Origin of the sequence: Acinetobacter sp. Ag2, from assembly GCF_001005515.1 — a bacterium.
In the GTDB taxonomy this organism is placed as follows: Bacteria; Pseudomonadota; Gammaproteobacteria; order Pseudomonadales; family Moraxellaceae; genus Acinetobacter; species Acinetobacter bereziniae.
The window spans coordinates 173,015-228,474 of record NZ_LBNA01000057.1 but is presented as its reverse complement, the minus strand read 5'-3'; the positions used below and the strand labels follow the sequence as shown (position 1 = coordinate 228,474).

At 37.6% G+C, this 55,460-nt stretch carries 50 protein-coding genes (1 of these 50 cut by a window edge); 19 read left to right on the top strand and 31 right to left on the bottom strand.

What is annotated here, in order from left to right:
• Window positions 1–78: 78 nt before the first annotated feature.
• On the bottom strand, window positions 79–1,212 hold the full coding sequence (gene proB / locus AAV97_RS17990) for a glutamate 5-kinase (RefSeq protein ID WP_004831515.1): 1,134 nt from the start codon (window positions 1,210–1,212) through the stop codon (window positions 79–81).
• A 58-nt stretch (window positions 1,213–1,270) separates the two neighbouring features.
• Entirely contained in the window at window positions 1,271–2,485 is a 1,215-nt protein-coding gene (cgtA, locus tag AAV97_RS17985; RefSeq protein WP_046761298.1) for an Obg family GTPase CgtA, read from the bottom strand.
• 298 nt (window positions 2,486–2,783) lie between these two features.
• On the opposite strand from cgtA, the gene prfH reads away from it, so the two are divergent.
• Window positions 2,784–3,374: a peptide chain release factor H gene (gene prfH / locus AAV97_RS17980; RefSeq protein ID WP_046761297.1), complete on the top strand. Its 591-nt coding sequence runs from the start codon at window positions 2,784–2,786 to the stop codon at window positions 3,372–3,374.
• 158 nt (window positions 3,375–3,532) lie between these two features.
• Here the strand turns inward: prfH and AAV97_RS17975 are convergent, their stop codons facing one another.
• Window positions 3,533–4,879 carry a dicarboxylate/amino acid:cation symporter gene (locus AAV97_RS17975; protein ID WP_005030057.1) on the bottom strand — a complete coding sequence of 449 codons (1,347 nt, stop codon included), beginning with the start codon at window positions 4,877–4,879 and terminating at the stop codon, window positions 3,533–3,535.
• Window positions 4,880–5,300: 421 nt separating this feature from the next.
• Between AAV97_RS17975 and AAV97_RS17970 the strand changes: the two genes are divergently transcribed.
• Entirely contained in the window at window positions 5,301–6,296 is a 996-nt protein-coding gene (locus AAV97_RS17970; RefSeq protein ID WP_046761296.1) for a glycosyl transferase family protein, read from the top strand.
• Window positions 6,297–6,323: 27 nt separating this feature from the next.
• On the opposite strand, the gene AAV97_RS17965 is transcribed toward AAV97_RS17970, so the two are convergent.
• The 3 genes from AAV97_RS17965 to AAV97_RS17955 all read right to left on the bottom strand — a co-directional run bounded on the left by AAV97_RS17965 (window position 6,324) and on the right by AAV97_RS17955 (window position 8,169).
• Window positions 6,324–6,770, bottom strand: a complete 447-nt coding sequence (locus tag AAV97_RS17965) for a hypothetical protein (RefSeq protein ID WP_004831520.1) — start codon at window positions 6,768–6,770, stop codon at window positions 6,324–6,326.
• A 191-nt stretch (window positions 6,771–6,961) separates the two neighbouring features.
• A complete protein-coding gene (locus tag AAV97_RS17960; protein ID WP_004831521.1) occupies window positions 6,962–7,228 on the bottom strand; it encodes a YeaC family protein in 267 nt (88 codons plus the stop codon).
• Between the two features lie 2 nt (window positions 7,229–7,230).
• Window positions 7,231–8,169: an NAD(+) kinase gene (locus AAV97_RS17955; RefSeq protein WP_004831522.1), complete on the bottom strand. Its 939-nt coding sequence runs from the start codon at window positions 8,167–8,169 to the stop codon at window positions 7,231–7,233.
• Window positions 8,170–8,327: 158 nt separating this feature from the next.
• Between AAV97_RS17955 and mrcB the strand changes: the two genes are divergently transcribed.
• Window positions 8,328–10,721, top strand: coding sequence for a penicillin-binding protein 1B (mrcB, locus tag AAV97_RS17950; protein ID WP_004831524.1), 2,394 nt, complete (start codon window positions 8,328–8,330; stop codon window positions 10,719–10,721).
• 53 nt (window positions 10,722–10,774) lie between these two features.
• Window positions 10,775–11,359, top strand: coding sequence for a tetratricopeptide repeat protein (locus tag AAV97_RS17945; protein WP_009586202.1), 585 nt, complete (start codon window positions 10,775–10,777; stop codon window positions 11,357–11,359).
• A 441-nt stretch (window positions 11,360–11,800) separates the two neighbouring features.
• On the opposite strand, the gene AAV97_RS17940 is transcribed toward AAV97_RS17945, so the two are convergent.
• A complete protein-coding gene (locus AAV97_RS17940; protein ID WP_046761295.1) occupies window positions 11,801–12,754 on the bottom strand; it encodes an NUDIX domain-containing protein in 954 nt (317 codons plus the stop codon).
• Between the two features lie 140 nt (window positions 12,755–12,894).
• Between AAV97_RS17940 and hemP the strand changes: the two genes are divergently transcribed.
• Window positions 12,895–13,065 (top strand): hemin uptake protein HemP, encoded by a 171-nt coding sequence (gene hemP / locus AAV97_RS17935; RefSeq protein ID WP_004721884.1) that lies wholly within the window; start codon window positions 12,895–12,897, stop codon window positions 13,063–13,065.
• Between the two features lie 210 nt (window positions 13,066–13,275).
• Here the strand turns inward: hemP and AAV97_RS17930 are convergent, their stop codons facing one another.
• The 4 genes from AAV97_RS17930 to AAV97_RS17915 form a co-directional block, all read right to left on the bottom strand.
• Window positions 13,276–14,610, bottom strand: coding sequence for a sensor histidine kinase (locus tag AAV97_RS17930; RefSeq protein WP_046761294.1), 1,335 nt, complete (start codon window positions 14,608–14,610; stop codon window positions 13,276–13,278).
• Between the two features lie 42 nt (window positions 14,611–14,652).
• Complete coding sequence (locus tag AAV97_RS17925; RefSeq protein WP_005030067.1) at window positions 14,653–15,318, bottom strand: response regulator transcription factor; 666 nt, start codon at window positions 15,316–15,318, stop codon at window positions 14,653–14,655.
• A 145-nt stretch (window positions 15,319–15,463) separates the two neighbouring features.
• Window positions 15,464–15,823, bottom strand: coding sequence for a NirD/YgiW/YdeI family stress tolerance protein (locus AAV97_RS17920; RefSeq protein WP_009586228.1), 360 nt, complete (start codon window positions 15,821–15,823; stop codon window positions 15,464–15,466).
• A gap of 108 nt (window positions 15,824–15,931) precedes the next feature.
• Window positions 15,932–17,689, bottom strand: coding sequence for a GspE/PulE family protein (locus AAV97_RS17915; RefSeq protein ID WP_009586235.1), 1,758 nt, complete (start codon window positions 17,687–17,689; stop codon window positions 15,932–15,934).
• A gap of 170 nt (window positions 17,690–17,859) precedes the next feature.
• Between AAV97_RS17915 and AAV97_RS17910 the strand changes: the two genes are divergently transcribed.
• On the top strand, window positions 17,860–19,143 hold the full coding sequence (locus AAV97_RS17910; protein WP_046761293.1) for an MgtC/SapB family protein: 1,284 nt from the start codon (window positions 17,860–17,862) through the stop codon (window positions 19,141–19,143).
• Window positions 19,144–19,417: 274 nt separating this feature from the next.
• Window positions 19,418–20,389 carry a hypothetical protein gene (locus AAV97_RS17905; protein WP_046761292.1) on the top strand — a complete coding sequence of 324 codons (972 nt, stop codon included), beginning with the start codon at window positions 19,418–19,420 and terminating at the stop codon, window positions 20,387–20,389.
• A 95-nt stretch (window positions 20,390–20,484) separates the two neighbouring features.
• Here AAV97_RS17905 and AAV97_RS17900 read toward each other — a convergent pair whose 3' ends face one another.
• Window positions 20,485–21,117, bottom strand: a complete 633-nt coding sequence (locus tag AAV97_RS17900) for a hypothetical protein (RefSeq protein WP_042085169.1) — start codon at window positions 21,115–21,117, stop codon at window positions 20,485–20,487.
• A gap of 89 nt (window positions 21,118–21,206) precedes the next feature.
• Here AAV97_RS17900 and AAV97_RS17895 point away from each other — a divergent pair, with 89 nt between their 5' ends.
• From AAV97_RS17895 to AAV97_RS17885, 3 genes are all read left to right on the top strand, one after another.
• On the top strand, window positions 21,207–21,578 hold the full coding sequence (locus AAV97_RS17895; protein WP_046761291.1) for a DUF3144 domain-containing protein: 372 nt from the start codon (window positions 21,207–21,209) through the stop codon (window positions 21,576–21,578).
• Between the two features lie 53 nt (window positions 21,579–21,631).
• Entirely contained in the window at window positions 21,632–22,036 is a 405-nt protein-coding gene (locus AAV97_RS17890) for a DUF3144 domain-containing protein (RefSeq protein WP_004831536.1), read from the top strand.
• 203 nt (window positions 22,037–22,239) lie between these two features.
• On the top strand, window positions 22,240–23,304 hold the full coding sequence (locus AAV97_RS17885) for an amidohydrolase family protein (protein WP_046761290.1): 1,065 nt from the start codon (window positions 22,240–22,242) through the stop codon (window positions 23,302–23,304).
• Between the two features lie 67 nt (window positions 23,305–23,371).
• On the opposite strand, the gene AAV97_RS17880 is transcribed toward AAV97_RS17885, so the two are convergent.
• The 8 genes from AAV97_RS17880 to AAV97_RS17845 all read right to left on the bottom strand — a co-directional run bounded on the left by AAV97_RS17880 (window position 23,372) and on the right by AAV97_RS17845 (window position 31,056).
• Entirely contained in the window at window positions 23,372–23,788 is a 417-nt protein-coding gene (locus AAV97_RS17880; RefSeq protein ID WP_046761289.1) for a GlcG/HbpS family heme-binding protein, read from the bottom strand.
• 143 nt (window positions 23,789–23,931) lie between these two features.
• Entirely contained in the window at window positions 23,932–25,227 is a 1,296-nt protein-coding gene (hemL, locus tag AAV97_RS17875) for a glutamate-1-semialdehyde 2,1-aminomutase (RefSeq protein ID WP_046761288.1), read from the bottom strand.
• 39 nt (window positions 25,228–25,266) lie between these two features.
• Window positions 25,267–25,890 (bottom strand): thiamine phosphate synthase, encoded by a 624-nt coding sequence (thiE, locus tag AAV97_RS17870; protein ID WP_042085157.1) that lies wholly within the window; start codon window positions 25,888–25,890, stop codon window positions 25,267–25,269.
• A 97-nt stretch (window positions 25,891–25,987) separates the two neighbouring features.
• A complete protein-coding gene (locus AAV97_RS17865) occupies window positions 25,988–27,028 on the bottom strand; it encodes a hypothetical protein (protein ID WP_042085154.1) in 1,041 nt (346 codons plus the stop codon).
• A 23-nt stretch (window positions 27,029–27,051) separates the two neighbouring features.
• Complete coding sequence (locus AAV97_RS17860; protein ID WP_046761287.1) at window positions 27,052–27,738, bottom strand: hypothetical protein; 687 nt, start codon at window positions 27,736–27,738, stop codon at window positions 27,052–27,054.
• A gap of 123 nt (window positions 27,739–27,861) precedes the next feature.
• Window positions 27,862–29,148 (bottom strand): carboxypeptidase-like regulatory domain-containing protein, encoded by a 1,287-nt coding sequence (locus AAV97_RS17855; protein WP_046761286.1) that lies wholly within the window; start codon window positions 29,146–29,148, stop codon window positions 27,862–27,864.
• 81 nt (window positions 29,149–29,229) lie between these two features.
• The gene (locus AAV97_RS17850) at window positions 29,230–30,399 is read right to left on the bottom strand and encodes a helix-turn-helix transcriptional regulator (protein WP_046761285.1); all 1,170 of its coding nucleotides are present in this window, start codon (window positions 30,397–30,399) and stop codon (window positions 29,230–29,232) included.
• 273 nt (window positions 30,400–30,672) lie between these two features.
• Window positions 30,673–31,056, bottom strand: coding sequence for a DUF962 domain-containing protein (locus tag AAV97_RS17845; RefSeq protein ID WP_042085141.1), 384 nt, complete (start codon window positions 31,054–31,056; stop codon window positions 30,673–30,675).
• A 208-nt stretch (window positions 31,057–31,264) separates the two neighbouring features.
• Here AAV97_RS17845 and AAV97_RS17840 point away from each other — a divergent pair, with 208 nt between their 5' ends.
• Both AAV97_RS17840 and AAV97_RS17835 read left to right on the top strand, forming a co-directional pair.
• Window positions 31,265–32,725 carry a CYTH domain-containing protein gene (locus AAV97_RS17840; protein ID WP_046761284.1) on the top strand — a complete coding sequence of 487 codons (1,461 nt, stop codon included), beginning with the start codon at window positions 31,265–31,267 and terminating at the stop codon, window positions 32,723–32,725.
• Between the two features lie 179 nt (window positions 32,726–32,904).
• The gene (locus AAV97_RS17835; RefSeq protein ID WP_046761283.1) at window positions 32,905–34,362 is read left to right on the top strand and encodes a CYTH and CHAD domain-containing protein; all 1,458 of its coding nucleotides are present in this window, start codon (window positions 32,905–32,907) and stop codon (window positions 34,360–34,362) included.
• A 112-nt stretch (window positions 34,363–34,474) separates the two neighbouring features.
• On the opposite strand, the gene tsaA is transcribed toward AAV97_RS17835, so the two are convergent.
• Window positions 34,475–35,206, bottom strand: coding sequence for a tRNA (N6-threonylcarbamoyladenosine(37)-N6)-methyltransferase TrmO (tsaA, locus tag AAV97_RS17830; protein ID WP_046761282.1), 732 nt, complete (start codon window positions 35,204–35,206; stop codon window positions 34,475–34,477).
• A 99-nt stretch (window positions 35,207–35,305) separates the two neighbouring features.
• Between tsaA and AAV97_RS17825 the strand changes: the two genes are divergently transcribed.
• Entirely contained in the window at window positions 35,306–36,085 is a 780-nt protein-coding gene (locus AAV97_RS17825) for a ferredoxin--NADP reductase (protein ID WP_004831549.1), read from the top strand.
• Between the two features lie 59 nt (window positions 36,086–36,144).
• Here the strand turns inward: AAV97_RS17825 and AAV97_RS17820 are convergent, their stop codons facing one another.
• The 3 genes from AAV97_RS17820 to AAV97_RS17810 form a co-directional block, all read right to left on the bottom strand.
• Window positions 36,145–36,636 carry a YfbM family protein gene (locus AAV97_RS17820; RefSeq protein ID WP_046761281.1) on the bottom strand — a complete coding sequence of 164 codons (492 nt, stop codon included), beginning with the start codon at window positions 36,634–36,636 and terminating at the stop codon, window positions 36,145–36,147.
• 124 nt (window positions 36,637–36,760) lie between these two features.
• Complete coding sequence (locus AAV97_RS17815) at window positions 36,761–39,535, bottom strand: M16 family metallopeptidase (protein WP_046761280.1); 2,775 nt, start codon at window positions 39,533–39,535, stop codon at window positions 36,761–36,763.
• A 480-nt stretch (window positions 39,536–40,015) separates the two neighbouring features.
• Window positions 40,016–40,846, bottom strand: coding sequence for a PhzF family phenazine biosynthesis protein (locus AAV97_RS17810; RefSeq protein WP_046761279.1), 831 nt, complete (start codon window positions 40,844–40,846; stop codon window positions 40,016–40,018).
• A gap of 220 nt (window positions 40,847–41,066) precedes the next feature.
• Here AAV97_RS17810 and AAV97_RS17805 point away from each other — a divergent pair, with 220 nt between their 5' ends.
• Together AAV97_RS17805 and AAV97_RS17800 are read left to right on the top strand one after the other, a co-directional pair.
• Entirely contained in the window at window positions 41,067–41,381 is a 315-nt protein-coding gene (locus AAV97_RS17805; protein ID WP_416202236.1) for a hypothetical protein, read from the top strand.
• 188 nt (window positions 41,382–41,569) lie between these two features.
• Complete coding sequence (locus AAV97_RS17800) at window positions 41,570–42,370, top strand: hypothetical protein (RefSeq protein ID WP_046761277.1); 801 nt, start codon at window positions 41,570–41,572, stop codon at window positions 42,368–42,370.
• A gap of 62 nt (window positions 42,371–42,432) precedes the next feature.
• On the opposite strand, the gene AAV97_RS17795 is transcribed toward AAV97_RS17800, so the two are convergent.
• Window positions 42,433–43,824 carry an L-cystine transporter gene (locus AAV97_RS17795; RefSeq protein WP_042085124.1) on the bottom strand — a complete coding sequence of 464 codons (1,392 nt, stop codon included), beginning with the start codon at window positions 43,822–43,824 and terminating at the stop codon, window positions 42,433–42,435.
• Between the two features lie 195 nt (window positions 43,825–44,019).
• On the opposite strand from AAV97_RS17795, the gene AAV97_RS17790 reads away from it, so the two are divergent.
• From AAV97_RS17790 to AAV97_RS17780, 3 genes are all read left to right on the top strand, one after another.
• The gene (locus AAV97_RS17790) at window positions 44,020–44,604 is read left to right on the top strand and encodes a flavin reductase family protein (RefSeq protein WP_042085122.1); all 585 of its coding nucleotides are present in this window, start codon (window positions 44,020–44,022) and stop codon (window positions 44,602–44,604) included.
• Between the two features lie 163 nt (window positions 44,605–44,767).
• Window positions 44,768–45,946, top strand: a complete 1,179-nt coding sequence (locus AAV97_RS17785; protein WP_046761276.1) for a YbfB/YjiJ family MFS transporter — start codon at window positions 44,768–44,770, stop codon at window positions 45,944–45,946.
• 161 nt (window positions 45,947–46,107) lie between these two features.
• The gene (locus AAV97_RS17780) at window positions 46,108–47,466 is read left to right on the top strand and encodes a nucleobase:cation symporter-2 family protein (protein WP_046761312.1); all 1,359 of its coding nucleotides are present in this window, start codon (window positions 46,108–46,110) and stop codon (window positions 47,464–47,466) included.
• Window positions 47,467–47,534: 68 nt separating this feature from the next.
• On the opposite strand, the gene AAV97_RS17775 is transcribed toward AAV97_RS17780, so the two are convergent.
• From AAV97_RS17775 to AAV97_RS17765, 3 genes are all read right to left on the bottom strand, one after another.
• Window positions 47,535–48,761 (bottom strand): alpha/beta hydrolase family protein, encoded by a 1,227-nt coding sequence (locus tag AAV97_RS17775; protein WP_042085112.1) that lies wholly within the window; start codon window positions 48,759–48,761, stop codon window positions 47,535–47,537.
• A 183-nt stretch (window positions 48,762–48,944) separates the two neighbouring features.
• Window positions 48,945–49,823, bottom strand: coding sequence for a 4-hydroxybenzoate octaprenyltransferase (ubiA, locus tag AAV97_RS17770; protein WP_042086651.1), 879 nt, complete (start codon window positions 49,821–49,823; stop codon window positions 48,945–48,947).
• A gap of 17 nt (window positions 49,824–49,840) precedes the next feature.
• Window positions 49,841–50,338 carry a chorismate--pyruvate lyase family protein gene (locus AAV97_RS17765; RefSeq protein WP_042086648.1) on the bottom strand — a complete coding sequence of 166 codons (498 nt, stop codon included), beginning with the start codon at window positions 50,336–50,338 and terminating at the stop codon, window positions 49,841–49,843.
• A gap of 277 nt (window positions 50,339–50,615) precedes the next feature.
• On the opposite strand from AAV97_RS17765, the gene AAV97_RS17760 reads away from it, so the two are divergent.
• Window positions 50,616–52,148 (top strand): DUF4139 domain-containing protein, encoded by a 1,533-nt coding sequence (locus AAV97_RS17760; protein WP_009586203.1) that lies wholly within the window; start codon window positions 50,616–50,618, stop codon window positions 52,146–52,148.
• A gap of 77 nt (window positions 52,149–52,225) precedes the next feature.
• On the opposite strand, the gene rnk is transcribed toward AAV97_RS17760, so the two are convergent.
• From rnk to AAV97_RS17745, 3 genes are all read right to left on the bottom strand, one after another.
• Window positions 52,226–52,630, bottom strand: coding sequence for a nucleoside diphosphate kinase regulator (gene rnk / locus AAV97_RS17755; protein WP_004831562.1), 405 nt, complete (start codon window positions 52,628–52,630; stop codon window positions 52,226–52,228).
• Window positions 52,631–52,859: 229 nt separating this feature from the next.
• Window positions 52,860–54,113: a serine hydroxymethyltransferase gene (gene glyA, locus AAV97_RS17750; protein ID WP_004831563.1), complete on the bottom strand. Its 1,254-nt coding sequence runs from the start codon at window positions 54,111–54,113 to the stop codon at window positions 52,860–52,862.
• A 160-nt stretch (window positions 54,114–54,273) separates the two neighbouring features.
• Window positions 54,274–55,460 carry the 3' portion of an alpha/beta hydrolase family protein gene (locus AAV97_RS17745; protein ID WP_042086644.1) on the bottom strand. Its footprint extends 34 nt past the window's final position, so 1,187 of the gene's 1,221 nt are visible here — the last part of the coding sequence; its start codon lies off the right edge, out of view; the stop codon is at window positions 54,274–54,276.

The window sequence follows — 55,460 nt, the reverse complement described above, 5'->3', positions numbered from 1 at the left end:
ATCAGATCTGAACTAATACAATTAATACCCAAATAAAAACCTCGCCTTAGCGAGGTCTTATCTGTAAAACTTTAGAAATCAATAAATCGACATATGGTTACGGTGTATCATTTCTAAAGAACGTGCTTCACCTAATACTTGGTATACCTTGTCAGAAGCCAGACCTTTAACAATTTCAGCAGAACGGGAACTGAAATTTACTCGCCCAACCGCAACTCGATGACCATGTTGGTCGACACACTCAACCACATCACCACGCTCAAAATGCCCTTCAACCGCTTTTACACCAACAGGCAACAAACTACGGTGATTTTCTTTAATGGCTTTAACAGCACCATCATCCAGCACCAAACGCCCTGCTGTTTGTAAATGCGCAGCAAGCCACTGTTGATGAGCTGTTAGACGATCATCATCGGTGATAAACAGTGTACCCAGTAATTCACCCGCCATTAAACGCGCCAATACATGGTCACTCTCACCACTTGCGATGAGCGTTGGACAGCCTGACTTCGCTGCCAAACGAGCAGCACGAACTTTGGTCAACATACCACCACGACCAAACTTACCGCCACCGCCAGCCATATCAAATAAAGTTTCATCCATTGCGCGAACGGTATGGAACAATTTTGCATTGGGATTGGAGCGTGGGTCTGAATCAAACATGCCTTGCTGATCAGTCAAAATAATCAGTAAATCTGCATGCACTTGACCCGCAACCATAGCAGCAAGCGTGTCATTGTCACCAAAACGAATTTCGTCGGTGGATACCGTGTCATTTTCATTAATGACAGGAATTACCTTCCAATCAATTAGATTCTGCAAGGCATCACATGAGTTTAAGTAACGGCGACGATCTGCAAGGTCATCATGTGTTAACAAGACTTGTGCTGTTTGGATCGAATGTTTCTCTAATACACTTGACCAAGTATGGATTAAGCCCATTTGCCCAATGGCAGCACAAGCTTGTAGACTGGGTAGATCGGTGGGTCGATTCTCTAGCTTCATGCGAACCATCCCTTCAGCCACAGCACCAGAAGACACCAGAATAATCTCATGTCCGGCATTGTGTAGATCTGCAATTTGTTTCGCCCAATGCGAAATTGCATCCAAATCTAAACCTTGCCCATTTGCTGTGAGTAAAGATGATCCGATTTTAACAACGATACGTTTTAAAGCCTTGAGCTGACGTTGCCCATCTACCACTTCTATCATCTTATCCTCGGTCTTTCTTTTCTAAGCGGATACCCGAATATTTGGATATCTTTAGAAATTAGCGCACGTAGTACACTTCCATTTCGCCATCGTCACCATCGTCGTCTTCATCGTCATCACCCAAAATACCAGCAAGACGTTGTTGACGGCGCATTTCACGATAAGCTTCTTTTGCAGCAATCGTTTGTTCACGTGTTTCAGCTTCAAGCTGATCACGGAATGCTTTCATTTTCGCTGCATACTCTGGATCTTCTTCTTCCAACTCATGTTGTTGTTCGATTTGATCCATGAGGTAATACACAACTGGTTTTGTTCCCTCTTCAAGCAAGCCTGAAGTTTTGAATACAGGACCATCCCATTGTAATTCTTCAAGAATATGATTACACCATTCTTCTTGAGTATCATCATTTAATTGATCAAGTTTGTTTAAAACAAGCACAATCGGTAATTGAGCCAAAGTTGGCGAGAATTTTTTCAATTCTTCCATAATGGCTTTGGCATTGTATGCCGGGTCTGAACCATCAATCGGTTGCACATCAACAATATGCAAAAGAATACGCGTTCGCGCCAAATGTTTAAGGAAACGAATACCGAGACCAGCACCTTCAGCAGCGCCTTCAATCAGCCCAGGAATATCCGCCATTACAAATGAACGATGACGATCCGCATCAACCACACCTAAGTTGGGAACCATCGTGGTAAATGGGTAATCCGCTACTTTAGGTTTTGCTGCGGAAACAGCACGAATAAAGGTTGATTTACCTGCATTCGGCATCCCCAATAAACCGACATCAGCGAGAACTTTAAGCTCAAGGCGAATCTCACGATACTCACCTTTGATCCCATGTGTACATTTACGTGGAGAACGGTTGGTCGATGATTTAAAATGGGTATTGCCCAAACCACCATCACCACCGTGTGCAACTAAAACTTTTTGACCATCTTCAACAAGGTCACCAATAATATCGCCAGACTCTGTATCTACAATGGTGGTTCCCACAGGAACTTTCAGAACAACTGATTCACCACCACGACCAGCACAGTTTGCGCCAGCACCGTTTTTACCACGTTCAGCGCGAAATTTACGGGTATAACGATAATCGACTAAGGTACTGGTATCGTCGTCAGCTTGAATATATACGCTGCCACCACGACCACCATCCCCACCATCTGGACCACCAAATGGTACAAATTTTTCACGGCGAAAACTGGCTACGCCATTGCCACCGTCGCCAGCCTCTACGGTAATGACTGCTTCATCAACAAAGCGCATGCTGCCAATCCTCTAAAATCTTTAAAACCGCATATTCTGCCATATTTTGAAAAATTTCTCGAATAGTATTATTCAACTAAGCATGAATTTTGTTAAACATTTTTTATAATTCATCCAATAAAACTGCCTTTGCTGATATTTTGATTGTTTTTCAGTCAGATATTTTTTTATAATAGGCAAGCTAAAAAATGTCTATGTCTCACTAACAAAAAAACATAGTCGTAAATTTATAAATTTACTTTTTTTAAATCAATACTTTTTATTTTGATCAAATGTTTGATCTAAAGGATGCTCTATATTGTCTATTGTCCAAATCAGTGCTGCGCTTGGACCCGCAGAATGTGAACTTGCAGTTAAATACACTTTGCAAGAAATGCAAAAAGAAGCCCAAAAGCAAAAAATTCAATTCGAAGTGATAGAAAGTAATACTACTCCGCACGGCTATTCATCCGTGATCTGTAATATTAATGACAGCCACCAAAATTGGCTGAACTCTTGGTTAGGAACCATTCAATGGACGTTTCAAAGTCCAATTCGTCCACATCACAAACGTAAAAATTGGTTTGTTGGCATTAGCCAATTTCAAAGCCCTACGCAACTTCCTGCGGATGATACGATTATTTTCCAAGCCTGTCGGGCATCTGGTGCTGGCGGGCAACACGTCAACACCACTGACTCCGCTATTCATGCAACCCATACTGCCACAGGAATCAGCGTTAAAGTTATGTCTGAACGCAGTCAACATGCCAATAAGCGTTTAGCAAAAGAGTTAATTGCACTCAAATTACAACAACAGATGGAGAGCCAACAAGCCCATCAGAAACACGCTCAACATTTACAACACACGTTGATTGAGCGAGGTAATGCAGTAAAAAGCTTTAAAAGATAAAGCTGATATCACACATGTTGTCGTTAAATCTGAGTAGCGTGAATGCCTAACATTAGTTTGAATTTAAATTTTATAAGAAATGAAGGATGCTTCAACACAGACATTAAAAAAGGAAGCCTTAGCTTCCTTTAATACTTTCATTGAATACTTTTAAAAACTTAAGCATGTACTTCAGTTTTTTCCTCAAGCATCTTACGATCAACTTCTTCAGGATTGTTCAAAGCATCATTGAGTTTTTCAACATCAAGCTTACCCACCCATTTTGCAACAACGATGGTTGCCAAAGAGTTACCCACCAAGTTAGTCAATGCACGTGCTTCAGACATAAAACGGTCAATACCTAAAATCAAAGCCAGACCAGCAACAGGAATGTTACCAACCGCTGCCAAAGTTGCTGCCATCACAATAAAGCCTGAACCAGTTACACCTGCTGCACCTTTCGACGAAATCAACAAGACCGCAAGTAACGTAATCTCATGCCAAATATCCAGTTGAGTATTGGTTGCTTGTGCAATAAAGATTGCCGCCATAGTCAAATAAATAGAGGTACCATCAAGGTTAAATGAATAACCTGTTGGAATGACCAAGCCAACCACAGACTTTTCACAGCCAGCAATTTCAAGTTTTTTCAACATTCGAGGCAATACGGATTCAGAAGATGATGTACCCAATACAATCAATAACTCTTCACGAATCATACGGATCATTTTTAAAATACTAAATCCGCAGAAACGACTGATCGAACCTAAAATAATGAAAATGAACAACAAACAGGTGATATAGAAACAAAGAATTAGCTGTGCAAGTTGCGCTAAGCTACCAATGCCATACTTACCGATGGTAAATGCCATCGCACCAAAGGCACCGATTGGCGCAAGTTTCATAATCATATTCACGATGTTAAAGAACACATGCGAAATTTGATCAATCAATCTTAGAACAGGTTTACCTGCATCTCCTAACTTATGTAAAGCAAAGCCAAACAGTAATGCAAATAAAAGAACTTGTAGAATTTCGCCTTCAGCAAATGCACCGACAACCGTATTAGGAATAATGTGCATAAAGAAATCAACGGTGGATTGTGATGCACCCGATTCCACATATTTGCTGATACCAGAAGTATCCAATGTAGCAGGATCAATATTCATCCCTACACCAGGTTTAGCAATATTGATCACCACCAAACCGATGATTAAGGCAATCGTGGACACAATCTCAAAATACAACAGCGCAATACCACCCGTCTTACCGACCGATTTCATGCTTTCCATACCGGCAATACCACTGACCACGGTACAGAAAATCACAGGTGCGATAATCATTTTAATGAGCTTAATAAAAGCATCACCTAAGGGTTTAAGTTGCTCACCCAAACCTGGAATATTCTTTTCTACACCATTGATCAATTGTGTACCACTTGGGAAGTAGTGACCGACGATCACACCCAAAATAATGGCAACAATCACTTGAAAATAGAGTGATTTATACAGCGGTTTCTTAGCCATGATAATTACTTCTTTCTATATTTCTGTTCGAAGAAATATCCAATATTAATGCGACCATTTGCTGACACAGGCAAAAATTCTGATGAAAACATCAAGAAAATAGATTTTTAGAAAATAAAAATCCGTTCAGAAAACAGCCGTTTTCCAAAACAAAGACAACAAATGACGATGTTTAAGATTTACTCTGTATTGCCCATATGCAAATCAGAATAAATGTAGAACAGGAGATGAAAAATAAAACACTATTCAAGCTTATTTTAATTAATTTTTGAGCATCAATCTCTATGTAAATGTGAATTTTGGCTAACATCTGTCCATTTTTTGCTTAGACCTTAGTCTAATACCACTTAGATCTATACCCTTTCAATTCATTTATGGCATAGTGTACTGCACTGTTTCTTCGGCTTATGACTGCATCCATATGAATACCAAACGCAATCTTTATAAAGACTTTGAACATCCTTTTGCGCAGTTTGTGCGAATCATTGGTAAAGGAAAAAATGGTGCACGATCATTAACTTATGATGAAGCTTATCAAGCTTTTTCGATGATCTTAAAAAACGAAGTGCTTGATGTACAACTGGGTGCTTTCTTGATGCTACTTCGTGTTAAAGAAGAATCTGTAGATGAACTCACTGGCTTTGTCCAAGCGACCAAAGACCAATTGAACTTCCAAGCACTTTCTGTGGATTTAGACTGGTCATCTTATGCAGGGAAACGCAAACATTATCCATGGTTTTTGTTGGCAGCTCTGACACTGGCTAAACACGGTTATAAGATCGTCATGCACGGCGCTGCTGGGCATACCATGAATCGTGTTTATACCGAACAAGTTTTAGCGTATTTAGGATTTCCAATTTGCCAAAATGAAACTGAAGTCAAGCAACAGTTAGAAACTCAAAATTTTGCTTATTTGCCTTTGGATGTAATCTCGCCAATTTTAGCGGATTTGATCAATCTCAGAAATGTCATGGGATTACGCTCTCCAATACATACTCTTGCTCGCCTGATTAACCCGTTCAATGCCAAAGCCACCATGCAAGCTATTTTTCACCCTGCTTATCGTAGCTCGCATCAACAGGCAGCTTTTCAACTGGGTTATCAAAATAGCGCAGTGATTAAAGGTGAAGGTGGCGAGTTTGAGCGAAACCCTGACGCGAAAACGCTGATTTGTGGTATCCAAGATGGTGAACTCTATGAATATGAATTACCAAAATTAACGGATAATCGTAGTCCAATAGAAGAACAACTGGATCTGTCTGTGTTTAAAGCTGTTTGGGAAGGTCAACAAACACATGACTATGGCGAGATTGCCGTTACCGAAACGATGGGGATTGCTTTATATACCATGGGTATTGTAAATAACTACCCTGAATCCATGAGTAAAGCTCAACATCTTTGGAACACACGTTTCTAAATTGAAGTTTCTACTAAAGCGTGATGATCAATGATCACGCTTTTGTATAAAATAAAAATCAGACCAATAAGGATAACTTTTCCCTGAAGAATGAATATTGAGGAGTTGCAACTGATCACCGATTTGGATCACGTTTTTATTCTGTATATGTGGTCCAGATAAATATGCATCTTTTTGCTGACCAATCAGCTTTGAACAATATAAATGGTGCGTTTTTATTTTTTTTGAAGAGTCAGCTGTATAAGCATTATCAATTTTTATACCAATTAATAGCATCGGATAACCATCATTTTTAATTGATGTATATTGTGTGACTGGCGTTTGGAAATTTTGACTTGCAATCACAGTCACATCTAATAAGCATTGAATAGGACTTGCGCCACTTGTTCGTTCAGCGAATGAGCTGGTGGAAATTGCAGAGATGAAGATTAGACTGAGATGAACAAGCTTTATTGTTTTGAGCAGCTGTAGCACTTTAACCTCTATATTTTTAAGAATTTTTATCTTCCTGAATATCTTTGTCGCCTTTTTACATATTTCTGATTTTTAACATATAGACCGTTTTATACCATCATCATTGCAGCAGCTAAAATATTATTGTTTTTTTATTGAGTATTTGAACCATAAAGTAAGGCTACTTTATGGTTCAAAGGTTTTTTACACAGTTAGATAAAACGAATTGGTTTAAATTCTGGTTCAGGAACATGTGAGTCACATTCCTCACCCTCTTCTTTATGACCTTTATCAATATAACCCGTACGTTCTTTTTCAGGAACATTTTGATGTTCCCAAGCGATTACCGCTTGCATACAAGTTTGACGCTGCTCAGCAGTCAGTGCCACACCATTTGGCCATTTCCCAATTTCTACTGCTGTTTTTAATCGTTCAACGATATCAGCATCTAAAATAGAAAGCATCTGTTCAATATTCATGGTCAATCCCGCTGAAAAGAATCAAAATCTTGATTCCAACCAAGTTTAGTACGACAAGCCATATAGAAGTCATAACCTGGCGGATGTAAAAGTATTAGTTTGAATGGATGTTTGCGAATATGCAAACTATCGCCAACATTTAATGAAACACTGTGTTGTCCATCGGCACTCACCATCGGCAATACACGGTTTTCACGGATCAGTATCTTAATTTCACTCTGCCCACCCACAACGATTGGACGCGAAGACAAGGTATGTGGATGCATCGGAACCAAAGCAATCGCATCCATACTTGGATGGAGAATCGGTCCCCCACCCGATAATGCATATGCTGTCGAACCTGTGGGCGTAGATACAATTAAACCATCACTGTGCTGACGATAAACATATTGCCCATCAATATTCAGTTCGAAATCGATCATATGTACAGACTTACCTGAATGTAGCACCACATCATTCAATGCAATTGCATCATAAATCGTTTCATTTTTACTGCGAATTTCAATTTCAAGTAAGAAACGGCGATCAAGTTGAAATTCACCTTTTAAGACTTGGTCGAGCTTAAAAATCACTTCAGTTGGTTTAATATCCGTTAAAAAGCCCAGTCGACCACGGTTGACACCTAATACGGGAATATTATATTTCACCAATGCACGTGCTGCATGTAATAAGGAGCCATCGCCACCAACAACAATGACTAAATCTACAACCTCACCGAGTAAATTCTTACTGACAGTTTGAGTATTGGTATAGGGGACAAGTTCTGCTGTTGCGGTATCAAAAACCGGATGTAAACCTAAACTCAATAAATGATCGTGTATAAGGCAAAGCGTATCAACCACAGAAGATTTATCTGGTCTTCCAATCAAACCAATGTTACGAAAGGTCTTTGGTGAAATCTGCACAGGTGCTTTAGCTCCACTGAAATTCTGAGATATCATAGCACTTTCAGAATATGTTTATAAAATCATTCATCAACGAAAAATAACAAGAATACCCAAAAAGGCTTTAAATTTGTGTATTTCACAGATTTATTATTGCAAATTTAAGAAAAGCTTCGCATGATTAGCGAAAATAAATTGGGTTTTATTATCTGTATATGAAGAACGAACGTGGTATAGGCTTGATTGCACTGATTTTTTGTGTATTGGTCATTGCAGCATTTTTTGCATTTAGTATCTACTTAATTCGACTCGACAATGTTATTCGGGACAAGTTCGAAGGAAACCGCTGGGACATTCCTGCGAAAGTATTTGCGCGACCATTAGAAATATATGCAACTGCGCCTATTGCACAAACAGAATTTGAACAAGAGCTTAAACTGTTGGGTTATAAAAACAGTGACAGTTATACCAAGTCTGGAACATATATCAGCCAACCCAATTCTGTCTATGTTCATACACGAGGCTTCGACTTTGGCGACAGCGTTGACCCAGAACAAGTTTTACAAGTGACCTTTGCTGGAGATACTGTTTCTGATGTCAAAGCCACCAAGCCAACCAATACAGGAATTGCACGTTTAGAACCGATGTTGATTGGTGGAATCTATCCGCAACATAATGAAGACCGTGTACTGATTAAACTCAACAAGGTTCCAAAACCTTTGATCGAAGCATTAATTGCAACCGAAGATCGTAACTTTTATCGTCATCACGGGATATCTTTCCGTGGTACCGCACGTGCGCTGGTCAGTAACGTGACAGGCGGAAAGCGTCAAGGTGGTTCAACACTCACTCAACAATTGGTGAAGAACTTTTTCTTAACCCCTGAAAAAACATTGAAACGTAAAGTCAATGAAGCACTCATGTCTCTTTTATTGGAGCTTCATTATAGTAAAGATGAAATTCTTGAAGCCTATTTAAATGAAGTAAACTTGGGGCAAAGCGGGAATTATTCGGTCAATGGTTATGGTTTAGCTTCACAGTTCTATTTTGGATTACCACTCAGTGAACTAAATATTTCACAGCAGGCTTATTTAGTTGGTTTGGTACAAGGACCTACCCTATTTAATCCTTGGAAAAATCCTGAAGGGGCAAAAAAGCGTCGAGATATTGTCTTGAACAATATGTTGGTGATGGGCTACTTAGATCAAGCACAATATGAAAAAGAAATTTCGCGCCCATTGAATGTTGTACGTAAACCAACGCTAGGAACCGCGAAGTTCCCAGACTTTCTCGATATTGTACGTCGTCAACTTAAAACAGAATATCAAGAGTCTGACCTAACCAATCAAGGTTTGAGAATCTTCACAACACTCGATCCAATTGCGCAAACCAAAGTTCAAAATAGCTTTAGAGATACTGTGACTCGATTAGCCAATGCCAATCCATCACGTTTAAAAGACTTACAGGGTGCTGTTTTAGTCACGCGCCCTGAGAATGGTGAATTGATTGCTGCTGTAGGTTCTACACAAGACTTTACTGGTTTTAACCGTACAGTTGATGCCAAGCGTCAAGTAGGTTCTTTGCTCAAACCTGTGATCTATTTAAGCGCTTTGGAGTCAGGGCGATACAACTGGGCATCTCAAATCGAAGATGCGCCGATTAGTTTACCTGTCAATGGCAACCAATCGTGGACACCGAAAAACTATAGTGGTTCTGGTCATGGTTATGTTCCTTTAGCACAAGCACTTGCTAACTCATATAACCTGTCAGCTGTTCGTCTGGGTAATGAATTTGGTATCTCAACATTTAGCAATAATCTGACTAAATTTGGCGTGACCTCGAAAATCCCGAATTATCCATCGATTTTCCTCGGAGCAGTTGATATGTCACCGATGGAAGTGATGAGTATTTATGGCAACTTTGCAACGGGTGGATTTAAATATCCTACTAAAGCCATTCGTACTGTGGTTGATTCAAATGGTCGTCTTCTAGAGCGTTTCGGCTTAAATGTTCAGCAAACCATAGATCCTTCTGCCGCATTCTTATTGAACTATGGTTTACAGCAAGTCATGTCATCGGGTACAGGTAAAGCGGCTTACAATAGCTTACCAGCTGATCTTAAACTTGCAGGTAAATCAGGGACAACCAATGATACTCGTGATTCATGGTTCGCAGGATACTCGGGTAACAACTTAGCTGTCGTGTGGCTCGGATTAGACAATAATAAAATCACTGGGTTGACAGGTTCATCAGGCGCATTGCCTGTCTGGATTAATGTGATGAAACAGTTACGTCAAAAACCTGTGAATTTGCGTCAAACAGATGATATTGCATGGCAATGGATTGATTCACGTACTGGCGAATTGTCTGCACAAGGCTGTGAAGGTGCAATGTATATTCCACTATTACGTCATACTGTGCCAAATCGTGCGACTGAATGCGGTATGCCACATTACCAAGTGGACCCACAATACGTACCCGATACACAACAAAACGCTTCGCAAACACAGTCTGGTGATAGTATTGACAACTACATTCGTGAGAGTGAAGACAGTATGGAACAGGACTCAAGAGGTCGTATGATTTCAAGTGGGAGTTACAACAACTAAATCCTCTCACTTTGTAGGTAAAGATGGAATGGCTTTTTGAATAGGAATGAATGATGAATCGTAATGTGACCAAGACCACTTATCTAATAAGTTTAATGGGAATATTGGCTTTAGCTGGTTGTCAAACAACACCACAACACACCAAGCCACCAACAAAACCTGTCGAAAAGCCAGATACATCACAGCAAAAAAATAATGTTCCAACGCCTGATGGTGTAAAGATTACACCTTATGAGCGACCTGAAATCAAACGTGAAAAAGTCCCTACTGTCATCGTGCCTCAACAAAAAGCCCAAACTCAAAAATTTGAGGATGGGCAAAGTATTCCCGCCTTTAAGCAATTGATGCAACAAGCCCAAACTGCTTATCAAAAACAACAATGGGATGAAGCAGAACGCTTTGCCTTACATGCACAACGTTTAGCCCCACAATCCGCAGAAGTTTTTTCTTATTTGGCGAGAATCGCCCAACAAAAAAAGCAATATGCAAACGCTGAGTCCTTAGCACGCCGTGGCTTAAGTTATGCTCAAACAACTGCACAAAAGAAAGTGTTTTGGAATACGATTTTACAGTCAGCACAACAATTGAAAAATCAAAAGACTGTTGCAGAAGCATCTAAGCAACTGCAAAGCCTCTAAGTTCAAAGTTGAAAAGTGTAATGTGAGTTAGACGCAACTACAGCTTTAGCTCATTAAAAAAACAATGTTCTTAGCGGAGTCTTGCCTCAAACAGTTGGAGATGAGATTTCCGAGTATCGTATTTCACCAAAAATTTTATATAAGATTCAGGTTGAAAATAGAATAGATTTTGTTTTTTCACGAGCCAATTTCACCCCATATTGCTATTGTAGCTGGGAGCATGGTTGCCACCGTTGGTCAAGGGTGATATGGATATCCCCTTTGATCAACGAAAGATTTTTGTTACTTTTCATCTCTAAAAAGTCAGGCATCGACTACGCAAATCAATCAAAACTTTTATCAAAATATGAGGCTATGAAAATGCCTTATTTATACGATACAAACTCTCAATAATGATATGGATTGGTTTAACTTACTTTTGATGTTTGGTATGAGTTCAAGTTAAAACTGGCTAATCCCTGCAATACCATAAGCACCATAGTGTTGTGCAATGCTTAAATCAGTAGGGCTTAACCCTCCCAATGCGAATACAGGTAAATCACTGCTTTTGGCATATTGCGCAAACTGTTCCCATCCCAAAGTATGTGCATCTGGGTGTGTTGTAGTTGGTAGAACAGGGCTAAGAATCACCGCATCGAATCCCAAGCTGTGCGCACGTTGTAAAGACACCACATCATGACATGCTGCGATACAACGAACACCCAATGGCAATTGCCCTATTTGCAAATCCATCACCTGTTGTTGTTTATAATGCACAGCAGCCACAGCTTTCTGCAAAGATTCTGGCAATTGTGTCCAAATATCAACATTGATGATCAATCGTGATAGATCATGCGGGTTTAACTGCTGGACTTGTTCTACAGCTGATGTGAGTAATTCAGTGCGATAATAAAACAGAGGTTGTGCTGAAGCTTCATTCAGATTACTTTCATTCAGCGTATTAGCATTCACTACACTTTGTTTGTTTCGACATAATTCGCTCAAATCCTCAGAAATTTTAATGTGATGATTCCAAAATAAACGCTGAATGATCGAATGATTGGCTTTAGGGAAATTCAGCCCTAAAAGTTGATCACGGCTGTACCATGTCCATGGTTTTTGAATATCTGCTAAATATTGCTCATTCACAATGGCATGGAATAAGTGCAAAAATACTTCGACATCATCATATTCATGATGAATCACATCAAAAGCATGCCACTGCTGAATGTCAATCCCCACTTCTTCAAAAATTTCTCGACGACATGCTTCAACAGGTGTTTCCCCTGCTTCAATCTTCCCTCCTGGAAACTCATATTTATTGCCTTGATGTTGGTCAGCGTTGCGCCATCCTACAAGGACTTTCCCTCGAAACAGTAATAAAGCAATCGCCACATGAACACTGGGTTTAGACATAGAAATAGAGCCCTGAAGTTTTAATCAATTGTAAGCAAATATAGATTTTTTATAAATGATAAAAATTATCGTTGACAGATCTATTCGATAATGATTATCATTTAAATCACTTAGACAACACCCCACTCGGAGTCAGAATAATGAACGCACCATTTAGCTTATTTACACGTAACACTGAAGCTCACCAATCTCTTCCAATGTTACACTCAAACAACTTATTTGCATTAGGACGTGAAATTCGCATTATGCATGCTGGTGAAGAATATCGTTTACGCTTAACCCGTAATAATCGTCTAATTTTGACTAAATAACGATAAAAACAACTGATTTAAAACAAAAAACGTGGGAACAAGCAGTATGAATCAGCGCATACTGCTTTTTAAGTTTTGGCTGAACAATTTATAAAAGATCATGTAAATAGAATTATTTGATACACAACTCGATGAGCAAATAAAGTCATTTATCATTTCTCTATCACTACTCAATTTTATGGCTAATATTGTTGTCGTTTCTTTCTGAATCTAAGGTAAATATAAGCGAATTTTTAAGCCACCGTATTTGGAAGCACTAAAATCAATTTTTCCCTGATGCAGATCGATTACCGTTTTACAAATGGATAAGCCTAAACCTGAACCTTGTGTTTGAGTTCCTAAAGCACGAAAGAAACGCTCCCCTAAACGAGCAATAACCTCTTCTGAAACTCCCTCACCATCATTTTGAATTTCAAATAATTTCCAACCTTCAAAATGACCAAGATCAATATAAATATTGCCCTGCTGAGGTGTATATCGAATTGCATTATCAATTAAATTGCGGATGCAAATAAACATTAATTCTTCATTTACATCGACATTTGCATCTTCACTTTGAATATGAAGTTGGACTTGTTTCTCATCTATAAATGTCTCTAAGGCAGATAAAACACCATGAGTCATCTTTTCCAAACTGACCCAAGTTTTAGGTAAATCACTTTTATCTGTAGGATCTAATCTGGCGAGTAACAATAAATTTTCAAGTACTTGTGTACCTCGAAATACATCATTTTGGATTAGGCTTAATTGATGACGAATTTCAGGCACTTCAGCATATTTACGTTGTAGCAACTGTAAACGCATATGTATTGCTGATAATGGTGAACGCAGCTCATGTGATGCATCTGCGGTAAACCTTTGTTCTGCGACTAATGCCTGTTCCAGTCGAATAAACATCTGATTAAGCTGATTAACCATCGGTTGTAGTTCTTTAAATTCAGGTTGAGGCTGTTGAATCAAGCTTAAGTCATTTACATTTTTCTCAGCGATTTCTGTTGAAAGCGATTGAATTGATCTAAATTGTTTTTTGACTGAAAAATGTAAAATCAACCATTGGATCGCCCATAAACTCAGTAAAATTAAAAAATAGCTGATTAAGCTTTGCGACAGATCTTTAAAGCGCTCACTCAACGGTTGGATCACATAGACACTTAACCCTGAATCGGGATTTTTTGCATGATAGCTTCGCCAAAGTTGATGATTTGACCAAATAAAATCATAAGCACTGTCTTGATCAGTTATCTTGGCGTGACTGCTTATGTCTAACTTAAATTCTGGGGATTGAGTTAAAAGTTTATCTCCATTCATCAATTGATATTGAATATCAAATTCATCACTGAGCTCATCCAATTGAAAACCCGATGTAGTACTCAAATCTGAAATCAGCAGCATATCTGAAATTTCATCCATGATTTGATCTTGAACATCCATGTTGTGGTAAATAGACAATGCGATGAGTAATAGCAAAGCAAATAGACCCGCCACAATTGAACTCAACATGGATGTTTTAATCAATTTATGTTGTAGCGAGATGGCTTGGCTCATAGATACCCTATTGAAATCATTTAAAATAGATCAACACACTGCTTATTCTTGCGGTGTATTCATTCGATAACCTAATCCTCGTATGGTTTTTATCAAATGATTGCCAATCTTTTTTCGTAGCTGATAGATATAAACTTCAATCGCATTGCTTTCAATTTCATCCCCCCATGCATATAAAGAAGCTTCTAATTGTTCACGAGTCACAATATGTTCAGGCTTTTGCATCAGTTTATATAAAATTTGAAATTCTTTTGCTGTTAATGCAATGGCTTGTTGGTCTTGAAAAACTGTTTTTGCATGAGTGTCTAAAATCAAATTGGCATATTTGATTTCATGTAAATTTGTGGTTTGTGTTTGTCTAAGCTGAGCACGTATTCGTGCTGATAGTTCTTCAAGACTAAAAGGTTTGACCAGATAATCATTTGCACCTAAATCCAAACCTTGTACACGATCTTGAATAGTATCTCGTGCTGTTAGAAAAATTACTGGTGTGTCAGGATATTGCTTTTTTAATCGCTGCAAAATCTCATCTCCTGTCGCCTTTGGTAAACCTCGATCAAGCAAAATGCAATCATATTCATGCTGTTCTATGGCTAAAATGGCGTGATCACCTCGCTCAACCCAATCGACATTATATCCATCCATTTCCAACCAAGATTGGATACTTTCAGCTTGTGAGCGGTCATCTTCTGCAAGCAATATTCGCATTATCTACCCTCTTTCATCCATATCTAAAAATCATCACTATTGGGTTGATGGCAATATAATGACCACAAAGATGAGATGCCAATGCATCTCATCTTTGTCGCAAATTCAATTTTGAATCAAAAATAAGTGATTTTGAACGAAAGCATTAAAAATTCACTGCATCAACATCAATTTCGACTCGCTTGGTTGGCTTGTAGTCGATATCAACTTCACCGATTAAAGTAACTGTAGTATTTGGGGCAATCGGTTTACCTTGCCATAATTCATCATCAATATCGACCGTGATTGTTCCAGTGTTATCACGGAATTGATATTTTTCATCACCAATCGCTTTTACCACATTGCCACGTAACTGTACTTTTGTATCATCTTTTAGGGTTAATGCATTTTTCACAGTGGTTAAACTGGGTGTTAAAGCAGACTGATTCACTGCTGTATTTGCTGAAGCAAAAGAAGTTGCACCAATTAAGCTGATTGCAAGCAATGTTTTAGAAATTAGTTTCATCGTTGACCTCATCAATGTTGATCGTTTCAATAAAGCCATTAAAACAAATCAACATGAGGTGAATCTTAGGATGTCTTTATTTCCAATTTTTTGATGCAAAGCTAAGAATTAATTCAAAGGTACCACTCTTAACACTTCCTCTAAAGTCGTTACACCCTCTAAAACTTTACGCGCGCCTGCTATTCTTAAGGGTTCAATCCCTTCTTTCTTGGCTTGCATTCTAAGATCATCTAAGGTTGCATTGGCACTGATACGCTGTTTTGCCTCTAAGCTGATCGGCATAAACTCATAAATACCAACACGACCTTTATACCCCGTTTGACGACATTCTTCACAACCAACCGCTTTAAAAATAAAATCAGGTGTTTTGGTTTGATAACCAAATGTTAAATGTTTCCATTCTTGCTCATTGATAAAGGTTTCTTGTTTACAATGTGGACAGAGCTTTCGCACCAAACGTTGAGCAAGCACGCCCAGAATTGTTGCGGCAGTTAAGAATGGTTGTACACCTAAATCATGCAAACGGGTCAAACTTGATGGTGCATCATTGGTATGCAAAGTTGAAAGCACCAAATGACCAGTCAAAGCTGCTTGAATTGCCATATTTGCAGTGTCTTGGTCACGGATTTCCCCGACCATAATAATGTCTGGGTCTTGTCGCATCAACGCGCGAATACCATCTGCAAAACCTAATTCAATTCCTTGATTCACTTGCATCTGGTTAAAGCTCGGCTCCAACATTTCAATTGGATCTTCAATGGTACACACATTGACTTCTTCAGTAGCCAATTGTTTTAACGATGAATACAGTGTGGTTGTTTTACCCGAACCTGTGGGTCCAGTGACCAAAATGATCCCGTGACTGTGTTGAGTTAAACCCTGCCATTGTGCCAATAGATGTTCATCAAATCCCAATTGTTGAAAACTACGCACCAAAACTTCTGGGTCAAAAATACGCATCACCAACTTTTCACCAAATGCAGTGGGTAATGTTGAGAGGCGTAATTCAGTTTCTTGTCCTTTCGGGGTACGGGTTTTTAGACGACCATCTTGTGGTTTTCGCTTTTCTGCGACATTCATCCGCCCTAAGATTTTAATTCGTGAAATAACTGCGGTTAAGGTGTTGGCAGGCATGTTATAAATGGTATGTAAAACACCATCGATACGAAAACGAATTTTGCCCTTTTCCTTTCGTGGTTCCAAATGAATATCGCTGGCACCTTGCTCAAAGGCAAACTGTAAAACCCAATCTACCAATTTAACAATGTGTTGATCATTGGCATCTGGATTTTGCGTATCTCCCAATTGTAACAGTGCTTCTACGCCTTTATTTTCCTTATCATATGCACTCGATTTTTGTGAATTACTCACAGCTCTACTGACTTGGTAATACTCAGTAAGATAACGCTGTAATTGTTCTGGATTTAACACCACTTTTTCAATTTTTTTTGGGCTGAGGCTGCGTTCTAAATTATGAACCCAATCGGTCATAAAAGGCTGTGCCGTACCAATCAAAATTCGATCTGCATTGACTTCTACAGCCAAAATTTTATTTCTCAATGCAAACTCTTGAGACATGACACTGGTCAAAGACGTGACATCTGCTTTTAACGGATCAATGGTAAATAAATTCAATTGGGCCTTTTCAGCCAACCATTCAGTCAATACAGTTAGTGTCAGTCTTTTTACTGAGTCTTGAGCATCAACTAATTTAAAATTTGCGATCCACTGTAAGGGATGCCATTTTAATTGATCACGTTGCCGATGCGTCGTCTGTACCAATAATTTTTCACGTTCAGTAATTCGACCGTCTTTTAATAATTGTTCTAAACACCAAGCTGTATCGATTTCGAAATTAAATTGCATTGTTATATCCCCAAAACACAGTTTACTATAACAAAATTAACTTTTGTATTTGCTGAATTTTTTCAATTGACCGGTATATTATAGATAAGCCAAAAATAAGCTTTTGATTTAGGAATACTTTACGCTACATTGAAATTAGACAATCTATTCATGGTTCTAGGGGGAGCGCTATGAATTTAATTCCAACAATGTCATTCGATTTCAATTCTTATCATGATTTATTTACGATTATTGCGGCTGCTTTAGGTTGCGGTTTATTGATCGGATTAGAACGTGAACGCAGCAAACAACGTGAAAATCAACGTAGTTTTGCAGGTTTAAGATCATTTGCGATTTGTTCAATCTTTGGCGCTGTATGCTTTTTATTTGGTCCCTATTTTGGCATCGTGGGTGCACTAATCACAGGCGCAGTTGTAGCATACTCAATTAAAAATCAGACCGATGATCCTGGGGTTACGACTGAAATCGCCTTTATTCTGACCTACTTTATTGGTGGAATGTGTCTGTGGAATATACCATTTGCTGCAGGTTTATCTGTCATTTTGACAATCTTATTGATGACCAAACATTCTATGCATGGTATTGCAGGAAAATGGATCACCGAATCTGAATTTAGAGATGGAATCTTTCTGCTGGCATTATTACTGATTGCACTTCCTCTTACCCCGAATAAACCATTGTGGGGTTCAGTTCTTAATCCCTATGTAATTTTAAAGTTACTTACTTTAATTCTGGCTGTGCAAGCACTGGCACATATTGCCAAACGATTATTGTCCACAAAAAATGCTTTGCTTCTGTCTTCTCTAGCATCGGGCTTTGTATCCAGTACGGCAACGGTTGCCAGTTTAGGATTAGAAGTCTGTAACGGACGTGCTGATGCAAAAGCCAATGCTGGTGCTGCACTCATGTCATGTGTAGCGACACTATTGCAATTAATGATTATTGTCATTGGTGTAAGTATTTCTTGGTTTAAAGTGATTGTTTTACCCAGCCTCCTTGCAATCACCGTTTTGGTTATTTTTGCATTATGGCTCATGCGTAATACGCAACCGATCGAAGCGAACAAATCTACTGATAGCCGCATGTTTAGTCTTAAAGAGGCTGCGATTATTGCAGGGTCTTTAACCTTGATCCAAGCAGGTGTTTATGGTTTAAACTTGTTATTGGGTGATGCAGGGCTTATTGCAGGTACACTTCTTGCGTCACTTTTTGAAATTCATGGTGCATTAGCAACCATTGTCATTCAAGGTGAACCAAGTAACGCTGTGTTATCACTTGCATTCCTGTTAGGTTTAGCTGCACATGCAGTAGCGAAATCAATAAATGCTTTGATCAGTGGTGGTGGGCGCTACGCACTTGTTTTTGCTCCAATTCAAATTTTACACATGCTGATCTTTATTGTGATTTTTATATGGGGTCTTCAAAATTCGACTGCTTTTATAAATCCTTTTTAAAATAATGATTCAACATCAATAACTCGCCTTTCTCTTATAAAGTAAGTTATAACTTTAAATATCAATATAAATCATACATCATGGTCATGTTGATTCATCTAAAAACCTACACACTGAAATGATCGATTAAAAAAATGACACGACTAAAATTGATAAAAGACCGAGAAAATACTGGGCTTAAAATAAGTATTGAAAAAATAATAGGTTTCAATATCATGACAACGTGAACTTTTATACACATAAATTTTTAATATTTTATAATTTGGAATAATTCATGAAAATTAAATTACTTTCTTTTGCCATTATTTCTTCATTATTTTTGACTGCATGTGGAGGAGATTCAGATGCTGGGGATTATATCAGCAACAATGATTCGGAGTGGTTTAGCTATGAAACTGGCGGTTCGCTTGACGATGCTTATCTGTTTAACAAAGTAAAATTTAGCTTTAGAAATAAACAAATGTATATCGATGGTGAATATAAGGTAGATGGCTCAACCCAGTTCACTGCATCCGATCTTTTAAGCCAATATTTAGCATCTGATGGATTGTATGATGCAACTAAGAGTAAAACAGATTTGGGCTATCAAAATGCCACGCTTAAATCGAAATCAGCAACTGTTTGGACATTTACACCCTATTCAACACGTAACTACAAGCAATTGGAATTAACTGAAAAATTTGAAACTGTTAATCTAACGGGTAAATTAATTAGCCCATATATCAATGGTTTTGATCATTTTGCTGGTTCAAACAGTGCATTAAGCGATGCAATGGGACCATATCCTGCTTATTACGTCAAAAAGCTACAAGGCAAAACTTTTCCAACAGGTTCAACGTGTTTAAGATCAATATCTTCTTCAACCAATACTACTTTTGCTGATCTTTATTCTAATGATCCTATCATAGGTTATAACCCGTCAAAATATTTTCAAAATGGTTATATTCAAGCGAAACTGGGCAATTTTAGCTTAGATTTATCTCGTGATATTCAACCGAACAGACATATTGCTGCTGTCGCTAAAATTGGCTCAGACTATTATCAAGCCGCTTATTATACTGTTGGTGACTATGAAGTCCTGACAGATAAAATTCAGCAGTATGAGCAAGATTATCAAGATGCTGTGAACCAGTTTGGGAAATACAGTATCAATGCTCAAATACAACAAGCTTATCTCAATGGTTTAAAATCTGAATGTACTTTGTTTAATACCACAGCAAGCCAAGCAATTGATGCTGTAAAATAAAACAAAGTTGTAAAAGAATAGCCCTGATTAAACAATGATTTCGTCAGGGCTTAATTTTTACTTAATTTAAAAAAATCGAAACGTCTCATCATTAATTAACGATATTTTCCAAAAACTTTCCAGACTTGATTATCCGCCAAAGGATCGGCATAGCTGTCATTGCGTTGTTTACGTGGTTTTTCACGGGCATCAACCAACTCAAAATCTTGCTCAGTACCAAGCACCAACCCATTCACATAAAATCGAGTTCTGGTGTATTCGCTTTGCCCATGTTGAAAAATATAAGTACGCAAATCAATAAACTCACGATGCGCAACTAAGGCAGCCGTATCATCACTGTCCAGCCATTGGGTCATTTTACTGATTTGACTTGGCTCAAATTGCCCGCATTTTTCAATCAAAGCAGCAATACCACGAAAGGTTTTAGACTCTTTAGCACGAGTTTTATTGATACGAATTCGATCCACATGAAAGAAGAACAGGGGTAAGTTTAAATGACTCGGTAAATGAATCGCATCTAAAACCTCATCTTCCATAAAGGGTTGATAGAGTGCTTGTGCCCGTTCAATCAATCCAAGCCATTGTTTATAGTAATGCTCTACTTGTGTTTGTGGTGCATAATAAATTGGTAATCCTTCAACATGTGCAAGCTCCGTCGGCGGCCAAATATTTTGGCGTAATAATGCAATATCACTTTTTAAACTTTGTACAGCAATCGCATCTTGCATGACCTACTCCTGAAGTATTTATTATGCTTAGGCTATTTTGAGTATGCTATAGTTATCGCAATGAAACAAGCTTGTGAATAGGAAAGCTTATGTCTGAAAATAATGATTTTTTTGAAGAAACTGAACAAGTTGACTCAGATGAAAGTTTTTACGAACGTGCTGATGAGTTTATAGCACTTGCCAATCAATTCGCTGATGCTGATCATCAAGTCTCTCATCTCAGCGCAAATCCAGGCAGTGTCAGTGCCTCTTTTATGTATGCTAATGCTCGCTATAGTGTTTGGCATGCAGCTTGCTCTTATGAAAATGCACCAGACTTTAAAGCTGATCGACAAGTGATCCTAGACTATTACACCGAACAATTTAAATTGATGCTTGAAGACCATCTTGACGAGTATCAGGAAAATTTCGAAAGTTATTTTCCCCAATCTGATACGGATGAAGTAAAGCGTTTCGTTTGAACACTGGATTGCCTATAATAGCTCACCAATGAAATACCTAATGTGGAAAAACCATGTCTCAAAAAATCAACGCGACTGATATCACTGAAGAAGAAGCTTTAAATGCTGTTTTTTTTGAGCGTGCAGATGAGTTTATCAAACAAGCCAATGAATTCTGTCGCCCAGTCAAGGGAAAACAAGCAAAGCCTGAAGAGCTTCGTGGTCAAGTCAGTGCTGCGATGTTGTTTGCGACTGCTCGTTTTAACACTTGGGTTGCTGCCAATAATTTCAAAGATGGCAATGAAATGCGTGATGCAAAAGAACAAGTTATGTCTTATGTATTACAGCAATTTCAAATGATGCTTGAAGACAATTATGATGAATATTGTGAGCAATTTGAAAACTATCTACGTTTCCGAAAAGATGAAGATTTTCATACGCACAAACATGATCACGATGGACATGATCATCAGCATTGATGGTTTTAGTTGATCACTTGTTTCAGAAAAATATGACGCTAGCCTCTGTATATTAGAGGCTAAATCCTTCTTCTTGATAAAATTAATACGTCAAAATCGCTAATCATCTATATTTCTAATGCAATATTTACGAACAAATAATATTCATGTTTTATAAAAATATTGTATGGTATGTGCATAATAAATAACAATTTGGACGTTATATGCATACACTTAATTTTCCACTCATTGATCCACATATTCATCAGTGGGATCCGTATAGCACGCCTCATGCAGCTGCTTTTGCTGTGAAGCTTTTAGGTCAGCGCCCTTTTCTGTTAGATAAAATGGTTCGTTTGGTTAAACCCAAAGATTTGATTGAGACTGTTGGGTTGACCGAGCATATTACACGCCCTTATTTGCCACAGGATTATAAAAATGATCTACAGCACTATGCCGTTGAACAGGTTGTTCATATCGAAGCAAGTTGGGCAAAACATAAAGGTAAAGGTGTAGTTGGTGAAACAGAATTTATTGAGTCCTTACCATTTAATGAAGATACAGTGAAACTGGGTGGTATTGTTGCTACCGCTGACCCTTGTGATAGCAATTTTAAGAAAATTTTAAAACTACATCAAAAAGCATCTAAACGATTACGTGGTATACGGCGTATGGCTGCCTTCCATGAAGATAAAGGTGTGCATAATTGGACAGACACACCACACTTGTATACCCAAAAGAAATTTTTAAAAGGCTTTGAACAACTGGCTCAACATAACCTTAGTTTTGATGCATGGGTATATTCTCAGCAAATTGCAGATGTGATTGAACTTGCAAAAATTTTTCCTGAAACCTCCATCGTTTTAGATCATTTGGGAACACCAGCAGGATTATTTGGCAAGGTGGGTCAAAATACCGGATTGTCTAAAACAGCACGGGAAAACATCTTTTATCAATGGCAGGAAGATATTGCAGAATTATCTACTCTTCCAAATGTCTATACAAAAATGTCGGGGCTATTTATGCCTGTCCTCGGGCATCAATTTTATAAAAACAAACAATTGGCATCGAAACAGCAAATTATTGATCTTGTTGCCCCACTTATTCTGCATGCTATAGAAAGTTTTGGGACATATCGAGTCATGTTTGCTTCCAACTTTCCAATGGATCGAGTGAATACCAGCCTCGTCAATATCATTGATGCTTTTAGTGATATTGTGATGCAATATGATGAAAATGCACTTGAAAAAGTCTTTCATCATAATGCTAAACAATTCTATCGTTTATGATTGAACAGGATTAAAGTGGTATTTCCAAATGCCACTTTAATCTCATCATTCACTCAAGCATCAAGTTTCAATCAAATTGTGCAAGAAAGGCTTGAATGGCATGTCGAGCAATTTCAGCATCTTCAAATGATTTTACTCCTGATATACCTACCGCACCCACCACATGATCTTGATATAAAATCGGTTCTCCGCCCTCTAGCATACCTAAACCTGCATTCATGGATAAAAATCCGAATTGACCATTTTTGATCATGTTTTCATAAGCGCTAGAAGGTCTACGACTCAGTGCTGAGCATTTGGCTTTTTCTTGACAAAAATTTGCTGACATTGCAGATGCACCATCCATGCGCTTCATTGCCAATAAATTTCCAGTTTCATCGACAATAGCTATACTGACATTGAACTGATGTTCTACAGCGTATTGTTGTGCTTTGTTCAATAAAAATTCTGCATCAGATAGCGATAAATAATGTTTAGTTTGCATATTTTCGTCCATAATTATCGTATTTAAAATTTAAAAAACCCATAGTACAAAGGCTATGGGCTTTTATTCTAAATGAAGCTTTACGAAAAATGACTGCTCATTCTGCTCATTTATTACCGCAATCTACATGGGGTAAAATTGAGTTATCGCTTCATTTCAGCAAAGGTTTCTTTGGCAGCTTGAAGGGTAAAAGCAATATCCTCATCACTATGTGCAGCAGAGATAAATCCAGCTTCAAATGCCGAAGGTGCAAGATTTACACCTCGGTTTAACATACCGTGGAAAAATTTACGGAAAGCATCAATATCACATTTCAAAATATGATCAAAACTGCTAATTTCTGTTTGATCTGTAAAGTAAATTCCAAATAATCCCCCTGCTTGTTGGGTAAAGAATGGAATTCCTGCTTCATCAGCAGCAGCTTGCAAGCCTTGCAGTAATTTATCTAGTTTTGCTGTTAAATCCGTATAGAAGTTGGCTTGACGAAGTGTTTCAAACATTTTTACGCCCGCACGCATTGCCAATGGATTCCCCGACAAAGTACCTGCTTGATAAACACCACCTAAAGGTGCAATACATTCCATAATTTCACGTTTACCACCAAATGCACCTACAGGTAAACCAGCACCGATAATTTTACCCAAAGTGGTTAAGTCTGGTTTTACATTGTAATACGCCTGAGCACCACCAAGCGCAACACGGAAACCCGTCATAACTTCATCAATGATAAATACAGATTGATATTGATCACATTGTTCGCGGATAGTTTCTAAAAAGCCTTTTACGGGCTTAACCAGATTCATATTCCCTGCTACAGGTTCAACGATCACACCTGCGATTTCATGACCATACTTCGCAAAACACGCTTTAACTGCCTCAATATCGTTATACGGCAAAGTGACAGTATGCTTGGCAAAGTCAGCAGGTACTCCTTTTGAAGTTGGTTCACCCATGGTCAACATCCCCGAACCTGCTTTTACCAAAAGTGAGTCTGAATGTCCGTGATAGCAACCTTCGAATTTAACAATCATGTCACGTCCAGTATAGCCACGTGCTAATCGAATAGCGGTCATGGTCGCTTCTGTACCAGAATTGGTCATACGAACTAATTCAATGGATGGCATGATTTCACAAATTAAATCTGCAAGTGTGGTTTCATGAACAGTGGGTGCACCAAAACTTAAACCATCAACTGCTGCTTCTTGGACAGCTTGGATAATATCAGGGTGTGCATGCCCCAAAATCATCGGCCCCCAAGAACCAACGTAATCTACATAACGCTTACCATCGACATCATACAAATAAGCCCCTTTGGCCTTTTCGATGAATATTGGCGTACCACCGACGCCATTAAACGCACGTACGGGAGAGTTCACGCCCCCCGGAATATGTTTACTGGCTTGTTTAAACAATTGTTCTTGCTTGGCAGATAACGTCATGAGATTACTCGACTAAAAAAACAAATTACAAAGAGAAGCTTAAGCTTTGTGAGCAGTAAATAAATCTGCCCATTCTTGGGTACGTACAGTGACACCAGATAAAGTGCGTCCTAATATATCACTAATTACCGCACAAAGGTCGGCACCGGCTTCAATCACAGGTGCTGAATTTTCAACAGTCAAGCCACCAATCGCACAGATTGGTACATCAAATTTAGCTTTGGCTTGTTTTAAGGTATCGAGACCAATATTTCCAGCTTCTGGTTTAGTATCTGTCGCGTAGATTGCCCCAAAAGCAACATAGTTTGCACCATCTGCAATTGCTTGTTCGGCAAGTTCGATCGAATTGTTACAGCTTCGCCCTACGAGGACCCCTTTCGGTAAACGAGCTACCGCTTCAACGATTGAACCATCACCTTGACCTAAGTGTACACCCACACCATATTTAATCGCAGCGTCTAAATCGTCATTTATCACAAAAGGTACTTTGTATTGTGCGCACATGGATTTCATGTACTCAATTTCATAGTCCTGATCTTGTTTTGGCACTTTCTTGCGACGATATTGCAGAACAGCAACCTCATAGGTTGCCATTGCACCTTCTAATTTTGCTAATAAAAGTTCAATTGGATCATCATTGGTGATGAGATAAAGACCGCGCATAAGGAAACTATCATATTTAAAAATCCCTCTTATCCTAAACTGCTCAATTTCCAATTACAATTCAGGTTTTATGTAGAACTGATATTCATTAGCTCAATTACGATCCACATATTCCCTCTATTGTTTGATTTGCTTCTTGAATTGCATTAATTGATCCTTGTCTAACTTCTTTTATCCCAATCGTATTACTTCGACATTGCCTCGTGATATCTAATACTTTTAAATGTAATGTTTTAATTCTTTTTGCACCTTCACAGGCGCCTATATTATTCACATTACTACTCAGCTTTTGGATCAAAGGTTGAGTCATTCTTGTGAGATATTCATCGGTACAATTTTCATCCCCACCAAAATCTGATGCTGTGATACCATTTAATGAAGTATTTCTTTGTTGTGCTCCCAAAGCAGAATTTGTACTTTGATATTTATTCATTGCAACCGAGTTCTGTTTATTCACAAAGTCACTCAGAATATTTTGCACAACATTTAAGGTAGATGCTTTTTCATTATTTTTGCTTGCCGAAGCTATATTGTTGTGCATAAAGCCAGATGCATTAATTCTATTAGTATACCCCTGTAAAGAGTCTGCCATTTTATTTAAGCTAATCAAACTATCATTATAGTTTTGCTGAGCTGTATTTAAACTTGCCATAACATGATTATTAATTTGAGTAAGTTTTGAATCTCCTTCTTTTTGTGCATTATCCATTAAACGATCTAACTCATCATCATGATCATTTGTATTTTGAACATTATTGACTAAACTACCTGTATAAGCAGTACGCATACTACCAATACAACTTCCTCCTATTTTCTCAGGAATATCAGGAAATCTACAAATAATAAAGTCTACTCTTTCATCTTTTTGACCTGTAGAAAAAGTTGTTTGATTTGGAGCAAGTGTAATATAGCTTCCAGCAAAAATTTGCGATTTAGACAAAGTATATTTAAGATTTATTGTAAAATCACAAATATTCTTTAAGTTAAATTTTCCTTCCATTTTATGAATAACATTTAGACTTATACAGTCAGAATTTTGACTCGAATAATGTTGGTTTTCGTTCTTTTCAACGGCGTGTACAATGACATTCGTATTGATTCCAATCAATAAAGCCAAGATTCTTATTAAAATATTCATTAAAAATACTCCTTATAAATCAATTATTTTTGATAATAAATCGTATGCTCTTTATCGCCTGTTTGAACTTTGATAATGATCGAGTCACTTGTTTTTACATTTTCAAAGAAAACAACCCCATCAATAACTTTTTTTGGCTGAAGATTAACACCTTTCAATAGAGCTTCATTTAACTGGAAGGCTAAAGCGCTCATACGATCATCCGTGTTTTGTTGAGATGCCATATGATTTTGTGCTGTAAAATTCAATGAATCACTTGTATATTGCTGTGTTGACTGTGCCAAAGATGTATCTCCTGATGTTGCTCCAACAACACCCACAGCCATTGCCAAAGCTCCATTAAACAGACTCCATGCTGTATTCTTGGCTTTTTGGTGACCTTTAATTTGATCTAATCGTTCTGCTGTTAGTGGTCGAACAAGTTGATTATTTTTATATACTGTTATGTTGTTGGGTCCAAAAGCGATTGGTTTATCGCTCATATTGGCGACAATAATACGAATGGGTAATCCATATTTAGCAATACTTTGATAACTATTTGATGTTGTATCTAACTTACTTATACGCACAACAAAACCATCTTTTTTTGATTGAATAAAGCCATCATTGGTTAAAGTTTGTTCCGAACCTAATTTCGCTTTAGTAGGTACAGTTGAACATGCAGTAAGAATAATTGTGGTTAGTAAAATACCTATTAGTTGGTTTTTCATAATAATTTCCTTTTATTTCACAATAGATGAAGATGTACTTAAAATTATGTTCACTTGTTAAACATAAATCTATTCCATAAATAAGGAATAAAAAACCACTCTCAATGAGTGGTTTTGGTCCTATTATTTATTACATAAATCAACATCAGATTGGTAATTCACTTGAAGTTGTTTACTGACTTTAATCCAATCGATAGGATTCTGTAATGTATACGTTGTAGAATAGCTATAGAGATTACTCGCATCTATCGCATTAATATAAATCCCTTCAAAAGATTTATTTTGACAATTACTGATATTATTTTGAATGAAATTTATAAATGATGGCCAATTACTTTTTACATTGCTACAAGCCCTTGCCTTTTCAGTTGAACCAGAAACTAAACCATTTGGTTTTAAATATTCATAATGTGGTCCAAGTGCGGCATAATTTACTGCACATAATATATCTGAATTAAGCCCATTAGAGGGATTCGGATATAGGGCAATAGGTGCACGATATTCAATTGGATAGTAATGGTTATCAACCGTAACAGAACCTGTATTGTTGCCAGTTGATGAGGGATTAGCTGGTGTAGTTGGTTGTGTTACAACAGTACCATTCCCACTAAGTTCACCAAACATATTAATCATTTCAAAGTCATCAAAATCACCATTCTTTGGCAGTGAATTAATTTGCAATTGGATTTTGTCACCTGCCTTGAAGCTACTTAAAGAAAAACATTCTTTATATTGGCTGAAACTTCCATTTTCAGCACTATCAGGAAGGATTTTAACGATATAAGTACCGGGTTGACCATTATTTGACAATGAAATCGGATCATTACTTCCATCTTTTATACTATTAAAGCCCCTGCCCATAAATGAAATACAAATATTGTCATATTTTGATTTTAATAGATCTGAATATATAAAATGGTCAATCCAAACCTTTCCTTGAGCCTTGATCTGTAATTGAGAGTTTACAGAACCTGTAAACTGATTATCGCCTAAATGAATAATATCTAAGCCATTAAAAAATATAATATCTGTCTCTTGCAACTTCTTTAATGTTGGATTAGAGGTTTTGGTATCAACTCCCAAATGATTATTTGTATAACTAAACAAAACTGTAACAGGCTTATAGTGATCAGCCTTTATTATTCCTGCAAAAAATTGCGGATAATCATAATCCTGTGGTGTCTTTAACCTATAGTTTCCATTATTATCTGTTTTTACAGAGTATTTTACATCATTAAGCTTGACTGATACTTCAGCACCAGCAATCGGATTACCAGCATCATCTATAACTTTGCCACTTGTACTCCAGACAGCTCCATCTATATTTTGATTTCCTTCGCCACCACCGCCGCACCCAGCTAAAACTGAAATAGTGATCATTAGAAATATCACTTTTTTATATCGTTTCATCTTGAATCCCTTTTATTCAAAAATAATAAAAAGTATTCGCTTTATTTTTTATCCAATCCATTCCTCAAATAAGGAATAATCTCATGCTTTTTCATGATATTTAGGCATATTCAGCAATAATTTCATCAACTCAGACTGACGGTTGGTATCGGTCTTTTTAAAAATAGATTGTAATTGTTTTCTTACCGTATCAATATTTACATGATTTTTTTGAGCAATTTCTTTAAGAAGAAAACCATCTAAAAGCGATAAGGCAACTTTTGACTCGGCTGGGGTTAAATTAAATGCAGCACTCAATAAATGTGCGTCAATATTTGGTGCGTAAGTTGGTGAATAAAGCGTCAACATAATAGATGGTCGTATACCAAATGCTTTCAGCTCTTGATCTGTAATTAACAGTGTTGCAAAAATATAGAAGACTTCACCCATTTGATCTACAATCTTTATACAGTCATCTTCAAAAAAACTTTGATTCAAATCATTTTGTTTTTTAAATGCAATTTCTATTTCTTTTAGACTGCTCTTAAGCACTTGCATATAAGGCATTGGTAGTTTTAAATAATTTTTTTCAATTTGAATTATATTGTTTGTTTCTAATATGCACTTCGCCGCTTTGTTCTGATGTACAACTTGCCCCGATAAATTCAAAATCACAATAGGTTGCGCTAATTTATCGATCAATGTATACCCCATGATCGCTTTGTTTGAAAACTCATATATACTGCGTTGAATCTCGACTACCCGTTTTAAATGAATCAGTAATTTATCTAAAAATCCCAATTCATCCTGAGTTAACGGTTGTCTTTGTTCCGATGTTTGCACAGCAATTAACATACATAATTTTTCATCCAGTATAATTTCGTGCGCAGCTGTGTAACGCATATTATAGGGAAGTAATATATTTTGATATAAATTTGAATTTTCTACAAAGTCACCAGATATATCATGATGACACTGATACCAACCTTTGCGCTGAGGATTAAATACGCCACTCCAGCGTGGGTCATCATTCACAGGATAATGTAAATATGAAACTTCTGCATAAGCTGTATCACTTTCATTCACAAACCGATTTATAGCACGACTAAAGGAATAGGCTTGGAATTCTAAATCTAAAGATAATATGTGTACTGTTGAACAGTCTAAAACCTGTGCCAATTTTTCACAGAATACCCCCCAACCATCAACGTTGAGTGGAATTTTATAGATTAAATCTACCAGCCCATCATGATATTGATCTAAATTGTGCATTTTTTAAAATTCATTGATTATTATTTTGTATATCATAAATCATATAAATTACTTTTTTAGTAGAAAATAGTCATAGAAAAACATACTATTTCCATTTATAACGATTGATATAATTTCAAAAAAAGATTATTCATGTAAATAAAATCTTAAATCACGACCAATAATATAATTATTATGATTCGTTTATTAACAACTTATTTAATTGATAAGTAAAGTATACTGTTATTGAAGAAATAGAGAAAATTTCTACTTCTTCGATATTAACATTTAAAATCAACTGTCAATTTTATCAAAACGGCGATCTTTCAAACTTAGATTGCCTCGTAAAATATCGGAGAGCATACGCCAATCTGAAATAAAGCTATATAAAGGTTGCTTAAAGCTGGCAGGCTTATTTTTTTCGAAAACGAAATGTCCCACCCAAGCACAGGCATAACCTGAAACTAATCCATATAGCACGTATTTGGCTTTACGTTGGCGAATGGCTTGAGTAAAGAAATAAATACCAATGCTACTTCCCGCTGCATGTAAACGGCGACTCATAATGTTGCGGTGTTCTGTTAGATAAAAACGATAAAACTCTGAATAGTTTTTAATTGGAAGTTCAAATTTAGGGTATTGCTCTAATTCCGATTTAGGCTCTACTTGGGCATTCATGTTCAATCATCCTGTTTTATTTTTAGTCAGCTTAGTTTATTTTATGCTGCATTAAAAGCCAAATTAAATATAGTGTGTTAATTGTGCATTCTTGTGGAAAGGATACGTTCCATCAGCATTTTACCAGCAATTTTGCGTTACAATGTCGAATTAAACATGAAGAAAAAGTTAAGTCTTCAATCAACACGATCATTTTTAGGATTTTCACATGCTTGAAGTTGAATTAAAGTTTCAAATTTCCGAAGCTCGTCGCAATGCAATACTCAAAGCAATAGACCCTAAAAAATCTGAGATCATTCACCTACAAGCAAAATACTACGATACCCCTGATCGTCAACTTTCTCAACAAGGCGCTGCACTTCGCCAACGTTTAGAAGGCACACGCTGGATACAGACTTTAAAAGCGGCAACCAAAAATCATTTAGAACGCTTTGAAGACAATATTGATTTAGGCGAGCAAACAGAAACACCAAGTTTAGATCTCAAAATTTACGAAAATAAGCCTGAAGCACTCGCCATACTTAAAAATGCTTTAGGTGATAAAATCCAAGACGTACAATTACAGTTCGAAACTGATATTCAGCGCACCACCCGAGTAATCACTTTTGAAGATGCTGAAATTGAAATCAGTTTAGATATTGGTGAAGTCAGAACTGAAACAGCAAAGCAAGACATTCATGAAGTTGAATTTGAATTAAAAAGCGGTTCAATTCAATCACTTTTAGCTTTTAGCTTTGAATGGGTTAAAAAATACCAACTTTGGTTAGATGTCCGCAGTAAAGCTGAATTTGGAAACCTGTTGCTGCTTGGTCACAAAGTTAGTTCCGCAACACTTGCAAAAGAGCCTCATTTAAATAAGAAAGACACTGCTGATAAAAACTTACGTGGGCTGATTGCCAATCAACTACAACATTTATTACCTAATATTGCCGCAATTTCCGCACAAGTCGCTGAACCAGAACATATTCTTCAAGCTCAAACTGCCCTCCACCACCTCCATTTAACTTTATCGTTATTTAAAGATTGGACAGACAGCAAAACAGAAAAATGGGCACACCAACTTTCCGCTTTTGAGAGCCATTTCAAAAATTTACAACATTTTGAACATATGCAACGCACGTTGGGGGCTTTACTACAAAACCCAAAAACGGCTGAGAGCCTAGATAAAGACATTTTATATGCCAATGAAAAGTTAATTAATCTCGTCAAATCTACTCAAAATGTTCAACACTACCTAGAATTATTAATGTTTAGTTTGGGGCAATCAGAAAAGTCCCAAGCACATGATTTGAAATGGTTTGCACAAAATACTCTGCAACATCAGTACAAACAGCTCCAAGAGAGTTTGAATGGTGCTGATCTTTCGGATCTAGAAAGTCTTGAAGCTTTGGCACAGCATTTAAATGAACTGAAGTTTAGTTTTCCAATTTTAACCCAGATCTATGATGTTAAAAATTTGCAGAAATACGGTAAATCTTTGAATGATGCTCAACAAGCCTGTGAGCAATATCAAGTATTGGCATCCTCCTCTTCTTATTTACAACAAACTGACTTAGACGCAAGCGATTGGTTTGCTTTAGGATGGCTGACTGCCAAGCAAGAGGTATATGCTGAAAAATTACTCGAAGCCACGGAGCAGTTCTTAGTCAGCCGTAAATTCTTAAAATAACAACTGTAAAGAGATGATTTTTATTTTAAAATCATCTCTTTACATATTTCAACCAAGAATAAAACACAGTATAAATCTTCGACTGAGCATTTGATTTGTAATCATTTTTTAAAAATTCTCAAAAATACGATTGATCAGATTAGAATCATTTTGATACTAGCGAAAATGAGAAGATTAAGATGTTTGAAATCGAATTAAAATTCCAGATTCCGCAAGAAAAGCAAGATGCCCTCATTAAAGCATTTCAAAGAAAAAATGATCGCAGCTTACATCTACAAGCAAAGTATTACGACACTCCATCTTTTACATTATCAGAACATTCTATTTCGCTTCGTCAACGGCTTGAAAATGATCAATGGGTGCAAACTCTGAAACTTCCAACGGAACAAAAGCTTAAACGTGCTGAGTTTGAACATGTTTTAGCAACAGATGAAACTGAGTTAGATCTTGAAGTTTATTTAAAAAATAAACAGATTGATAAAAGTATTCAAACATTATTAGAACAAAATAAAAGTTTGCTTGAAATTCAGTTTCAAACAGACATTGAAAGAAGATTAAGCGTTTTCCATTTTCAAAATAGTCAAATTGAAGTCAGTTATGACCAAGGACAAATTTTTACCCAAGACGATCGTTTAACTTTGCATGAACTTGAATTTGAACTTAAACAAGGCACAGTACAAGATCTGATTTCTTTTATATTGCCCCGTGTGAAACGCTATGGCTTGTGGTTGGATGTCAGAAGCAAAGCACAACAAGGTTTTCAATTGGCACAAAGCATCCAAGACAATCCTGTAGAATTTCAAACATCTTTACAGCTAGATGCAAAAGACACAGCTGAAATAGTGTTAAAAAAGATGTTCAATAACTGCCTTAATCATTTGCTTCCCAACAGCACGGCGATTGCTTCGGGTAACTTTAACTCCAATCATGTCCATCAGGCACGTGTCGCTATCCGCCGTTTACGTAGTGCAATTAAAACCTTTTCTGGTTGGTCTTTGCATATTGACCCAACCTGGCAAACGCAATTAACAGAATTGTTTAGACAGCTTGGTTCAACACGAGATTTAGATGTGATTCGTGAAGAACTCTTACCTCAGCTAGAAGCGGTAGGTGCTCCAAAATTTAAGTTGCCTGAATCAGAAACTACAGATAGACAGAAATTAACTAAACTATTTAGGTCATTTAATTTTAACTATTTAATTCTTTCATTGATTCAATTCATCGAACAAGATTCAACTGAAAAAACAAAAACCTCAGCACACAAATTAGCATTAAAGAAAATCAGTAAATTACATCAAAAAATTCAATTAGACGCTCAAAACTACTTAAACCTAAACATAGAAGCACGACACAAAACTCGTAAAAATTTAAAGCGTTTGCGCTATAGCCTAGAATTTGTTTTATCCTTATGTGATAAAAAAGCTGTAAAAAAATACTTAAAATCAATAAAACCAGCTCAAGAGAGTTTAGGTCTATACAATGATTTTATTGTAGCAGAAGAGCTTTTAACAAAGCTGGTCAATACACAACCACAAGTTTGGTTTGCTTTGGGATGGATCGCAGCAGAAAAACAACGTGTTTTACAGCAATCTCAGCAAGACTTACTCGACTTTGCTCAAATAAGTACATTGCAGTAAGGCACTCCCAGTAAAGCCAAATACTCAATGAGTGCTAGCATAAATTGAGAAATTCCTTTTTGAAGAGTAATACCTTAAAAACTCTCATCATTTTTTGCTCTATTCATAGTGTTTAAGTCTGCTCATAGAGCATGATTTCTTGGATAACAATTGCTTCATCACTACAGCTAAATTTAATATTCGTCTGTCCAAAACGCATCCCATAAATTCTTTGCGCATCGTCTTGATAGGCTGGACGTGGATCCAATGCCAATACTGACTCAAGTTCAGCAATATATTGCTGATCAATTTTTGCCTGTTGTAATAAACCTGTTCTAGATTGACATGCATGTTCTGACCAACGTACTTGTTTAACAATAGGTCGATCTTGTGCATAACCGCTTTGCGCATCCAACACAGCGTCAGAATACTGGATATAAGGTTTGATATCTAAAATGGGTGTACCATTTAATAAGTCACTTCCTGTCACATAAACACGCACAGTATTGCCCACTTTTTTGACCTGTTTAAGTTGAACAACCGACAATCCAACAGGTGCTGGACGATACATACTGCGTGTAGCAAATATCCCTATTTTCTTATTGCCACCTAATCGTGGCGGACGGACTTGGGGTCGAAATTTATCCTGTTGTTGCTGATTTTTATTGTCATGAAACTGCCAGATCAGCCATAAATGACTAAATGCTTCAATTCCTTCAAATGCCTCCATAACATTATAAGGGGCGAGCATTTCAATAAAAGATTCGACCTGAACCAAATTCGGTTGCCGAGGAATCCCAAATTTTTCCACATAAGGTGAACGCATAATACCAATAATTGGAAGACTCAACTCCGTCATAATCATTTTTTCTGATAAGCTCAATTAAATATATTCAGTTTATCGAGAATGATTTTAGATTAGAATAGCAAGCTGTTCTAATTTGATAATTTATTGAGACCTTTAATGGCTGCTTTCAACGTCGAAAAGATTACTCACGTACACCACTGGAATGACACTTTATTCAGTTTTAAGACCACACGTGATACTGCATTACGTTTTAAAAATGGTCAATTTGTGATGATTGGTCTTGAAGTCAATGGTAAGCCTTTAATGCGCGCATATTCGATTGCTAGCGCTAACTACGAAGAAGAATTAGAGTTTTTCTCAATCAAAGTACCTGATGGTCCTTTGACGTCTATTTTACAAAAAGTAAAAGTTGGCGATGAAATCTTGGTTTCGAAAAAACCGACTGGAACTTTAGTCCTTGACGATTTAAATCCAGGTAAGAATCTTTACCTTCTTTCTTCTGGGACTGGACTTGCACCATTCTTATCAACCATTCGTGACCCTGAAACTTACGAACGCTTTGAAAAAGTGATTGTTGTCCACGGAACACGTTTTATTTCTGAATTGGCATATCAAGATCTTATTCTCAATGAACTTCCAAACAATGAGTTCTTTGAAGAATTAGGCATCAAAGATAAATTGGTTTACTACCCAACAGTAACGCGTGAAGACTTTCATACACAAGGTCGTGTAACGACTGCAATTGAAACGGGCGCTTTATTTGAAAAAATCGGTTTACCACGTTTTAATCCAGAAACTGACCGTGCAATGTTATGCGGTAGCCCAGCATTTCTTGATGATGTTGTGGCACTATTGGATCAACATGGTCTTAAAGAATCACCAAAAATGGGTGTATTGGGCGACTACGTGATCGAACGTGCATTTGTTGAAAAATAAGTTTTAATCGTTAAAGATTAAAATGATAAACCGAGGTCAATGCCTCGGTTTTTTAATGATTAATGAATATAAATCAATACAGCTTGATTTCTGAGTGCCGCTTCTTGATAGAATTGTTTTAAGTCTTGAAAATACGGCAAAATATACTGTAACCCTTCCTCACTGTCTTCATCCCACATATTTGGATAAATATCAGCTTGGTCCAATGCTTCAATATCATATTGCTTTGAAAACTGATGATCACTGACCTGCTCTACTGCGTTCGCAACTTGCTTCACTTGCTCCGCTGTTAAATATCTGGCTGGACCGATTCCTAAATCCTCACCAATCTCTTTACCACCGAAAAACACCATTGCTAAAGGACCTTGTCCTCCATAAGCATCACCATTTAAGATAAAATGAATGGCATGCCATGTCTTATCCAAATCCAAAGTTTGTGATTGTTGATCTTTTTGATCACCATAAACATAAGCTTCAAGTAAATTTGGTGACTGAATAAAATCTTCTAATTGTTGCGTTGAAATACTCAATAAATTGCCGATCATTGACATTGTTTTCACTCTTTTTTCACTCTTTTTTCATTATTCTTCGAATTTATAAATCAAAAAACCATATATGTATAGGGTCTGCTCACAGACCCTATACTTTACTCAAACTAATTTTTAATTTAGGCGATCAATTTATACCTTTCTGAGCTTGCCCATATTGATCAGCCATGACTTCAACCAATTGCTCTGGTTTAATATATTTTTTAATCGCAGCATCAACATCAGCCTTAGTCAGCTTGGCAAATTCTTGATCACGTAAACCACGACTATCCATTTTTTTATTGCGTTCAAGTTGGCTGTTAAGCATACGATGAATGATCCGCTCATCTTCCAATGAGGTTACACGCTGCTTCATAATATTGGCTTTTGCCGCTTCCAACTCTTGACTAGTCACGCCAGTAGTGAGTAAATCCTGCAATACCTTACGAACCACTTGTGATACTTCAGCAGATTTTCCTGCGGTGTAATTGGCTTCGATCGATAAAGCTCCAGCATCATTGAAAGAATCTAAGTTAAGTTGACTGCCAAAACCGTAAACCAAGGCATTCTTCTCACGCAATTCCTGTCCTAAACGAGAAGATAACTGGGAATCGCCAAGAATATAACTAAACACAATTAATGCGGCTGCATCTTTATTGTCTACACCTACAGGTAAAGTCTGTAATGCCTGATAACTACCAAATTCACGTTGTTCTGACAGTGCATGCACTTTTTGTGCTTTGTAAGTATTAAATTCAGTCGATAAGCGTTGGTATGGTTGTTTACCCGTCCAATTTCCAAACTGTTGATTAAGTAACTTTTGCATAGCTTTGGCATCATATTGTCCTGTCACAGAAATGAAGCCGTGATCCATTGCAAAATACTTTTTATACAGGTCAATCACCTGTTGATTGGTCGCTGCCTGAATCTGCTGTTTTGCCAATTCAGGTTCAAAATGATAACGCAAATCTCCTGGTTGATAGGTTTCCAATAGACGCGCTATTGTTAAAGAGGAAACCGTTTCTGGCTCAGTATAGGGACGGTCTAAACTCGAAAGACTCTGTAATTTAATCAGATCAAATTGTGATTGTTCAAATTTAGGATTTTTCATTACAGAAACAATATATTTGAAGAAATCTTCAAATTTTTCTTTTTTCGCTGAAATTTGAATGGTTATCCCATTATCAATGGCCGCTGCAGTTGCATCACCGCCTGCCTCAATGGTTTTATCTGCAATATTCTGTAAGCTATATTGCTCGGATGCGCGTAACAATAAATAAGCCATAAAATCTAAAATTTGCGATTTATTTTTTAAAGCCTCTGCTGTACCAAAATTCACCTCAATGGTCGCATAGGTTTTATCATCACGTGTCGAGGTTGGGAATAAAGCATATTGCATTCCATTCTTCAATGTTCCGCGTTGAATCTTTTTCTCTGTCGCCTCTAAGTACTGTTTTGACTGTTGAACATACTGGGCAACTTCAGCTTGGTAAACACTGACATCTTTCAATGGTTCAACTGCTGCTGCCTGCTGATCAAGTGTTTTCAGTTTTTCAGTTGCTTGTTTTTGTTCTAAAGCTTTTTTCTGATCTTCTGGTGTAGGTTGAATATCGCCATGGAAACGATGTTGTTGGGTGAAGAACGACTTTAAAGTTGAATTGGTTTCATTCACTGTCAAATTTTGAATGCGTTGTTGATCTTTAAAATATTGCGCCCAATCACCATGAGAAGTCACCACATAGTCACTTAACATGCCTCCTACAGCAGTTGCACTGCTCATTAGGTTATCGTGTGCATTCTGAATTAAGTTTTTAACGCGTTTTAATTCGACATCATTAAAGCTTGGGTTCTGCTCCACACCAGAAATCAAGGATTGATCAATTTTTTTAGCGTCATGATTCGGTGCATAAATTGCCCCCATAAACACCAAATTAAAATCATCATCTAACCATGTTGTTGACTGAACATTGGTCGCAATACCTGTTTCGACCATACTTGAGTAGAGATGACCGCTCGGTTGCAAAGTATAGAGATAAGGAGCAAGTGCGAGTGCTGGTTGAATTTTCTCATTCTTACCATTCATATAAATATTGAATTTGGCAAGATCGCTGCCTTTTTTCACAGTGAAATCACGATTTTTAATTTTTGCAGAATCTAATAATGGCACTTGAGCTTGTTGCGGGGTTTGACGTGCAGAAATCGGGCTGAAATTTTTATCAATCGCTTTTAAAACTTCTGCCTTATCAAATTTACCTGAAATCACCATGACCGCATTATTCGGTGCATACCAATCTTTATAGAATTTATTTAACTCACTCATTTTAATCGATTGCAGTTCAGATAAGTCACCAATAGGTAAACGTCCTAAAGATTGATTACCATAAGCTGCTTTCCACATCTGATCCATTAATACAGCAAAAGGCTGATCCATGCGCACTTCACGTTCACGCATGACAATATTAATTTCAGATGGAACAAATTTTTCTTGGAGTACCAATTTATCCATACGCTGTGATTCTAAGTAGATCACTTCATTTAAGATATTTTGGTCTGGGCGAACAATATTGGTATATTTGGTTGAGTAATAATCTGTGCTGGCATTGGTCATCAACGTGTATTGATCTAAACGGCGTTGAAACTCTTCACCTTTCACATCTTGCGTGCCTTTAAAAGCCAAATGCTCAAGTAAATGAGCCAAACCACCTTTACCCTGTGGATCATTTAAAGAACCCGTTAAATATACGGTGTTCATAAACACTTTATTTTCTTTGTCGTTTGGCGCAAGTAAAACCCGAAAGCCATTCTCTAGCTTATATTCTTCAATATTATGATCAGATTTAACCAGAACAGTTTGAGCCAATGTCGACGCACTGAAACCAAGAATACAGAGAGAGAATGTGAGTTTTTTCAACCGCATAAGCATAAAAGAATCCAGAATTTTTTAAATTTTAAACATTTATAAGTGAGACATCTTAAAAAATTCTGAACATAATTTATAGTTAAGTTTTGAAAAAATAGCCGTTTATTTCAACGGCTTTTGTAAGCATTTCTGAATAAATATAGTCAAACCGCCTGATTATTCATACAAGTGATTTGGATGATTCATTTATTTTGTACTTTTGAATCATAAACAGTTTTGCTATCACGAGGCGACATGGATGTCGCCATGTTGAGCGGGGGTATTAGGATGTACCCCTCGCTCAACGGAAGATTTTTGTTACTTTTCATCTCTGAAAAGTAAAGTATCGCCTACGCAAAACAATTTAAACTCTAGAGCTAAAGCGTGGCAGTGCAAGCTTTATATCATCAAACAATATATTGATCGCTTTAATTTTATTGATCAAGAGAAATGATATTCAACTGGATGAATTTTTCAACAGATTGACTATACAATTCAGTCTATTTAAATCACGATCTCAGCTTGCATGTAAAGCTGGGCATAACCAGAAATTTTAATACGATTATCTGCTTGAAGAGTGCAAAATAATGTTCCACCACGCTCAGAAGCCTGATAACCAATTAACTGATTTTTTGCTAATTTTTCAGCCCATAATGGCGCTAAACCCGTATGCATAGACCCTGTCACAGGATCTTCATTGATTCCTTTGTGTGGAGCGAAATAGCGAGCAACATAATCATATTGATCAGAAGCGGCAGTGATGGTCACATCAAAACCACCCGAACTTGCGGTCAATGCTGTACTCACACTGTATTCCTCTGCAATACGTGTAATGTTGACCAAATTTGCTTGAGCATCAATCACATCTTGTGCCGAATCACAGACCAAAATATAAGCCTGAGCATTTAAATAAACTTCTTTAAAAGGCTTATCAATCACATGATTCAGTAATTCAGGATATTCCGTAACTTTTTGCGGTCTGCGTATTGGAAAGTTCATTTGAATCTTACCATCATCGGCTTGTTGAATGGTAAAAATACCTAAGTCTTTCACATGAAAACGAATTGTTTTGGCTGACGTATAGTCTTTAAATAAAACAAATGCTGATGCTAATGTTGCATGTCCACAAAAGTCCACTTCAACTTTTGGCGTAAACCAACGAATCTGATAATTTTCATCGTCGATTCTTTTTACAAATGCCGTTTCTGCCAAATTATTTTCTAAGGCAATATTCTGCATCAAGGCATGATCAAGCCATTCGTCTAAAACTAAAACTGCCGCAGGATTTCCTTTAAATAATTGTTGTGTAAAAGCATCAACTTGGTACATTTTCATCACAGAGACTCCTTATTTTCACACATTCTAAGTCAAGCAAAAAAATGATTACAGATACAATCTAAGCATAAAAATGGGTACAGAATATAGATATTTAATTCATGAAACTTTTCATTCACAAAACGAGCATTTTCATTATAGTATTTCAGGTGAATAATTTTTTTATCCCAATAAATAGGCAATAATAATGAAGAATAATCAAATGAAGAATCCCCAAACAATGTGTAAAAGCATCGTAATCACCTGTTGCTTACTCTTTTCTCCTTGGGCAAGTGCATCCAATACCACTTGGATTGCAGGAACAACACATAAAGGAAAAGTTACCGTTCCTATCGAAAACGGTCCAAATGTGGTTTGGAAATGTGATGGTTCTGTTTGTCGAATGACTGGTCCATGGGGCAATCAACTATCGCTTGACTCATGTCAAAGCTTGGTCTCCCGTATTGGAAAAATTAATTTTTACAAAAATAGTGTGGGTAAAATTTGGACAAAAAAATCTAAAGAATTGGCAGAATGTAATAAAGCATCGCGATAGCGTACTCTAAAATTAACACCATAAATTTACAAGAGACGATGACTCCATATTCTTTATCACTTCTTTCTAAGCATCAATGCATTAAATTGGAGTTATATTTTATGTGTATATCCCTCTTCAGTATAGGCAATTGATCGAATCCATTGAGTGTATTGAGAAATTTAAACTTTCATATATGGGATAAATGTATGAAGCAATCTCGTTATTTAGATGAGTTAAACATACTTTTGAATCAATCAAAATTCGAACAAGTCGAAGTGTATCTAAAAGCACACTCAAATTTACCTGGACCTCGCGCAAATTTAGAACTGAGCTATAGCTTTGCCAGATGCTTTGCAAATATTTCAATATCTCAAAGCTTATGGGAATTTTTAGAGCAGTTATTAAATACATCAACTGACGGTAATTCGCGCGAAACAATTTTACCTTTCAGTGCTTTACTCGGATTATCTCAGAGTTATTTTTCTCAAGACACAACTCATCAAAAAATCATTTTAAATCAAAATCAAACCATGATGAATGATTCACGTTGGAGACTTCGAGAAGCCGCAGCAATGGCGTGCCAAATTATTGGGGAGCAAGATTTTTCAACTATCAAAAAATGGTTCGAACAGATATATCCTGATTCTAGTCTGCTAGAAAAAAGAGGAATTTTAGTCACTCTTGCTCACCCTCCTCTCTTAACAACCGCAGCTAACACTGTATATTGTTTAAATCTATGTGAACAAATCTTTAACGATATTTTTCCGTCTGATCATCAAACAATAGATCAATCAGAAGCCTTTAAAACATTGAAGAAAAGTTTGGAATACGTACTCAGTGTATTTGTTGCTGCAGATCCTTTACTCGGCTTTGATTTGCTTGCAAAGCTTGCTGAGAGAAAGCATCAGCAGATCAATAAAATTCTTAAAGCAAATTTATCAAAAAGTCGATTAACTAAAAAATATATGCTTAAAATCAATAAAATATATGAAATGATGGATCAATAAATAAAAAAACACCTAAATAAAATTTAGGTGTTTTTAAAACTCAGACAATCGAGAAAAAATGATCAGCTATGTTGCAAATCTTCTTGCTCATCTGAAAGTAAAATAGATTGGTCTGTCTGCCCCATCAATTGACTGGTTACCACACCAGCAGTCATTGAGCCATCGACATTTAAAGCCGTACGTCCCATATCAATCAAAGGTTCAATTGAGATTAACAACGCCACTAAAGTGACGGGTAGCCCCATAATGGGTAATACAATCAGCGCTGCAAAAGTTGCACCACCACCGACACCTGCAACACCAATTGAACTGAGTGTTACCACGCAGACCAAAGTCAAAATCCAAACAGGATCAAGTGGGTTAATCCCGACAGTCGGTGCAACCATGACCGCAAGCATTGCTGGATATAAACCTGCACAGCCATTTTGACCGATGGTCGTACCAAACGATGCTGAAAAACTGGCAATTGACTCAGGTATCCCTAAACGGCGTGTTTGTGCTTCAATATTTAAAGGAATACTGGCTGCACTTGAACGACTGGTAAAAGCAAAAGTCAGTACAGGTAAAACCTTTTTAAAGAAACGAATCGGGTTAACACCAGTGAATAATAAAATCAGTGCATGTACCCCAAACATGATGGCTAAGCCCAGATAAGAAGCAACAAGGAAACCACCTAGATTGACGATATCCGCTGCATTCGAGCTTGCCACCACTTTTGTAATTAATGCAAATACACCATAAGGCGTAAGCGTCATGACCAAGCGAACCAGTTTCATGACCCAAGCTTGTAAAGTATCAATTGCACTGACAATACGTTGCCCTTTTTCAGCATCATCTCTAATGAGATTTAAACCAGCCAAGCCCAATAAGGTTGCAAAAATAACCACACTAATAATTGAAGTTGGGTGAGCTCCCGTCAATTCTGCAAATGGATTGGTCGGCAAAAATGATAAAATGAAATCTGGCACATTTAAGTCAGTGACTTTACCAATATAATCCGTTTGAATTGCTTCAAGTCGCGCTGTTTCTTGTGTACCTTGTACTAAACCTGCCGCACTTAAACCAAAAAGATTGGTGACAAAAACACCAACCAATGCTGCAATAAATGTAGTAATCAACAATGTACCAATGCTGATAAGACTAATTTTACCCAGTGATGAAGCGTTATGTAGTTTGATCACAGCACTCAATATTGAAACTAGAACCAATGGCATTACGACCATCTGCAACAGTTTCACATAACCATTACCAACAATGTTAAACCATTGAATAGATTCAGTTAAAATTGCTGAATTTGTACCATAAACCCAATGTAATCCAAGCCCAAATACAACACCCAAACACAAACCTGCAAACACTTTTTTAGCCAGACTCCAATCGGTCTTTCTGGTTTGCATTAACAGTATGATTAAGGCAATGAATATGACAATATTCAAAATGAGCGTATAGTTCATTCGAGTTCCAATAGTTTTGATCGTTTTATTATAAACTTATTGTGAAATATCCAATAGCCTTTAGCACTTTTAGCGATTTAACTGATATTTTTTTGTTGCTCATAATCAACAATAAAAACATCATCTTATTTGCTTCATATGAATTTCATATAAGCATGTGCAAATAATAAATAAGCCCTCAATATAGGTTGTAATATGAATCAACATCTCCAAGCTGTTGAGCTTTCAAAAGCATATCGTCTATTAAATCATGGTCCAACCGTACTGGTGTCTGCGCAGTATGAACATGAGCAGAATGTCATGGCTGCTGCATGGGCATGTGCATTGGAGCTCGTACCTGCAAAAGTAACTGTTGTTTTAGACAAAAGCACAAAAACACGATTATTAATTGAAAAATCAGGTTATTTCATTTTACAAGTTCCCACCTTAAAGCAACTTAAACTGGTGCAACAACTGGGTTCAATCAGTCAATTCAACGATCCAGAAAAACTGTCACATTGTGAGACCCCCTTATTCAAGTTTGAAGGTTTTGATCTGCCTGCAGTGGAAGGCTGTGCGGCTTGGCTGATCTGTGAATTGATCCCAGAACCACACAATCAGCAGGAACATGATTTATTTATTGGCAAGGTAATCGCGGCTTATGCAGACGACCGAGTTTTCCGCAATGGGCACTGGTATTACCATGAAGTAGATGCCGAGTGGAAAAGTTTGCATCATGTTGCAGGTGGGCATTATTACACCATTGGTGACCCTGTCGATGCCAACCTCATTCAACCCTAATTTTTATTGTAACCAGAGTTCGAGTATTAAAGGCATTCAGTTGGGCTCAGTATTATCTTTTTTACCAATTGATGGATTATTCTTAAACTAAATATTGATTATTTATTGTCATTTTTTTCAATTCGCCTTATGGTGAATTGAGTGAAAAATGGATGATATGTAAGTGAACAGGACTGTTTCAAATAAACTTCAATTGAGTGTCTTTCTTTGTCTAAGTACCTGTTTAGCGATTGGTATATTGCGATTTTCCTATACCGCATTATTGCCCACTACCCGACTCGCCTACCACTGGGATAGTAGTTTTGCCAGTATATTGGGGAGTGCTAATTTACTCGGTTATCTCATCGGTGCCTTTTGGTCGATGAAACTCCCACACACAGCCAATATGCCTCGTTATCTTGTACTTGCATCCTGTGCAGGTGCAATCAGCTTACTCAGTTGTGCATTTTCAGGTTTTTCTGAACTATGGTATGTATTCTGGCGAATCATCTCAGGCATTAGTGGAGGCTTAATCATGATTCTTGCACCCAGTATTGTGGCGCATTGTTGTCGAGCTGATGAACGCTTGAGTATCAATTTTATTGGTTTTAGTGGTATTGGGATTGGTGTACTTTCAGCTACCTTGTTTTTACCCTATCTAGATCAAATCAGTACCCAATCAGCTTGGATGATTTTGTTTGGGTTTTCAGCACTGATTTGCCTAATAAATGCCTATCTTTTACACGGGTTTAAAGATTATTTACACCAAACAAGTGCCCAAAACAATTCTATCAGCTCGATGGATGGTATTTATCTGAGTGTGTTAATCGTATATGCATGTAGTGCTTTTGCTTATGTGCCACATTCATTATTTTGGATTGATTATCTAAAAAATACTTTACACCTCAACCTCTACCTGATTAATTTCAACTGGATTCTTTATGGTTCAGGCAGTGCTTTGGGTGCAATCAGTGCTTACTTACTCGCACGGAAATTTGGAAATTTTACTGCCTTAAAAATATTATATAGTATCTATGTCGTTGCAATTTTGGTCGCAGTCTTTTCTATCCATCCGATCTTTACTTATATTTCCTCATTTTTTACAGGGCTTCTCAATCCAGCTGTGGTGTTCTTAACCTCCTATACGATTCTCAATCTTTATCATACAGCCTATAAAAATTTATGGAGTATCGCAACGCTAGGATTTGCCATTACTCAACTGATTGGTGGTTTATGTTTTAGCGCATTGCAACACTGGGGTGTTTCGTATCATCAACAGTTTGTACTCGCTTCAGGGGTGTTGTTGTTTGGTACACTGCAATTTTTTATCTGTACCCGAATGAAGTTTAAATCGCAGGCATAAAATACGATTTTGTTAGAAGGATGATGACTTAATATTGAACGAATCATCCTACGTTTAAGCCATTCGCTGTGCATGCAAAACCAAAGCTATCCATATTTTACCGTTTGGCATACAAATTGCTCATCTAAACCATTGATGAAAAATTCATGAATGGGTTTCATATGAGTGCTGAAATTAACAAAATCAAACCTGAAGATGAAGTTCTAAGTTTAGGAAAAAACCTGACTTTTGGTCTCCAACATGTTCTCACCATGTATGGCGGTTTAATCGCTGCCCCATTGGTAGTAGGGACAGCCATCGGTTTAAATGCAGCCGAAATTGCACTATTAATTACTGCCTCGATTCTTGTTGGTGGTTTAGCTACTTTGTTACAAACATTAGGAGTGAAATGGTTTGGTGCAAAACTGCCCATAGTACAGGGCACTTCATTTGCTGCCGTGGCAAGTATGATTGCGATTGGTACTACAGGCGGTAATATTCAAACAATTTTTGGTGCAGTCATTGTCAGTTCTATTTTTGGTTTGTTGATTGCTCCATTTTTCTCAAAAATTGTGCGTTTCTTTCCACCGATTGTCACAGGTTCCATCATTACAATTATTGGAATTTCACTGTTACCCGTTGCCATTCGTTGGATTATGGGAGGAAATCCCAAAGCACCCTCATGGGGTTCATTAGAAAATATTGGAATTGCAGCATTCACACTCACGATCCTACTTTTGGTCAGCCGTTTTGGTACAGCAACCATGGCACGTCTGGCAGTATTGATTGCGATTATCGTCGGTGCGATATTCACCATCTTTTTAGGCGTTGCCGACTTTTCTAAAGTCACTCAAGGTGAGCTGTTTGCTTTGCCACATTTGTTCGCCTTTGGTCTTCCTACTTTTGAAATGTCTGCCATCTTGACCATGTGTATTGTCAGTATTGTGATCCTGACTGAAACTACTGCCAGCCTATTGGCGATTGGTGAAATTGTAGATACAAAAATGGACAGTCCACGTCTCGCAAATGGTTTAAGAGCCGATATGCTTTCTTCAGCGATTGCCCCCTTATTCGGTTCATTTATGCAATGTGCTTTTGTACAAAATGTTGGCTTGGTCGCTATCTCAGGTGTGAAAAGTCGTTTTGTGGTTGCAACAGGTGGAGCAATTTTAGTGGTTTTGGGTTTATTGCCTATTTTTGGTCGTATTGTCGCAGCGATTCCGATGCCTGTTCTGGGTGGAGCGGGTATCGTTTTATTTGGTAGTGTTGCTGCAAGCGGGATTCGTACACTTTCTAAAGTCGATTATCAAATCCAGTCCAATTTAATCATTGTAGCAGTTTCAATTTGTGCGGGTTTAATTCCGTTGATTAGTCCAGAGTTTTTCAATGCATTCCCAAAAGTATTTCAAACCCTGTTTCACTCGGGGATTACCACGACCTGTATTACAGCAGTCATGCTGAATATCTTCTTTAATCATCTGTCCTTTGGTAAAAGCTCGGTGAAAGCTCCTGTTAAGCCTGTACAAACAGTGACGCATTAATTTATAAAAACAGAGCTTCTATTGAAGCTCTGTTTTTATATCAATAACTACATTTAATCATTAAAAGATTATTTTGTGATTGGCATATGCTTTTTAATAAAGGCAACCAATTCAGCGTTCTTTGCAACAATTGCTCCTGTATGATTTTGGTCATCTACCAGCAAGAACGTCACATCTGTACCCATATTTTTTAAGTCTTGCTGTAATTTTTCAGTCACTTGATAAGGTACTGCCATATCTAATTTACCCTGAATAATCATCACAGGTGTATTAATTTTCTTGGTTGCAGGCTGATTGTCTACTAAGAATTTTTTTACTGTTGAATTTTCTTGGAAGTTATCAATAAGCCCTGGATAGTCTAAAACAGTTTTACCGCTATTCGTGTTCAAATATTCACGAATATCTGTAATAAATTTACCCTTCAAATCTTCAAGACATGAACCATTTTCACCCGTTGTGCCCTCTGCCAATTCTACAATCAACTTAGAACGATCCTTGAAAACTTCTCGATAATTAAATCGAGGTTCATAGGCAGTGACACCTACTGTGGTATAAGCGGCATAGGCTAATAATTCAGCATAGACATCAATTGCTGTCTCAACTTTACCAGCGAGAAGAAGGTTCCGAATCGCTTGTGGTGCTACCTCAGAAATAATATAGCCTAAACTTGAAGCAGGTGCACCTGCTACTGCGCCTCTATAATTGGTATCACTATTGGAAAGTTCTGCTGTTCCTAAAGAAGCATGACCACCTTGAGACTGCCCCACGGACATCCATTGACCATTGATCTGACTACCATAATGATCTTTATAGGCTTTGACCGCATAAATCGCTGAATTTGCTTCACTCTTCAGATTTAAATACGGATGCATACCTGGTGTTCCTAAGCCCTCATAGTCAGGTGCAACCACCACATAGCCTTCTTTTAATAAACTTTGTGCCATAGCTTTAAAACCTGTTTTAAAGCCATTCCTACTTGGCGCACAGCTATCACCTACACCTACCGTCCCATGTTCCCAAACCACGACTTTCCAACCTTCCGCGGGTCTTGTTGTTTTAGGCACAAAAACCATGGCTGTGGCTTTTTTAGTTTCCCCTAAAACATTCGGCATATTATAGGTCATGACTTTGACTGAGGATGCTTCACTCATACTGTCTAAATAATATGAACTTTCAGATATATAACTTTTATTACTATTCCAATTATCCCAGTTGTCATCATCATTACATGCGCTTAAAAATAATGCTGAACCACAAGTAATAGCCAATAGTGTCCGTTTAAATAATACTTTCATTACCCTTTCCTCAAATTTTTCTTTTTTGAACAGCTCCGTGTTCCCCTCTAATTAAACATAAAAAAAAGCATCTTGCTAGAATGCTTTTAACCAAAGAGTAAAATAATATAGAAATACAAATAATTAATTTTAATTTATGTGATTTATCACACTTTAAATCAAACTCAATCAGCTTTAACCAAATCAAATGAGTGCAATAAAAATACCTGCAAAAATAATCAGTCCAACCCAACGATTGTGCCTAAATGCCCAGAAACATCTTTGTGGATCACGATCTTTGGTTTTACTCCACTGATAAATAAAGTCTACTGAAACCAATAACAATGCAATCAGTCCTATCGGGATCAGAATATTTTCCAAATACAGCGCAGCACCAATCAACACCACACTGCTCAACTGCAATAATGAAATAATTTCTATATCATAGCGACCAAACAGGATAGCCGTAGATTTCACCCCAATTTTTAAATCATATTCTCGATCTGTAATGGCGTACTGCGTGTCATAAGCAACAGTCCAAGCGAGATTGCCAAAATAGAGTAACCAACATGTCCAACCTAAAGGTTTGCCCATTGCAGTAAAAGACATGGGAATTCCCCATGAAAATGCCATTCCCAACACCACTTGGGGTAAATGGGTATAACGCTTCATGAATGGATAAATAAATGCCAGAAGCAAACCTGCTAACGCACAATAAAATGTTGCAATCGGTAAGAAAAATAAAGTGCAGGCGCTTGCAGCCACCAAACCAATAAAAACCCAAACTGCTTCTTTTGCCGAAATTACACCCGTTGCAAGAGGACGGTTTTTAGTGCGTTCAACGTGGGCATCGACTTTACGATCTGCAAAGTCATTGATTGCACAACCTGCCGCACGCATAAAAATTGTCCCTAGGACCATCGCAATCAAAGTAACAATATCCGGGATTCCTTCCGCAGCAATCCATAATGCCCACATGGTTGGCCAAAATACCAGCTCTGTTCCGATAGGTTTATCAAAACGACATAGATAATAATATGCTTCTAACCGTTGTTTCCATGTGGTTTGTTGCGCTATTGCCATGACAGTCCTTCAGTACACTATTTTGAAATATGCTGTTGTTGTAAAAATTGTTCAAAAGCAGGTAAAAAAGTTTCTTGAACTATAAATTTACAACCATGCCAAGTATAACAACTTTGGCGTGTCCAACCTTCTGCTAATTTTAAAACACGTCTTTCACATAAAGGATTGGTTCTTTGGAACAAAAACTTTCCAATTGGTTTGGTACGGATATGTTTAAACAAGCGTGCTTTGCTGTGAATACTTAAAATAGGAAAAATACTTTTTGCTTTAACCCAAGGTTGTGCATCACAACCAAATAAGTAACTTTCTCGCACCCATGAGGTATGTTGGTGAGGCATTGACATCCATTGACTGTCTAACAAGGTCATTCTTTGATAGTGCTCTTGGATGGGCTGGACTTTAAAAATACCACCTGCCGCATCTGTCAATTGCTGGGTCAGGGAACCCTGTGCAAACAACCATGTTTTTAATTCAGGAGGAAATTTATGATCCCGTATTGCGCATGATTGTTTCAATGTTCACCCCTTCCATATTTTGGATGCCTCAGTTTAACTGAAATTTTTAACTTTGTTTGAGCTGATCTTTAAAATGTTCAGAATTAGTTGAAAAATCAATCAAAATTAAATCCACTCGAAAAGAACTTAATTTTCAATAAATCTCTTGATCAGTGATAAAGCATCACAAACATTGGGCTTTTTTAGTACGACTTAACTATTTTCGTTTTGATTTATCTTGATTTCTGCTACATTTTATAAATTAAAATCAATTGTAATGATTTCAGGACAAGCATAAATGAATATAAAAACTGCGCTAAAATTTAGCTTACTGTGTCTGCCTTCGACTTATAGTTTTGCACTCAACTTATCCAGTTCTCCAATCCAACAAGTCACCCTATACCCAACATTGGCAAAAATCGAACGAACCATTCCTGTGCAAGCTGGGGAACAGTTGGTGAGCTTGAGTGGACTGGCTGCCAATTTCAATATCGACCAACTGCAATATCAAAGTAGTAATATCGAAGTGAATGCAGTTTCTCACACTGACAGTGCATTAGATAAGCCTGCTGGCAATGAATCTTCACAGTTACGCGACCATATCGACGCAATTAAAAAGAAAATTTCAGAACAAAATTCAATTATTCAAGCTGCTGAGCTTCAGAATAAATTCTTGGGCAATGTGACCGAAGGTTCTGCACCTAAAGTTCGTAAGCAAGCTTATGAAGCGTTTATCGCCATTGATCAAGCCAAGATCGAAAAAGAAAAGCTTGAGCAACGTTTAGATGAGTTGGAACAAGATTTAAGCGCCATTGGTGACAGTGAATTTAATCAAAGAACCCTTAAATTTTATGTCAATGCACCACAACGGGGTGAAATTAAAATCAGTTATATGGTGCCTTATGCACGTTGGCAACCGATTTATAAAGCTGAATTGGATACCCAGACAAAGCAAATTAAGCTCACACGTATGGCAATGATTGCTCAAAAAACAGGTGAAGACTGGAATAATGTAAAGCTAGCACTGTCTACGGCGACACCGCAAAACTATGTTCAACAAGTTCAACCACAACAATGGTGGGTAAATTATTTTGAGCCAGAACCTGTTGTACGCCCTATTTATGCTATTGCACCTGCACCAATGGCTGAAATGAGCTATGACCGAAAAGAAAAAAGTGCCAAAAAAGCGCCCCAGTTTCCACAATTCCAAGCAGCCGATCTAAACTTTAGTACCGAATTTCGATCAGAAACCAAAGCCTCTATTCCAAGTAGCCAACAGCAAATATTCTTACCTTTAAGCACAGAACAATATGCAGCAAAGCTTTCCGTATGGGCAATCCCTAAAAATAGTACCCAGGCAACGATTAATGCTGAGATTGCAAAACTGGATCAGAATTGGCCTTCAGGTACAGTGAAACTCTATCGTGACGGCGACTATATCGGACAAAGAGCTTGGAACAACAGTGTAGATGAAAACTTACAAATGAGTTTTGGAACCGATGATCAAATCCAAATCAAAGTGACTGATTTGTCCGACAAGAAAAACCCTGTCAAAGGGACACAGTCAGAAACTACACAGAAACAGCAATATTCTGTGCAAAACTTACATAATTATCCAATTCAAGTCACTATTTTTGAATCTGAGCCACAAAGTCAAAATGGAAAACTGACCACTCACTCAACTTATAGCATTCCCCCAACGGCGACCCAATGGAATGGACAACCGAATATCAACTTATGGCAAGTGGATTTAAATCCAAAGCAAAGTTATAAGTTGGATGTACAACACCAATTTAAATATCCAAGTAAAGGTAGAACCTCTGGTTTTTAATATTCTCTTCTCTACCATAAATAATGAAGCCCAGTCATCACTGGGCTTTGATTTGCAACATGCTCATTCAGCAAAGACTAAAGATAGTCACCCTCACGTTCAGGCTGATACAATACTTTTTCAATTTTAACTTTCATTAAGTGTCCATCGGGTTGCGGCCACTCGATTTCTTGCCCTTCAGCCAAACCTAAAATAGCGGCGCCAACAGGAGCAATGACATTGACCTGCCCTTTATCACCACGGAAATCATGTGGATAAACCAGTGTAATTTCAGTTGCTTCTGTTGATGGTGCAATCGTGATCAGCACCTTTGCATTCATGGTCACAACATTTGCTGGAATGGCATCAGGTGCAACCACTTCTGCACGTGCCAATTCTTCTTCTAAATGTTGCATGGTGATCGTCAACTTTGACTGATGTTCTAACATCGTTTCCAAACGATGCAAATCCTGTTCTGAAATAATAATATTGGGTTTAGTCATGTACCGAATTCCTTTGCACTATTGCATTACCACAAGCGTATTGATAAAGCCGATCTTACAGTTATACATCAATTCGCTTGCCAACTAAATTGACAAAGCAAGATATAAACTGAAATCCATAGCTTTTCATCACCGATTTCTTTTATAACAGATATTTAGTCGTATATTACTGCTTTTTATTCAACCATAAAAAAAGCCTCCTTGAGAGGAGGCTTTCTCAAGTCAATGCTTATTTTGCATAAACTGGGAATTTAGCACATACCGCTTCAACTTTAGCTTGTACTGCTTTGATTACCGCTTCATCACCTTTAGCGTCTAGGATATCAGCAATCCAACCTGCCAAATCACGCACTTCCGCTTCACCAAAACCACGAGTGGTTACTGCAGGTGTACCGATACGGATACCTGAAGTAACAAATGGAGAACGTGGATCATTTGGTACAGCATTTTTATTCACTGTAATATGCGCTGCGCCTAACCATGCGTCAGCATCTTTACCTGTCACATCTTGTTTAATCAACGATAACAAGAATAAATGGTTTTCTGTACCACCAGAAACAACATCATAACCACGTGAAATCAACACTTCAGCCATCGCTTTAGCATTAACAACCACTTGTTTTTGATATTCTTTATATTCAGGTGTCATTGCTTCTTTAAAGCAAATTGCTTTTGCCGCAACAGCATGAACCAAAGGACCACCTTGGTTACCTGGGAATACAGCTGATTGAAGTTTTTTCTCAATCTCTTCATTTGCTTTAGCAAGGATCAAACCAGAACGTGGACCACGTAAAGTTTTATGCGTAGTCGTCGTTGTTACATCCGCAATTTGTACTGGGCTTGGATATACACCAGCAGCCACTAAACCAGCAACGTGCGCCATATCAACAAATAAATATGCACCAACTTTATCCGCGATATCACGGAAACGTTGCCAATCAACAATTTGGCTATACGCAGAGAAACCAGCAACGATCATACGAGGCTTGTGTTCTACAGCCAAACGTTCAACTTCTTCGTAGTCAATTTCACCAGTTTCAGGGTTTAAACCATATTGCACTGCATTATAAGTTTTACCTGAGAAGCTTACTTTTGCACCGTGGGTCAAGTGACCGCCATGCGCTAAGCTCATTCCTAAAACAGTATCGCCTGGGTTTAAAAGTGCAAGATAGACTGCTGAGTTTGCTTGAGAACCGGCATGAGGTTGTACGTTAGCGTAGTCAGCACCAAATAATGCTTTAGCACGATCGATCGCCAATTGTTCGATCACGTCTACATATTCACAACCGCCATAATAGCGTTTACCAGGATAACCTTCGGCATATTTGTTAGTGAGTTTTGATCCTTGTGCTTCCATTACTGCAGGTGAGCAATAGTTTTCAGATGCAATCAACTCAATATGTGCTTCTTGACGGGCATCTTCTTGAGAAATTGCTTGAGCGATTTCTGGATCAAATTCAGAAATAGAGATATTGGCGAACATTAGCGAGGTCCTATGAATTAGGGCTTTTAAGCCGTGCTAAGATTGCGCGTATTGTAGCATGAAGTTTGTAATTAAACAGAATGAAGTTTGCTCTGTTTTAAATAAAAATAGCTAATGTATCGTACATTAGCTATTTTTTTGATAATGGCAGTTTAAAGCGTTATTTTGCTGCAAACATAGCTTTGACATCTGCAACAATATTATCAATATTTAAAACATACGCAGAACTATGATCCCAAGTAGGTTCAGGGATATAGCGAACCTGTGTACCAAATGCTTTTGCGGTAGCATATAAAGTATCTGTCGCAATTTTGGGTACTGTAGTATCCGCCCCCCCCTGATAAATTACTACAGGTGTTTTGACTTGAACTTGTAGTGGTTGTGAGTCTTCATTTAAAAATTTTTGTACAGGCGCTAGGGTCATAAATCCGTCAGTTGTTCTTGGATAATTCTTTAATGAACCATTGCTACCAACATATTGCATCATAGCCCCTGCAAATTGAGTTCCAAGATCACAGCTTGATTCTGCATTTCTTGCAATTGCATCCGTCGGTACTTTAAATACTTGGCTATAGTCTAAAGTAGGGTTTGTATTGCGTAAGCCCGCAGCAATTAATGCAGTAAAGGTATCTAAAGATGCATAAACAGGTATCTGCTGAGTTGGTGTAGCATTTTCAACTGAAAGATTTCCAACACTTAAAATTAATTTCAATTGTGAAGCTGGTGCAACAGCGACGGTGCCTTTATAGTCTAGGTTTGCACGCGCCGCATATTGCGCAGCGCCTAATGCTGCTTGACCACCTTGAGAATGTCCAACTGTGACCCACTGATTAGACGCTTTACTGCCTAGCCAATTACGTGTCGCCACTACCGCATCAGTAATCGAATAAGCTTCACTTTTTAAATTTAAAAATGGGTGTAATTCTTTACCACCAGGCTCGCCCAAGCCTTCGTAATCAGGTGCAACCACCACGTAGCCTGCTGCAAGAAACTTAGAAATCATGCCTTTAATATGGTCATTCATCACATTACGACTTGGTGCGCATTGATCTGCAACGCCTGTTGTTCCATGTGCCCAAACCACGATTGGCCAACCACCTGCTGGTGCTACAGTTTTCGGTGTAAAGACCAGTGAGGTTGCTTGTACTTCGGTACCATTAATACCTTTCATTTTATAGGTCATCACGACACTATCCGTTGCCACAGTGGAGAAGTCAGTTGCAGTGTATGCGCTTGGTGTTCCCACAACAGGATTGGCAATCGTGTTGACATCTGTATTATCTGGAGAAGCTCCAGATGAACTCCCTCCATCACCGTTATTACATGCTGTTAAAGCGATCCCAGAAC

Excerpts from the sequence above, each read along its gene's own strand:
- proB (WP_004831515.1), bottom strand. The coding sequence starts at position 1,212 with ATGATAGAAGTGGTAGATGGGCAACGTCAGCTCAAGGCTTTAAAACGT.
- cgtA (WP_046761298.1), bottom strand. The coding sequence starts at position 2,485 with ATGCGCTTTGTTGATGAAGCAGTCATTACCGTAGAGGCTGGCGACGGT.
- AAV97_RS17975 (WP_005030057.1), bottom strand. The coding sequence starts at position 4,879 with ATGGCTAAGAAACCGCTGTATAAATCACTCTATTTTCAAGTGATTGTT.
- AAV97_RS17970 (WP_046761296.1), top strand. The coding sequence starts at position 5,301 with ATGAATACCAAACGCAATCTTTATAAAGACTTTGAACATCCTTTTGCG.
- AAV97_RS17960 (WP_004831521.1), bottom strand. The coding sequence starts at position 7,228 with ATGAATATTGAACAGATGCTTTCTATTTTAGATGCTGATATCGTTGAA.
- AAV97_RS17955 (WP_004831522.1), bottom strand. The coding sequence starts at position 8,169 with ATGATATCTCAGAATTTCAGTGGAGCTAAAGCACCTGTGCAGATTTCA.
- mrcB (WP_004831524.1), top strand. The coding sequence starts at position 8,328 with ATGAAGAACGAACGTGGTATAGGCTTGATTGCACTGATTTTTTGTGTA.
- AAV97_RS17945 (WP_009586202.1), top strand. The coding sequence starts at position 10,775 with ATGAATCGTAATGTGACCAAGACCACTTATCTAATAAGTTTAATGGGA.
- AAV97_RS17940 (WP_046761295.1), bottom strand. The coding sequence starts at position 12,754 with ATGTCTAAACCCAGTGTTCATGTGGCGATTGCTTTATTACTGTTTCGA.
- hemP (WP_004721884.1), top strand. The coding sequence starts at position 12,895 with ATGAACGCACCATTTAGCTTATTTACACGTAACACTGAAGCTCACCAA.
- AAV97_RS17930 (WP_046761294.1), bottom strand. The coding sequence starts at position 14,610 with ATGAGCCAAGCCATCTCGCTACAACATAAATTGATTAAAACATCCATG.
- AAV97_RS17925 (WP_005030067.1), bottom strand. The coding sequence starts at position 15,318 with ATGCGAATATTGCTTGCAGAAGATGACCGCTCACAAGCTGAAAGTATC.
- AAV97_RS17920 (WP_009586228.1), bottom strand. The coding sequence starts at position 15,823 with ATGAAACTAATTTCTAAAACATTGCTTGCAATCAGCTTAATTGGTGCA.
- AAV97_RS17915 (WP_009586235.1), bottom strand. The coding sequence starts at position 17,689 with ATGCAATTTAATTTCGAAATCGATACAGCTTGGTGTTTAGAACAATTA.
- AAV97_RS17910 (WP_046761293.1), top strand. The coding sequence starts at position 17,860 with ATGAATTTAATTCCAACAATGTCATTCGATTTCAATTCTTATCATGAT.
- AAV97_RS17905 (WP_046761292.1), top strand. The coding sequence starts at position 19,418 with ATGAAAATTAAATTACTTTCTTTTGCCATTATTTCTTCATTATTTTTG.
- AAV97_RS17900 (WP_042085169.1), bottom strand. The coding sequence starts at position 21,117 with ATGCAAGATGCGATTGCTGTACAAAGTTTAAAAAGTGATATTGCATTA.
- AAV97_RS17895 (WP_046761291.1), top strand. The coding sequence starts at position 21,207 with ATGTCTGAAAATAATGATTTTTTTGAAGAAACTGAACAAGTTGACTCA.
- AAV97_RS17890 (WP_004831536.1), top strand. The coding sequence starts at position 21,632 with ATGTCTCAAAAAATCAACGCGACTGATATCACTGAAGAAGAAGCTTTA.
- AAV97_RS17885 (WP_046761290.1), top strand. The coding sequence starts at position 22,240 with ATGCATACACTTAATTTTCCACTCATTGATCCACATATTCATCAGTGG.
- AAV97_RS17880 (WP_046761289.1), bottom strand. The coding sequence starts at position 23,788 with ATGCAAACTAAACATTATTTATCGCTATCTGATGCAGAATTTTTATTG.
- hemL (WP_046761288.1), bottom strand. The coding sequence starts at position 25,227 with ATGACGTTATCTGCCAAGCAAGAACAATTGTTTAAACAAGCCAGTAAA.
- thiE (WP_042085157.1), bottom strand. The coding sequence starts at position 25,890 with ATGCGCGGTCTTTATCTCATCACCAATGATGATCCAATTGAACTTTTA.
- AAV97_RS17865 (WP_042085154.1), bottom strand. The coding sequence starts at position 27,028 with ATGAATATTTTAATAAGAATCTTGGCTTTATTGATTGGAATCAATACG.
- AAV97_RS17860 (WP_046761287.1), bottom strand. The coding sequence starts at position 27,738 with ATGAAAAACCAACTAATAGGTATTTTACTAACCACAATTATTCTTACT.
- AAV97_RS17855 (WP_046761286.1), bottom strand. The coding sequence starts at position 29,148 with ATGAAACGATATAAAAAAGTGATATTTCTAATGATCACTATTTCAGTT.
- AAV97_RS17850 (WP_046761285.1), bottom strand. The coding sequence starts at position 30,399 with ATGCACAATTTAGATCAATATCATGATGGGCTGGTAGATTTAATCTAT.
- AAV97_RS17845 (WP_042085141.1), bottom strand. The coding sequence starts at position 31,056 with ATGAATGCCCAAGTAGAGCCTAAATCGGAATTAGAGCAATACCCTAAA.
- AAV97_RS17840 (WP_046761284.1), top strand. The coding sequence starts at position 31,265 with ATGCTTGAAGTTGAATTAAAGTTTCAAATTTCCGAAGCTCGTCGCAAT.
- AAV97_RS17835 (WP_046761283.1), top strand. The coding sequence starts at position 32,905 with ATGTTTGAAATCGAATTAAAATTCCAGATTCCGCAAGAAAAGCAAGAT.
- tsaA (WP_046761282.1), bottom strand. The coding sequence starts at position 35,206 with ATGATTATGACGGAGTTGAGTCTTCCAATTATTGGTATTATGCGTTCA.
- AAV97_RS17825 (WP_004831549.1), top strand. The coding sequence starts at position 35,306 with ATGGCTGCTTTCAACGTCGAAAAGATTACTCACGTACACCACTGGAAT.
- AAV97_RS17820 (WP_046761281.1), bottom strand. The coding sequence starts at position 36,636 with ATGTCAATGATCGGCAATTTATTGAGTATTTCAACGCAACAATTAGAA.
- AAV97_RS17815 (WP_046761280.1), bottom strand. The coding sequence starts at position 39,535 with ATGCTTATGCGGTTGAAAAAACTCACATTCTCTCTCTGTATTCTTGGT.
- AAV97_RS17810 (WP_046761279.1), bottom strand. The coding sequence starts at position 40,846 with ATGAAAATGTACCAAGTTGATGCTTTTACACAACAATTATTTAAAGGA.
- AAV97_RS17805 (WP_416202236.1), top strand. The coding sequence starts at position 41,067 with ATGTGTAAAAGCATCGTAATCACCTGTTGCTTACTCTTTTCTCCTTGG.
- AAV97_RS17800 (WP_046761277.1), top strand. The coding sequence starts at position 41,570 with ATGAAGCAATCTCGTTATTTAGATGAGTTAAACATACTTTTGAATCAA.
- AAV97_RS17795 (WP_042085124.1), bottom strand. The coding sequence starts at position 43,824 with ATGAACTATACGCTCATTTTGAATATTGTCATATTCATTGCCTTAATC.
- AAV97_RS17790 (WP_042085122.1), top strand. The coding sequence starts at position 44,020 with ATGAATCAACATCTCCAAGCTGTTGAGCTTTCAAAAGCATATCGTCTA.
- AAV97_RS17780 (WP_046761312.1), top strand. The coding sequence starts at position 46,108 with ATGAGTGCTGAAATTAACAAAATCAAACCTGAAGATGAAGTTCTAAGT.
- AAV97_RS17775 (WP_042085112.1), bottom strand. The coding sequence starts at position 48,761 with ATGAAAGTATTATTTAAACGGACACTATTGGCTATTACTTGTGGTTCA.
- ubiA (WP_042086651.1), bottom strand. The coding sequence starts at position 49,823 with ATGGCAATAGCGCAACAAACCACATGGAAACAACGGTTAGAAGCATAT.
- AAV97_RS17760 (WP_009586203.1), top strand. The coding sequence starts at position 50,616 with ATGAATATAAAAACTGCGCTAAAATTTAGCTTACTGTGTCTGCCTTCG.
- rnk (WP_004831562.1), bottom strand. The coding sequence starts at position 52,630 with ATGACTAAACCCAATATTATTATTTCAGAACAGGATTTGCATCGTTTG.
- glyA (WP_004831563.1), bottom strand. The coding sequence starts at position 54,113 with ATGTTCGCCAATATCTCTATTTCTGAATTTGATCCAGAAATCGCTCAA.